The organism is Streptomyces sp. NPDC048420 (assembly GCF_040651535.1).
GTDB lineage: Bacteria > Actinomycetota > Actinomycetes > Streptomycetales > Streptomycetaceae > Streptomyces.
Window position 1 is genome coordinate 1 of record NZ_JBEZKG010000035.1, and the last position, 57,404, is coordinate 57,404.

Sequence of the window (57,404 nt, forward strand, 5' to 3'; positions counted from 1 at the left end):
GGGGTCTGGTGCGTGCAGCTGCAAGGCGGAGGAGGGAGTCGACGCGGAGCGTCGGCGAGTGACGACAACGCCGCAGATGCACGCACCAGACCCCGCGCCGCCGGCATGATCCGCCGGACAGGCCCTAGCCCGGTACGGTCAGAGCTCCCGGAACAGCTGCAGGTAGCGGGCTGTCAGTTTCGGCCAGGCGTAGCGTTCCTCTGCCGTTCGCCGGCCGGCCGCTCCCATCCGGTCCGCCAGATCCCCGTCGGCCAGCAGCTTGGCGCACGCCGCGGCAAGAGCGTCCGGATCCCCCGGCGGGACGAGCAGACCCGTCTCCCCTCCGTCGACCACGTGCGGGATGCCGCCCACCTCAGAACCGACGACCGGTGTGGCACAGGCCATGGCCTCGACCAACGCCATGCCGAAGGACTCCGCCTCGGTGAGCGAGGGCAGCGCCAGCACGGCGGCCGTGCGTACCGCTTCCATCAGTGCTTCGCCGCTCAGGGCACCCGGGGTCTCCAGGCGGTCGGCGACGCCGAGCTCGGTCGCGAGGGCGCGCAGGCCGGGCAGCGCGTCGCCGTCACCGACCAGGCGCAGACGGGCGTCGGGCACGGTGCGGACGAGGTGGGCGAAGGCGCGGACCAGGACGTCGACGCCCTTCCAGGCCGAGGAGCGGTCCATACGGCCGACGTAGACGACCGTGCGGGGGCGGCGGGAAGCCGGCTCGCCCGGTGTGAAGCGGTCGGTGTCCACGCCGGGTGAGATCCGCACCGTGTGCGGGTGCCCGTCGGCCAGCGACACCGGCGACACCGCGACCAGTCGCCGGGCGCGGGCGAAGACCCGGGGCAGCACGGCCCTCTCGTACAGGCCGATCAGCCGGTCGGCGGCGCCGCTGTCGGCCTCGCCCTTGTGCATCGATCCCGCGTGGTAGGTCAGCACGGTGGGCCGGCGCCCGGCCACGGCGACGGCGAGGTCGCCGAGACCGGGGACGGGCGCGTGCACGTTGACGACCTCGGCGCGGGTCCGCCGCAGCCAGCGACGCAGCTGCAGCGGCCACAGCGGGCTGAGCGGGGTGTTGGACAGCTTCAACCAGACGCCGAGCCGCACCACCGGGATGCCGTCCTCGTTGCCCACGGTGGTGCGCAGCCCTCCGTCGAGACGCGTGGTGATGACCACGGGCCGCAGATCGGCGGAGCCCGCGACGGCTGCCGCGATGCGCGCGGCGTACTGCTCCACCCCGCCGATCTTCGGCGGGTAGTACGGGGCGACGACCGCGACGGTACGGCGTCTGCTCACACCGACTCCCGCAGCCGGGCGGGCAGCGACTGGGCGCGGGCGACGTAGCCGGGCAGATTGGCGTCGAGGATCGCGCGGTAGGGGGCGGGGTCCTTCAACAGCGGCTCGACCAGCGCCCACAGCCTGTCGTGGGTGACGTCGGCGATGGGCAGGACCCACTCGCCGAGGCCCAGGTCGGCCATGATGCCCCGGGTCTTGTGCTCGTACTCGATGGCGACGCAGGGCACCTCGCTGGTGAGCGAGAAGATCACCGAGTGGAAGCGAGTACCGATGAGCAGGGAACACTCGTCGTACAGGCCCTTGAGGTCGCGGTAGTCGACGACCTCGTCGACCATGAGCGGGCCGCTGGTGCAGTGGGCGGCGATACGGCGCTCGCAGATGCGGTCGTCGTCGCCGAGGTAGTCGGTGCTCACCTGCGGGATGAGGACCGCCCGGACGCCGGTGGCCTGGACGGCGTCGATGGTGCGGGCGAGTTCGCGTTCGTAGCGTTCCTGCGCTGCGGGGGCCAGCCAGCGGCGCGCGGTGATGCCGACCAGTCGCTCGTCGGGACCGACGCCGATCTTGGCCCGCCAGTCGATACGGCGCTCGGGGGCGAAGGCGAAGCCGGCGTCGACGGCTCGCTCGATCTGCTGCGCCGGGATGTCGCAGGCAAGCAACTCGCCCACACTGACGTCCTCGCGCGGCAGTACCGCGGCCGAGCGCCGCATGACCCGCCCGACCAGCTTGCGCTGTGCGGCGGCCGGGAACGGACCGAAGGACTGCGGGGCCCAGACCACGGGGACGCCCGCCTTCTGCGCGAGCAGCGCGGGCAGCAGGACGAAGAAGACGTTCTGGTAGCCGTCGAGACCGGGGCGGGCCAGTACATAGCCACCACCCATGGACACCACCAGGTCCGCCGTGGCCACGGCACGGGCCTCGCGCCGGGCCTCGGCGGGCAGCACCGCGACGACGGCCCGGGCGAACGGACGGGGCAGGGCGACCGCCGCGGTGCCCGCCAGCCCGAGCAGCGCCTTGCGCAGCAGGCGTCGGGGCAGCGAGACGGTGCCGTCGGCGACGTAGCGGCGGATCGAGCCGATGTTGCGCACGCCCTCGAAGGCCGTGTGCACGGCGGCGTCCTCCATGCCCGCGATCACCACGTCGGCTTCGGGAAAGGCCTCCTGTACGTGCTGCAGGCAGACGGAGAGGAGAGCGGCGTCGCCGGCGTTCTCACGCACGTACGCATTGATCACCACGATTTTCAAGGAGCGGGCCTCTCGGAACTGAACGAACTGGCGGAACTGACGGTGTTCGTGGGGGAGGTGAGCAAGCCGGAGGCAAGGTGGGGGTCGGCATGGGCGTCGAACGGTGCGCCGGGCGGATCACCGTAGGGGGCCGCGTACGGCTCGGTGTCATAGCCGTGGTAGTCCGCGTACGGCTCGCCGCCGGACGCCGCGTACGGGTACTCCAGGCCCACGCCGTACGGGTCGGCGGGCCCGACCCGGTAGGGCGCGTCGTAGCCGCCGACCACGTCGTGATACGGCGTGTCGAGGTCCGTCGGCCGCAGTGCCAGGGTGTCGTCCGGCGACGGGGTGTCCGCCGCGGGCACCGGCGTGGCCACCGGCGCCGACGCGGCGCGGGGGCGCCGGACCAGACTCGCCGTGGCGAAGAGGCCGGCGACCGCGTTCCCCGTGGCCCACGCGTAGCCGATCCACACCAGGCCCCGGTCGGCGAAGGCGGAGGCGAGACCGACGGACAGACTGGCCATGATCGTGTTGGCGGCGATCAGGTGCCGCATGCGCTGAGCCAGTTTGAGGGCGAAGCAGGCCCAGGTGTTGAGGGCGACCGGCAGGGCGGCGATCGCCAGCACGGTCAGCAGAGGCCGGGCCTGACCCTCGTACTCGGCGCCGAACATCTTCAGCAGCAGTCCCCCGCCGAAGACCACGACCGCGGCGGCGGGCACCTGGACGGCCGCGATGATCCGCCCGGAGCGCAGCATCAGCTCCCGGAACCGCGACTCCTGGTGCGAGACCTCCACGAAGACGGCCTCACCGACGGCGGTGGAGACGGAGTTCAACATGGCCGCGATCTGGAACGCCACGAAGAAGTAGCCGGCCGCGGCCGCCCCCAGGTGGTGCAGCACGATCAGCGGCGTCGCCAGCACCGGCGTCAGATTGATCAGGTTGGAGAGATGGCTGGCGACGGAGAAGCGGAACTTCTCGCGCAGCCGGGTGCCGTGGGTGCGCAGGTCCATGCGGAAACCGAGCCGTCGGCGCAGCACCACCACGGCGACCAGCACCGTCACCGCGTAGCCCACGCCGGCCGAGGCGACGATCCCGAAGACGCCGAGCCCCGTGAGGACGGCCGGGATGGCGACCTTGGCGACTCCCTGGGTCAGTCCGTCGATCAGCACGTTGTACTCGGGAATGCGGGCCGCGTTGAAGACCGACTTGACCAGCATGCTGGCCGCCGCGCAGCCGCAGAACACGGCGAAGGCGACCGCCGACATCCAGTTGTCACGGACGAAGCCCAGCTTGGCGCCGTACAGCGGGAGTCCGAGGAGGTAGATGCCGGCCGCCACGCATCCGACCACCGTGACCAGCACCATCGCCTGGCTGATCTGGGCGTTGCGCGCCTCGCGCTCCGCCGGGAAGCGGACCAGTGTGTTGTTCAGGCCGAGCAGGCTGAAAGTGGCCAGCAGCGAGGTCGCGGAGATCAGCGAGGTGGCGAGTCCGACCTGGGAGGGGCTGTAGAAGCGGGCGACGACCACCCAGAACACGAAGCTGAGCCCGGCGGTGACCACCGTGGAGGCGAGCAGGAAGAACGAGCTGCGGTAGATCCGGTCGCCCGGGCGGCGGTGCCGGCCACGCGCGGGCGTGGCCGGGGCGGTACTCCCATCCGTCATGGGTGCTCACCGCGGTAGTGCGCCAGCAGGGTGTGGACGTGGTCGTTCCAGGCGAAGGCCTTCTCCGCGTACGTCCGCGCGTACTCCCCCATCCGGGCCCGCCGCTCGGGGTCGGCGGCCAGCGCGCGCAGTTCGGCGGCGAGCACGGCCGGCTCGCGTGGCAGCAGGGACACCTGGTCGCGGTCGAGGTCGTAGGGGGTGTAGCCGGGGTCGTCGGTGGTGACCACCGGCAGGCCGGAGGCCATGGCCTCCTGCACGGTGAGCGGAAATCCCTCGGCGGTGGAGGGCAGCGCGAAGACGTCGCAGGCCCGGTAGGCCTCGGCGACGGCCTCGGGGGGCAGCGCGCCGAGGTGGTGGACGCCGGGCCGACCGGCCAGAGCCGCCGCGTCGCCGCCCCCGGAGAACACCAGGTCGTAGCCGGCGTCGGGGGTGTGGGCGGCGAGGAGCAGGTCGTAGCCCTTCTTGGGCACGAGCCGGCCCACGAACAGGACCAGTACGCGGTCGGCGGGCAGCCCGAACCGCGTCCGTGCGAGTGCCCGCTCGGCCTCGGAGGCGGCGGGGCGGAACAGTTCCGTGTCCACCCCGTTGGCCAGATGATGCCGGCGCCGGGCACCGTGGCCTTCCACGAACCGGGCGACCGAGGCGTTGAGCGTGAACACCGCGCGGGCACCGCGCAGGAGACCGCGGCCGGCCACCCCGTACACAGCGCGCTGGACAGCCTGGACCAGACCGGAGGGGTGCTCGACGACGGCCACATGCTGGGTGAGGACGTACGGGGTGCGGGTGAGCTTGGCCGCCAGGCCTGCCGTCCACGAGCTGATGTAGAGGCAGTCGTGGATGTGCACGGCGTCCGCGTGCCGCGCCCAGCGCAGCGCGACGGCCGCCAGGGCGGGCGAGAACACCGGGAAGGGCACACCCGCCTTGCGCTCCGCACCGTTCCAGGCGGCGACGCGCACCACCCGCACCCCGTCCTCACGGGTGACGGAGGAGCGGTCGGCGCTGGTGACGACGGTGACGTCGACGCCCTCCCGGGCAAGTCCGACGGCCTCGCGGCGCGCGACGTTCTCGATGCCACCGACGTGCGGCGGGTAGTAGTGGCTGACCAGGAGGACCCTCAACGGTCTCGTGCTCATCGGTAGATCACCGCTCCCCCGTTGCTGTAGATGATGTCCCGGGAGTCCAGGACCTTCATCGGGTACTCGTACGTGATCAAGTCGCCGCCGTAGAAGACCGTCACCTGGCCGGTGCGGGTCGGTGTGGTGCCCAGGAGCACGTACGAGTCCGTGCGCAGGGAGGCCGGGGTGATGTCGGCGAGGGTGGGATGGGTCAGAAGGGCTTGGAGGCGGCTGTAGCTGAACCGGTCGGTCTGGATCAGCCCCGTGCCGTCCTTGGCGATCCGCGCATCGAGCCAGAGCGCGGCCCGGCGCTCCTCGGCGTGCGGGTAGTAGATGGAGTAGTACTGGCCGGAGTTGGACAGCTGCACCTGCGCCGGATAGCCGCCCAGCGCCTTGGGCACCACACCCGACAGGTCGAGCAGCAGCCCGGCCAGCAGTACGCACGCCACGGGCACGGTACGGCGGCCCGCCCAGCGCAGTGCCCACAGCGTGGCGGTGGCCAGGAACGGCGCGAAGAAGAACAGGCCCTGCTGGAACGCGCGCAGCAGGCTGTAGTCCACCGAAAGCTGCGGCACCAGCGTGAAGACGGCGACCATGCACCAGGCACCGGCGGCGATGGTGATCTGGTCGCGCACCGGCCGGAACGCGGAGCGGCGCGCCCACAGCGCCACCGCGAAGCCGACCATCACCATCAGCTGGAAGAACAGCGCGGTTCCCTGTCGGAGCGCGCCGTTGAGTCCCGGCACGCTGATGCCGAAGGCGTCCATGAGCCGTCCGATGACGGTCAGCTTCATCGTCGGCACTTCGACGACGGGCGTGGACAGGCTGTCGATCTGCTTCAGCGGCAGGTAGTTGCCGTCGTCCCGCTCGGCCGCGGTCTGCTTCAGCAGGTCGGCCTTGTACTCCTTCAGGCGCTCGGACGCCGGGATCTTCTTGCCGCCGAGGATGCTGTACGCCGTGTCGGAGGAGCCCGACTCCGACTTGCCCCCGAACACGGCCGAGGCGACCGACGTGAGGGTGCGTTCGACCTGGCCGCCCGTGTGGGTGAGGGGGCCCGACCACAACAGGGCGAGCACGGCTGGCACTGCCACCACCCACCAGGTGAGGAAGGACAGCATCCGGTCCTCGCGGCGTTTGCGGCGCGTCCTTCCGCGACCGCGCCGGGACACCAGCCGCCACACCTTGTCCAGGGCGAAGGAGATGGCGAGGGTGCCGACGACGACGTAGGTCGTGGAGTAGTGGGAGAGGACGATGCCGCCCAGCAGCACCACGAACACCGTCCGGCGCAGGGCCAGCGGGCCGCGCGAGTCGGTGAGCACCACCATGGCGCAGCCCAGCAGCAGGAAGGCGATCTCCTGGCGACCGAGGTAGGTCATGTCGGTGAGGAACGTGGGGAAGACGATGAAATACACCGCAGAGATCAGCGCGACCACGCGTGGGGCCACGTTGCGTACCGCGCGGTGTACCAGCACCGGGGTGAACGCGAACAGCAGCGGCAGGACGACCTTGAAGATCGACGTGTCGGAGAGCGCGGTCATCTGGAAGATGTGCACCGGCAGCAGCGTGATGCTCAGACAGGCGTTGTACGGGTCGGTGTAGGTGCCGATGTTCCAGTACTCGCCGCCCAGGGCGAGCCGGAAGTACAGGTACTCCTTCTGGATGTCGTGTCCGGTGATGTACTGCCCGCGCAGCGAGGTGAGCAGCAGCAGCGCGGCGGAGGCGCAGTACAGGCCGAACTCCAGGACGGGGACCGGGTAACGGGCCCGGCGCAGCAGGAGCAGACAGATCAGCGCGGCCACGACGACCGTGGCGACGGCGCTGACCGTGCCGCCCAGGCCGTTGTTGAGCCGGATGGGCCCGGCCACGGAGAGGACGAGGGCCAGGCAGCCGAGGGCCGCGACCGGCCTGAGTCCCCGGGTGGTGGACCAGGCTTCCAGGACGGACCGTCCGGAGCGTTCCGGCATGGGTGCGAGAACGCCGAGCACGACCAGGGCGGCGGCGGTGGCGACGGTGAGGAACAGTCGGGTCAGCGGCCGGTCGACCCCGATCAGGGGAAGCGTGGTGTTCACGGTGAGCGCGACGACGATGTCGGTCAGCACCGTGAATCCGACAGCGAGCAGCTGGGCGGCGGTCCCGGTGCTCACGATGCGCGCGGTCACCCCACGCCACAGCAGGACGGGGGCGCCGAACAGCAGCCACAGTCCGGCGAGGGTCTGCAGCGGACCGGGTGTCTGGGGCAGCAGTTCCAGGACGCTGGCCGGGGCGAGGCTGAGCAGGATGGCCCAGCGGCGGCCGATCGGGATTCCCCAGGGGCCCGCGGGCCCGCCGGCCCCGAGGGGCGGCTCGTCGTCGGTGTGCGGCTGCGGGTCGGGGCCGGTGACCCGCAGTGCCAGGGTTTCGTCGTTGACGGTCACAACAGGCCGGCCTTGGTGTAGACGTCGTCGACGAGACGGGCGACGGTCTCCCACGAGTAGTCCCGGGCCCGCTCCACGCTGGCGCGGGCCAGCCGCGCCCGCAGCGCGAGGTCGGCAGCGACGGAGTCGAGGGCGGCGGCGAGAGCGGTCGGCTCGGGGGCAGCCAGTAGCCCGGTGTCACGGACGAGTTCCCGGGTGCCGGGCACGTCGGTGGCGATCACCGGCAGCCCGGCCGCCATGGCCTCCAGAACGACCAGCGGCATGCCCTCCTTGTCCGAGGGCAGCACGAAGGCGTCGGAGTCCGCGTACGCCTTCACCAGGTCCTCCCCGAGCAGTGCACCGCTGAACTCCACGTTCGCCAGGCCCAGGCCGGCGGCCTGTTCCTCGAGCTGCCCACGCAGCTCGCCGTCGCCGACGATCCGCAGCCGGATGTCCTGCCGCGTCCGGCTCAGGGCGTTCAGCAGCCGGGGCACGTTCTTCTGGACTCCGAGGCGGCCGACGAAGAGCAGCTTCATGGGGCCGGGCGCGGGCTCTCGGGCCGGCATGAAATACATGGCGCCGACGCCGTTGGGCACGACGTGGACGCGGTCGGCGGGTACCCGGTAGGTGTCCGTGAGGAATGCCGCCTGGGCGTCGGTCAGTGCGATGACTCCGGCCGCGTTCCGCAGGACGCGTCCGAACACATGCTCCTTGTAGTGCGGAAGCAGAGCACCGAGAGGGCCGGAGGCGTCCACGTCGAGGTGGAAGTGGAGCAGGAATCGGGTACCGCGCAGCCGGGTGGCGAGAGCGACCATCTCGGGAAGCAGAGCGTGCGCGCAGTGCAGATGGAGCACCGCGTCGCGGGGCAGCCTGGCGAGGTGCGTGGCGAGGCCCGGGGCGAGGGCGGTGTGCGCCACCTCCACGGCCCGGTGCCGGTGCACCACTACCCCCTCCTCACGGGTGGTGCGAGGCATGCCCTCGGTGCGCAGGGCCGTGGTCAGGACCTCTACGTCGTGCCGTCTGGCCTGCTCCCGAGCAAGGTTGGAGACGACACGCTCCAGCCCGCCGAGCGCCGGCGGGTAGTACGGAGTGATCTGGACGATGGTGGGCATTCAGGCTTCCCGGAGTGTGGCAGGTGCGGCTCGTGGGGGGTGGGAGGGGGCGGGCTGGAAGCGGTCAGCGCAGATGCATCTGGAGCCGCTGTGAATGGCCCGGCAGCGTCACCTCGACGAGATCCGCGTTCTTCTTCCCGCTGCCCTTCAGACGCAGCCGGACGTCGACGCCGATCAGGGCACCCGGCTTGGTGGTGACGGGTTCCGTCCGGGCGGCGAGGCGCTTGCCCTTCGCGTCCTCGGCCCAGGCCCGCACCGTGTGCTTGCCGCCGGTCTCGCCGTGCTCGACGACCTCCAGCGGCACGACGAGTTCGTCCCCGTCGAAGAACGGCTCCTTGCCGAAGTACATCTCGATGTAGGACTGCTGACGTTCGGTGAAGGAGTCCTTGAGCACGGTCCGCACCTCGGGCACGGACCAGCCGCCGACGCCGAGCACGACCACGGCGATCAGGGCGGCGACGGTGCTTGTCGTACCGCGCAGCGACCGACCGCGCCGTCGCGACGCGGTCGTCCGGGATCGGCGGCCGGGCTGCCGGTCGTCAGGTTGCCGTGCCGACCCGTCCGCGGTGTCCTGCGGGCCGGGCCCAGTGTCGTGAGACGTGCCGCTCACGCCATTTCCAGGGGGACCTCATCGGTGTTGCGCTGCCCCGGCAGGGACGCCAGTGTCGTCTCCCCGAACTTCTCGGCCGAGGACGTGGCGGACCGGGACGCCCTGGGTGCCGTCGAGTCCGCGATGGACGCGTCGAGATCGAACGATTCAGTGATCTCGTCGATTTCGTCGTCCAGCCGATCGGTGGCGGGCTCTTCCGGGTCGAACGCCGCGGACGCCTTGAAGATCGTGGAGGTGTCATAGGTCTCGCGCAGCCCCGATCCGTCGGAGAGGCCGGGCACATCGGACGGTTCGGTCACATGCGCGTCCGCAGCGGACGGCTCGCGCTCGAGTACCGCCGCGGTCTTCTCACTGAGCTGCTCCACGGCGGCCACGGCACGCTCGGCGGCCACGGCGGCGCGCTCGGCGGCATCGTTGGCGCGGGCCATCTCGGCCAGCGGAACCATGCGTGAGGGCGTGGTGCGGAAACGATTGTCCCGGACCTTGTGCTCGAAGAGCTGGCGCAGGTTGGCCACTCCGTCGGGCAGGGCGTTCAGCTTGACCTGTCCGCCGCGCACCCGGTACTCGATCGGCACCTCGAGGCAGCGGAAGCCGGCCCGGGTCGCCGCGTTCTTGATCTCCTGCGAGAAGGCCATGCCCGGCGAACGGACGTCGATCGCGGCCCATACATGACGCTGGAAGACCCACATGCCGGACTGCGAGTCGCGCAGACCGTTACGGAACAGGGCCCGGCTCAGGGCGCTGAGGGCGTGGTTGGCGACCGTGTGGGACGGTTTCATGGCACTGCGGTTCTCGACCCCGAGCCGGTTCGTGGTCATGAACTCCACCCGCCGGGCATCCATGATGTGCAGCAGGTGCGGCAGCGCGTCGAACGGGTACGTGCAGTCGGCGTCACCCGTGGCGATGACCTCGCCCCGGGCCGCGTCGAAGCCCGCCTGGTAGGCGTTGCCGTATCCGCGCAAGGGCTGCGAGACGACCCTGGCACCCAGCGAGCGGGCCACTTCCGCGGTGTCGTCGGTCGAAGCGTTGTCGACCACGATCACCTCGGCCTCCCAGCCCGCTTCCGCCAGTTCGCGGTGCGGGATGGTCGCCATGACCGTCGGCAGGTTTTCAGCTTCGTTGAGCGCGGGAATGACTATGGACAGAGATCTCAAAGCAAGCCCCCCCAAGGACTTGAAACAGTCACTGGACATCACTCCTGGCGCGGGCCCCCTTGCCCGACCGTGACGGTGCTTCGGCCCATGTCCTGCGACACGGGCCCCCCTCCACACACCACGGGAAACCGGAAGACCGTTGTGCACACTCGTACGACTAACGGACTGATGTCTCATTCAAATAGTTTCATCGCACCTTAACCCGTACTCACTTTGTGCACGTAACTCCTTCACGGACTTGTTATCCAGGTCACGTCGGCTTCACATGACCACCCACCCGGACATAGCGGGACGACCAGGTCCTGCGGGGCTGAACACGCCGAAGGGCGGCCACCCCGAGAGGTGACCGCCCTTCAACTCAAGCAACCCGCTTACTGGTTGTACGGCCCGTAGTCGTAGTCCTCCAGCGGCACAGCCTGCCCGGAGCCCGTGCCGAACGGCGAGTAGTCGATGTCGTCGTAGCCGACGGCCGAGTACATCGCGGCCTTGGCCTCCTCGGTCGGCTCGACCCGGATGTTGCGGTAGCGGGACAGGCCCGTACCGGCCGGGATGAGCTTACCGATGATGACGTTCTCCTTGAGGCCGATGAGGCTGTCGGACTTGGCGTTGATCGCCGCGTCCGTCAGGACTCGGGTCGTCTCCTGGAAGGAGGCGGCCGACAGCCAGGATTCCGTCGCCAGCGAGGCCTTGGTGATACCCATCAGCTGCGGACGACCGGAGGCCGGGTGACCGCCCTCCTGGACCACACGACGGTTCTCGGTCTCGAACTTCGAGCGCTCGACCAGCTCACCGGGCAGCAGCTCGGCGTCGCCGGACTCGATGATCGTCACACGGCGCAGCATCTGCCGGATGATGATCTCGATGTGCTTGTCGTGGATCGACACACCCTGCGAGTTGTAGACCTTCTGGACCTCGCCGACCAGGTGGACCTGGACGGCACGCTGACCCAGGATGCGCAGCACGTCGTGCGGGTTGGTGGCACCCACGGTGAGCTTCTGGCCCACCGAGACGTGCTCGCCCTCGCTGACGAGGAGCCGGGCGCGCTTCGAGATCGGGAACGCCGTCTCGTCGCTGCCGTCGTCCGGCGTGATGACGATCTTCTTGGTCTTCTCGGTCTCCTCGATGCGGACACGGCCGTCCGCCTCGGAGATCGGGGCGACACCCTTCGGGGTACGGGCCTCGAAGAGCTCGACGACACGCGGCAGACCCTGCGTGATGTCGTCACCGGCCACACCACCGGTGTGGAAGGTACGCATCGTCAGCTGGGTGCCGGGCTCACCGATGGACTGGGCGGCGATGATGCCGACCGCCTCACCGATGTCGACCAGCTTGCCGGTGGCCAGCGAGCGGCCGTAGCACATGGCGCAGGTGCCGACGGCGGACTCGCAGGTCAGGACCGAGCGGGTCTTGACCTCGGAGACACCGTGCTTGACGAGCTCGTCGATGAGGACGTCGCCGAGGTCGGTGTTGGCCGGGGCCAGCACCTTGCCGTCGACGGTGATGTCCTCGGCCAGCGCACGGGCGTACACGCTGGTCTCGACGTTGTCCGCCTTGCGCAGCACGCCGTCCGCGCCGACCTCCGCGATCTGGAGCTTGAGACCGCGCTCGGTGCCGCAGTCCTCCTCGCGGATGATGACGTCCTGCGAGACGTCCACCAGACGACGGGTCAGGTAACCCGAGTCGGCGGTACGCAGGGCGGTGTCGGCCAGACCCTTACGGGCACCGTGCGTGGAGATGAAGTACTCCAGCACGGACAGGCCCTCACGGAAGGACGCCTTGATGGGACGCGGGATCGTCTCGTTCTTGGCGTTCGACACCAGACCACGCATACCGGCGATCTGCCGCATCTGCATCATGTTTCCTCGGGCACCCGAGTCAACCATCATGAAGATGGGGTTCGTCTTGGGGAAGTTCGCGTTCATCGCCTCGGCGACCTCGTTGGTCGCCTTGGTCCAGATCGCGATGAGCTCCTGCGTGCGCTCTTCCTTGGTGATCAGACCGCGCTCGTACTGCTTCTGGACCTTCTCGTCCTGCGCCTCGTAGCCCTTGACGATCTCCTTCTTCGCCTCGGGAACGACGACGTCGGAGATGGCCACGGTGACACCGGAACGGGTCGCCCAGTAGAAGCCGGCCGCCTTCAGGTTGTCGAGCGTCGCCGCCACGATGACCTTGGGGTAGCGCTCTGCCAGGTCGTTGACGATCTCGGAGAGCTGCTTCTTGCCCACCGAGTAGTCGACGAACGGGTAGTCCTCGGGCAGCAGCTCGTTGAAGAGCGCGCGGCCCAGGGTGGTGCGCAGCCGGAAGGTGTCACCCGCCTGGTACTCCGGGTCGCCCTCCTCGACGGCCGGCGGCGTCCAGCCACGCGGCGGGATGGTGCCCACCGGGAAGCGGATGTCGATCGGCGACTGCAGCGCGAGCTCACCGGCGTCGAACGCCATGATCGCCTCGGCCGTGGAGCCGAAGGACCGGCCCTCGCCCTTGGTGTCACGCAGCTCGCCGTCGGTGGTAAGGAAGAACAGACCAAGAACCATGTCCTGGGTCGGCATGGTGACGGGGCGACCGTCGGCCGGCTTCAGGATGTTGTTCGAGGACAGCATCAGGATGCGGGCCTCGGCCTGCGCCTCCGCGGACAGCGGCAGGTGTACGGCCATCTGGTCACCGTCGAAGTCCGCGTTGAACGCGGTGCAGACGAGCGGGTGGATCTGGATGGCCTTGCCCTCGACCAGCTGCGGCTCGAAGGCCTGGATGCCGAGGCGGTGCAGGGTGGGAGCACGGTTCAGGAGAACCGGGTGCTCGGCGATGACCTCTTCGAGGACGTCGTACACGACCGTGCGGCCGCGCTCCACCATGCGCTTGGCGCTCTTGATGTTCTGCGCGTGGTTCAGGTCGACCAGGCGCTTCATCACGAACGGCTTGAACAGCTCCAGCGCCATCGCCTTCGGCAGACCGCACTGGTGCAGCTTCAGCTGCGGACCGACGACGATCACGGAACGCGCGGAGTAGTCCACACGCTTGCCGAGCAGGTTCTGACGGAATCGACCCTGCTTGCCCTTGAGCATGTCGCTCAGGGACTTCAGCGGGCGGTTACCGGGACCGGTGACCGGGCGACCACGACGACCGTTGTCGAAGAGGGCGTCAACAGCCTCCTGAAGCATGCGCTTCTCGTTGTTGACGATGATCTCGGGCGCGCCGAGGTCGAGGAGCCTCTTCAGACGGTTGTTGCGGTTGATCACACGGCGGTACAGGTCGTTCAGGTCGGAGGTCGCGAAGCGGCCACCGTCCAGCTGCACCATCGGGCGAAGGTCCGGCGGGATGACCGGGACGCAGTCGAGGACCATGCCCTTGGGGCTGTTGGAGGTCTGCAGGAAGGCAGACACGACCTTCAGCCGCTTCAGCGCACGGGTCTTCTTCTGGCCCTTGCCGGTACGGATGATCTCGCGGAGACGCTCGGCCTCCTCGTCGAGGTCGAAGGACTCCAGGCGCTTCTGCAGCGCCGCGGCACCCATCGAACCGTCGAAGTACGTGCCGAAGCGGTCCCGCAGCTCGCGGTAGAGCAGCTCGTCACCTTCGAGGTCCTGGACCTTGAGGTTCTTGAAGCGGGTCCACACCTCGTCGAGACGGTCGATCTCGCGCTGCGCACGGTCGCGCAGCTGCTTCATCTCACGCTCGGCACCCTCGCGCACCTTGCGGCGCACGTCGGCCTTGGCACCCTCGGCCTCCAGCTCGGCCAGGTCGCTTTCCAGCTTCTTGGCGCGGGCCTCCAGGTCGGAGTCACGGCGGTTCTCGACCTGCTGACGCTCCACGGAGACGTGCGCCTCCAGGGAGGGCAGGTCGCGGGTACGGCGCTCCTCGTCGACGTACGTGATCATGTACGCCGCGAAGTAGATGACCTTCTCGAGGTCCTTGGGGGCCAGGTCGAGCAGGTAGCCCAGACGCGACGGGACGCCCTTGAAGTACCAGATGTGCGTGACGGGGGCGGCCAGTTCGATGTGGCCCATCCGCTCACGACGCACCTTGGCGCGAGTGACCTCGACGCCACAGCGCTCACAGATGATGCCCTTGAAGCGGACGCGCTTGTACTTGCCGCAGTAGCACTCCCAGTCCCGGGTCGGACCGAAGATCTTCTCGCAGAAGAGTCCGTCCTTCTCGGGCTTGAGGGTGCGGTAGTTGATGGTCTCGGGCTTCTTGACCTCGCCGTGGCTCCACTGACGGATGTCGTCAGCGGTGGCCAGACCGATCCGGAGCTCATCGAAGAAGTTGACGTCGAGCACTATGCGTCAATCCCTCTCAGGGTTGTAAGTCTTGGGGTCTGAAACGGGGGTCCAGGGGCCGGCCGGAGGTTCCTCACCAGGTCCTCCGGCCGGACTCCCGTCAGACCTCTTCGACGCTGCTCGGCTCGCGCCGGGACAGGTCGATGCCGAGCTCTTCCGCAGCGCGGAAGACGTCCTCGTCGGTGTCGCGCATCTCGATGGACATGCCGTCCGAGGACAGCACCTCCACGTTGAGGCACAGGGACTGCATCTCCTTGATGAGCACCTTGAAGGACTCGGGGATGCCGGGCTCGGGGATGTTCTCGCCCTTGACGATGGCCTCGTAGACCTTCACGCGGCCGGTGACGTCGTCGGACTTGATGGTCAGCAGCTCCTGGAGGGCGTAGGCGGCGCCGTATGCCTCCAGCGCCCACACCTCCATCTCGCCGAACCGCTGGCCACCGAACTGGGCCTTACCACCCAGCGGCTGCTGGGTGATCATCGAGTACGGACCGGTCGAACGGGCGTGCAGCTTGTCGTCGACCAGGTGGTGCAGCTTGAGGATGTACATGTACCCGATGGAGATCGGGTCCGGGAACGGCTCACCGGAGCGGCCGTCGAACAGCCTCGCCTTACCGGTCGGCTGCACCATGCGCTCGCCGTCGCGGTTCGGGATGGTGTGGTTCAGCAGACCCGCGAGCTCGTCCTCACGCGCACCGTCGAACACCGGGGTGGCGACGTTGGTGCCCGGCGCGACCTGGTCGGCGCCGATCACCTGGAGCCGCTGCGCCCAGTCCTCGGCGAGCCCGGAGACGTCCCAGCCGCGACTGGCGAGCCAGCCGAGGTGGATCTCCAGGACCTGTCCCGGGTTCATTCGGGACGGCACACCGAGCGGGTTGAGGATGATGTCGACCGGGGTGCCGTCCTCCAGGAACGGCATGTCCTCGATCGGCAGGATCTTGGAGATGACGCCCTTGTTGCCGTGTCGGCCGGCGAGCTTGTCACCGTCGGTGATCTTGCGCTTCTGCGCCACGTACACGCGCACCAGCTGGTTCACACCGGGGGGAAGCTCGTCGCCCTCCTCGCGGTCGAAGACGCGGACGCCGATGACCTTGCCGGTCTCGCCGTGCGGCACCTTCAGCGAGGTGTCACGGACCTCACGGGCCTTCTCACCGAAGATCGCGCGCAGCAGGCGCTCCTCCGGCGTCAGCTCGGTCTCACCCTTGGGCGTGACCTTGCCGACGAGGATGTCACCGGCGATGACCTCGGCACCGATGCGGATGATGCCGCGCTCGTCGAGGTCGGCGAGGACCTCCTCGGAGACGTTCGGGATGTCCCGGGTGATCTCCTCGGGGCCGAGCTTGGTGTCACGGGCGTCGACCTCGTGCTCCTCGATGTGGATCGAGGAGAGGACGTCGTCCTGCACGAGGCGCTGCGACAGGATGATCGCGTCCTCGTAGTTGTGACCCTCCCACGGCATGAACGCGACCAGCAGGTTCTTGCCGAGCGCCATCTCGCCGTTCTCGGTGGCCGCGCCGTCGGCGAGGACCTGGCCCTCGATGACGCGGTCGCCCTCGTCGATGATGACCTTCTGGTTGACCGAGGTGCCCTGGTTGGAACGGGCGAACTTGGCCAGGCGGTACGTGATGTACGTGCCGTCGTCGTTGGCGGTGGTGATGTAGTCCGCGGAGACCTCCTGGACCACACCCGCCTTCTCGGCCTTGACCACGTCACCGGCGTCGACGGCGGAGCGGTACTCCATGCCGGTGCCGACGAGCGGGGCCTCGCTCTTGATGAGCGGCACGGCCTGACGCATCATGTTCGCGCCCATGAGGGCACGGTTGGCGTCGTCGTGCTCGAGGAACGGGATCATGGCGGTCGCGACCGACACCATCTGGCGCGGCGAGACGTCCATGTAGTCCACGTCGTCACCGGGGACGTAGTCGACCTCGCCGCCACGACGGCGGACCAGGACGCGGTTCTCGGTGAAGCGCATGTCGTCGTCGAGCGTGGCGTTGGCCTGCGCGATGACGAAGCGGTCCTCCTCGTCGGCCGTGAGGTAGTCGACCTCGTCGGTGACGATGCCTTCGACGACCTTGCGGTACGGCGTCTCCACGAAGCCGAACGCGTTGACGCGGCCGTAGGAGGCGAGCGAACCGATCAGACCGATGTTCGGGCCTTCGGGCGTCTCGATCGGGCACATACGGCCGTAGTGAGACGGGTGCACGTCACGGACCTCGAAGCCGGCCCGCTCACGGGAGAGACCACCCGGGCCAAGCGCCGACAGACGGCGCTTGTGGGTGAGACCCGACAGCGGGTTGTTCTGGTCCATGAACTGCGACAGCTGGCTGGTGCCGAAGAACTCCTTGATGGAGGCGACGACCGGCCGGATGTTGATCAAGGTCTGCGGCGTGATCGCCTCGACGTCCTGGGTCGTCATGCGCTCACGGACGACGCGCTCCATACGAGCCAGACCCGTGCGGACCTGGTTCTGGATGAGCTCGCCGACGCTGCGCAGACGACGGTTGCCGAAGTGGTCGATGTCGTCGGTCTCGACGACGATGTTCGTGCCGCTGTCGCCGACCGTCTCGGTCTCGCCCGCGTGCAGCTTCACCAGGTACTTGATCGTCGAGATGATGTCCTCGACGGTCAGGATGCCCGCGTCCAGCGGAGCCTCCGCACCCAGCTTCTTGTTGACCTTGTAGCGGCCGACCTTGGCGAGGTCGTAGCGCTTCGGGTTGAAGTAGAGGTTCTCCAGAAGAGTCTGGGCGGCCTCACGCGTGGGGGGCTCGCCCGGACGCAGCTTGCGGTAGATGTCGAGCAGCGCGTCGTCCTGGCCCTGGGTGTGGTCCTTCTCCAGGGTGGCGCGCATCGACTCGTACTCGCCGAACTCCTCGAGGATCTGCTCGGTGGTCCAACCGAGAGCCTTCAGGAGCACGGTGACGGACTGCTTGCGCTTGCGGTCGATACGGACACCGACCATGTCGCGCTTATCGATCTCCATCTCCAGCCAGGCACCCCGGGAGGGGATGATCTTGGCCGAGAAGATGTCCTTGTCGGACGTCTTGTCGATGGAGGAGTCGAAGTAGACGCCCGGCGAGCGGACCAGCTGCGACACCACGACACGCTCGGTGCCGTTGATGACGAAGGTGCCCTTGTGGGTCATGAGCGGGAAGTCGCCCATGAAGACCGTCTGGGACTTGATCTCGCCGGTCTCGTTGTTGGTGAACTCGGCCGTCACGAAGAGCGGGGCCGCGTACGTGAAGTCGCGGTCCTTGCACTCGTCGATGCTGTTCTTCGGCGGCTCGAAACGGTGGTCACGGAACGTCAGCGACATCGACCCGGAGAAGTCCTCGATCGGGGAGATCTCCTCGAAGATCTCCTCCAGACCGGACTTGGTGGGGACGTCCTGACCTGACTCCAGAGCCTCCTCGACCCGACTCTGCCAAGCGGTGTTCCCGAGCAGCCAGTCAAAGCTCTCGGTCTGCAGCGCGAGCAGGTTGGGAACCTCGAGAGGCTCCTTGATCTTTGCAAAGGAGATGCGCAGCGGGGCGGTGCTGGCACCGTTGTTCGTATTCGCGGTCGAGGCAGTGCGCGAGGCGGCCAAGAGGGGGTCCTTCCGAGGGCTCGGACTCACTACGCGCTCCCCGGACCCTCACGCACGGCATAGAGACAGCTATCTCCGATTTGACCAAAAGGCCAGGTCAGAGATGGTCCGATCATCGATGCTGAGGCGAGGGCAGACCCCTGGTGACGGGCAGGGGACAGCTAACAGGCAGCGCAAAGGGTCAGTGTAGCCACTTGGCGCACTGATGTCCAGCCCCGCTTTTCTGCCCGGTCTTCAAAAACTCTCGCTGCCCTCAACGTCCTCGGCATGGTGCCCTCAACGCACGTTGATACTGCCCTCTTCGTCGCCGATCCATGCCTCGGATTCGGACCGTTCTGGCGACGCGTCCTGAGAATTGCGCGCTGCGTGCGGTTCGTCAAGGCCCCTCAGCCCGAACCCGGGGTTTCGGGAGACACGACGAAGATCACCATACCCCCCGCTCACGAGGGGACAGGGCAACCGTGACCGCGCCTCCAGGAACGCCGAAGAGCGACCACCCGGATGGATGATCGCTCTTCGGTGCTTACGCGTTACAGGCCAAGCGAGACCTGTGAGAGGCGTTACTTGACCTCGACGGAGGCGCCGGCGCCCTTGAGGGACTCGGCGGCCTTCTCCGCGGCCTCCTTGGCGACCTTCTCGAGAACGGGCTTCGGGGCGCCGTCCACGAGGTCCTTGGCCTCCTTCAGACCCAGGGAGGTCAGCTCACGCACGACCTTGATGACCTGGATCTTCTTGTCGCCGGCACCCGTGAGGATGACGTCGAACTCGTCCTGCTCCTCGGCAGCCTCGGCCGGGGCGGCCGGACCGGCCGGGCCGGCAACGGCGACCGCGGCGGCGGCGGTGACGTCGAACTTCTCCTCGAACGCCTTCACGAACTCGGAGAGCTCGATGAGGGTCATCTCCTCGAACTGCGCGAGCAGGTCTTCCTGGCTGAGCTTCGCCATGAGGGGCGATCCTTCCACTAATTCGGCTGGTGCCGGTTGTATCGAAACGGCGGGCGTACTTACGGCCCGCTACGACCCGCGCCTCATACGGCGTGGATCAATGCGCGAGCCGAATTACTCGGCACCGCCCTGCTCGGCCTGCTTGGCACGAAGCGCCTCCGCGGTGCGGACGAACTTCGACGGGAGCGCCTGGAAGACCTGAGCAGCCTGGGTCTGCTTGCCCTTGAAGGCGCCCGCCAGCTTGGCGAGCAGAACCTCGCGGGACTCGAGGTCCGCAAGCTTCTTGATCTCGTCGGCGGACAGCGCCTTGCCGTCAAGGACACCGCCCTTGATGACGAGGTTCGGGTTGTCCTTGGCGAAGTCACGAAGACCCTTCGCCGACTCCACCGGGTCACCGGTGACGAAGGCAACTGCCGTCGGACCGTTGAACAGGTCGTCGAGCGTCGAGATCCCGGCCTCGTTGGCCGCAATCTTGGTCAGCGTGTTCTTCACCACGGCGTACTGGGCGTTCTCACCGAGCGAACGACGCAGCGTCTTGAGCTGCGCCACGGTGAGACCCCGGTACTCGGTCAGCACGGCGGCGTTCGAGCTACGGAACTGCTCCGCGAGCTCGGCCACCGCGGCAGCCTTGTCGGGCCTTGCCATAGAGCGTCGGCCTCCTTCCGGGTGATGAGGACCGCTCGGAAGGGGCTGGGACGAACGAAACGCCCCGGCGCAGGCGCACGGGGCGTAGCTCGACCGGAACACGCATGCCGTAGGGCAGCGGACTCCAGGAGCGACTTCCACATTCACCTGCGCGGGTCGTCCGCGAATTTCAGCGGATCCTTCGGCCACCGCGCCCTCTTGCGAGGACACAGCAACGACCAGCGGTCTTTGGCTTCTGTAGGAGCGTACGTGACCGGATCCCTGTCAAGCAAATCCGGTCCTACGACGCTCAGCTGCTCTGGAGTTCCTTCATCATCTCGGCCAGGTCGGCGGTCTCCTTGGCGGGCGGCGCCGTGACGGTCACCGGCTTGTTGTAGTCGAGGAAGGTGAAGGTCATGTCGAACTTGCCCTTGTCGGCGTCGCCCTGCATGCGGAACTGCTTGGCGTGGTCCTCGCCGTCGACCCACATGTCCATCGTGAACTTGTCCAGGCCCAGCTTCTCGAGCTGCTCGGTGCTCTTCTCGCGCTGCTCACGGACCGACTTGTCGGCGTCCTTGAAGGAGGCCTTGAGCTCGGCCAGCGTGACGTCGCCCGAGTAGTGGGTGGTCTTGACCCCGTCGACGGTCTCGGTGCCGACCTTCTTCACGTCCTTGGCGCCGTTGAGGAAGGAGGACATGGAGGCCGGGTTCTGGTCGGCCTGGCCGGCGCCGGGCGCGGTGGCGCCGAGGCCCCCGTCCTTGCCGAGCGAGGACAGGTCGAACTTCATCCACTTCTTGCCGTCCATCTCCTTGGCCATCTCGGCGTTGCCGCCGATGTACATGGCCTTGTCGACGAGCCGGATCTCCGCGGAGCCCTGACCGGCCGCGGTCATCTTCATGCTCATCGCGATGTCGGGCTTGGTCCGCATGGCGGCCTCGGCCTGGACCTGGCCCTGCCCGGGCATCTCGCCCTTCATGCGGTAGTGGAAGGAGGTGATCTCCTCCGTGTTCTTCGCCGCCTTGGCGACCGCCGCCGCGGGCGTCATCTTCGGCGACTCCTCGCCCGACCCCTTGGAACAGCTCACCGCGCCGGCGGCGAGGGCCACGGCGGCGAGGCCTGCGCCGATCGTGCGAGTGCGCGCGGAACGTCGTACAGAAGTACCCATTGATTCCCCCCAAGGAACATATGGCCGATTCACAGCAAGACCGCGAGCTTATCCGAGAGGGGACGGAGGGGTCCGTGAATTCCCGGAGGCTCAGGAGGGGTTGGTGCTCGACTGTGACAGGAGGGCCTTGAAGTCCGCCGTGTCGGCCGCCGGCGGTTTCCGTACGGCGACCCGCACGCCGTAGTCGCTGTAGTGGGCGGTCTGGGTCACCTTGCCGTTCGCCGTGCTGGTCTTCTCGACCTTTTTGACCAGCAGGTTCTTCTCGTTGATCCATATGTCGACGGTCTCGGCGGTGACGCCGGCGTCCTGGAGGCGCCGACGCAGCTCGGTGTCGGTGACGTCCTCGAGCTCCACGGTGCCGCTGTAGTGCGTGGTGGCCTGGCCGTCCACGGTCTCCGCGCCGACCTCGCGCACGTCCTCGGAGTCCAGCAGCAGCTTCACCGACTGGTCGGGGGTGGTGGAGCGCATCTGGTCGGCGAGGTCGGCGCCGCCGCCGAGGCTCTTCAGGTCGTCGTAGGCGTACTTGAGCCAGTGCTTGCCGCCGATCCTGGCGGCGAAGGTGTCTCCCATGCGCGCGTAGTAGGCGTCGGAGAGGTAGCGGGCCTCCATGGAGGTGACGCCCAGGTCGCGCATGGCCTTGGCGGCGGTGCCGCCGGTGTAGCGGATGGTGAGGGTGCCGGAGAGCTCGTCACGCCAGGCGAGGACGCCGTCGGCGGTGAGGGACAGCTGGCTGCCCATCACGGTGGTGGACCGCACCCGGGCCGTCTCGGCCCGCTCGGTGGCGTGCTCGGCAGTGCGCAGGGCGGGCAGCGAGGCGGGCGCCGAGGTGGTGCGCCTCTCCACGGGCTCGTCGGGTGAGCCAGAGGAGGAGGTGCAGGCTGCGAGTCCCGTCAGTGCGGCGGCCGTCGTGAGCCAGACCGTCGTCCTCTTCATGCGTCCCCCTGGTGCAAGTGCCCTGCTCGCACGCTAACCCAGAGCACAGTCCCCGCACATGGGAACGGGCCCCGCACCTCGAAAGGTGCGGGGCCCGTGAACCTGCCGGTGTCTCAGACCGCGGCCGGGTCCTCCTCGACGAGGAGGTTGCGGGTGCGGTTGGAGTCCAGCGGAATGCCGGGGCCCATCGTGGTGCTGATGGCGGCCTTCTTGATGTAGCGACCCTTGGCGGCGGACGGCTTCAGACGGAGGATCTCCTCCAGCGCCGCGCCGTAGTTCTCCACCAGCTTGGTGTCGTCGAACGACGTCTTGCCGATGATGAAGTGCAGGTTCGAGTGCTTGTCGACGCGGAACTCGATCTTGCCGCCCTTGATGTCGTTGACAGCCTTGGTGACATCGGGGGTGACGGTGCCGGTCTTGGGGTTCGGCATGAGACCACGGGGACCGAGCACGCGGCCGAGGCGGCCGACCTTGCCCATGAGGTCCGGGGTGGCGACGACGGCGTCGAAGTCCAGACGGCCCTTCGACACCTCGTCGATGAGCTCGTCGGCGCCGACGATGTCGGCGCCCGCGGCACGAGCGGCCTCGGCACGGTCACCGGTCGCGAAGACCAGGACCCGGGCGGTCTTACCGGTGCCGTGCGGGAGGTTCACGGTGCCACGGACCATCTGGTCCGCCTTGCGCGGGTCTACACCCAGACGGAAGGCGACCTCGACGGTGCCGTCGAACTTGGACGTGGAGGTTTCCTTGGCGAGACGGACGGCCTCGAGCGGGGCGTACAGCTTCTCCCGGTCGATCTTCTCGTCCGCAGCCCGGAGGGCCTTGCTGCGCTTGCTCACAACTGCTCCTGTGTGTTCAGAAAGGAGTCGTGGTGTACGGGCCGAGCAGGCCCTACCACTTCTGCTTGTCTTACGGGGGTGAGGTCAGCCCTCGACCGTGACGCCCATGGAACGCGCGGTGCCGGCGATGATCTTCGCGGCGGCGTCCAGGTCGTTGGCGTTGAGGTCGGGCATCTTGGTGGTGGCGATCTCGCGGACCTGCGCCTCGGTGATCTTGGCGACCTTGGTCTTGTGCGGCTCGCCGGAGCCCTTCTCGATGCCCGCGGCCTTGAGGATCATCTTCGCGGCCGGCGGCGTCTTGGTGATGAAGGTGAAGGAGCGGTCCTCGTAGACCGTGATCTCCACCGGGATCACCCAGCCACGCTGCGACTCGGTCGCGGCGTTGTACGCCTTGCAGAACTCCATGATGTTGACGCCGTGCTGACCCAGCGCGGGGCCGACCGGCGGAGCCGGGTTGGCGGCACCGGCCTGGATCTGGAGCTTGATGAGCCCCGTGACCTTCTTCTTCTTGGGAGGCATAGCTCTCCGGGTCCTTTCGATTCGGGTCCTGCCTGTGAACGGGGACCACCCGAGCGCAGGCATACCGCACAACGATAACGGGTATAGATGCGCGGCCAAAAACCGAGCAGGTCAGGCAAGCTATGAACAGCCCGCCTGACCTGGTCGGAAGCCTTCTGCGAAGAACTAGTTCTTCTGAATCTGATCGAACGAGAGCTCGACCGGGGTCTCACGACCGAAGATCTCCACCAGACCCTTGACCTTCTTGGAGTCGGCGTTGATCTCGTTGATCGTGGCCTGCAGGGTGGCGAACGGACCGTCGGTGACGGTGACCGAGTCGCCGACCTCGAAGTCCAGCACCTGGACCTCGACCTTGCGGGCCGGAGCCGGCTTGCCCTCGGCCTCGGCGGCCTCGCGGGCGGCCTTCTCCTCGGCCTCCGGGGCGAGCATCTTGACGATCTCGTCCAGCGTCAGCGGGTACGGGTCGTAGGCGTTGCCCACGAAGCCGGTGACGCCGGGGGTGTTGCGGACGACGCCCCAGGACTCGTTCGTCAGGTCCATGCGGACGAGAACGTATCCGGGGAGCTTGTTCTGGCGGATCGTCTTGCGGTCGCCGTTCTTGATCTGGACGACCTCTTCCTGCGGCACCTCGGCCTGGAAGATGTAGTCCTCGACGTTCAGCGAGACGGCACGCTGCTCGAGGTTGGTCTTCACGCGGTTCTCGTAACCGGCGTAGGTGTGGATGACGTACCACTCGCCGGGAAGGGTCCGCAGCTCCTCGCGCAGGGCGGCGACGGGGTCGACCGGCTCGGCCGGCTCCTCCTCGACGAGCTCTTCCTCGTCCTCGACGGCCTCGACGTCACCGCCGGACTCGTCCTCGAACTCGTCCTCGGTGTGGAGCGCGGCTTCCTCGGCGGGCTCGCCCGCCTCGGCGTCGGCAGCCTCGACCTCGTCCAGGTCCTCGTCCGCGCCCTCGACGATGTCGAGCTCGTCGTCGACAGACTCGTCGGGCTCGATGGCGTCGTTCAGGTTCTGGTCAGACACGGTGGCTGCTTCTTCCTGGATACATGGGGTGGAACATGCGAAAAGGGGCGCCGGTAACCTCGGCGCCCTTCGCTCTGTGCTCAGCCGAATACGTACTTGGCGGCGTGGTTGAGTCCATAGTCAATCACGGTCACCAGACCGATCATGACGAGAACGAAGACGATCACCACGGTCGTGTACGTCGTCAGCTGGTTCCGCGACGGCCAGACGACCTTGCGGAGTTCTGCGACGATCTGCCGGTAGAAGGTCGCAAGGCGCTTCAGCGGGCCCTTCTTGGCACGCTTGCCGCCCTTACGGGTCTTCTTGTTGGACTCCGGCACTTCGTCCTGGGCATCAGGCGTGTCGATGGAGCCCACGGCGTCCGCCATTCGTCCTCACCTGTTCCCGGGTCGTGGCCGTGCCGCGCCCGGTTGGAGCCGCACGGCGGTGCGTTGCTGTACGTACGTTGTGTAGCAGGGCCGGAGGGACTTGAACCCCCAACCGCCGGTTTTGGAGACCGGTGCTCTACCAATTGAGCTACGACCCTTTGATGTCCCCCAACGTACCGCATCCGCTTGGATGCCCGGTTGAAGGCCAACGAGGTGAGAGTGTACGTGCTCCGTGGCCCTCCGTCGAACAGAAAGCACCTGCAAGGGCCTTGGACACGGAAGATCGCCCAGCACAGGGGGTAAATCCGGACGGTTGTTCAGCCGTTGTTCAGTCTGTGAAACCCGTGTGCCGGGGAAGTTTCCGGTCTGGAACGATGGGCCCCATGAGCGCTGCAACCCCTCCCACCGAGCGCCGGGTCTCCGCCCGAGTCGGCGCGATCTCCGAGTCCGCCACCCTCGCCGTGGACGCCAAGGCCAAGGCCCTCAAGGCCGCCGGGCGTCCGGTGATCGGCTTCGGCGCCGGTGAACCGGACTTCCCGACCCCGGACTACATCGTCCAGGCCGCGATCGAGGCCTGCTCGAACCCGAAGTACCACCGCTACACGCCGGCCGGCGGCCTCCCCGAGCTGAAGTCCGCGATCGCCACGAAGACGCTGCGCGACTCGGGCTACGAGGTCGACGCGTCCCAGATCCTCGTCACCAACGGCGGCAAGCAGGCGATCTACGAGGCCTTCGCCGCGATCCTCGACCCGGGCGACGAGGTCATCGTCCCGGCGCCGTACTGGACCACGTACCCGGAGTCGATCCGGCTGGCCGGCGGTGTCCCGGTGGAGGTGGTCGCCGACGAGACGACCGGCTACCGGGTCTCCGTCGAGCAGCTGGAGGCGGCCCGCACCGAGAAGACGAAGGTCGTCCTCTTCGTCTCCCCCTCCAACCCGACCGGCGCCGTCTACAGCCAGGCCGACGCCGAGGCGATCGGCCGCTGGGCCGTCGAGCACGGCCTGTGGGTGCTGACCGACGAGATCTACGAGCACCTCGTCTACGGCGACGCGGAGTTCACCTCGCTGCCGGCGCTCCTGCCCGAGCTGCGCGACAAGTGCATCGTGGTCAACGGTGTCGCGAAGACGTACGCCATGACGGGCTGGCGGGTGGGCTGGATCATCGGCCCGAAGGACGTCGTCAAGGCCGCGACCAACCTCCAGTCGCACGCCACGTCCAACGTGTCGAACGTCGCCCAGGTCGCCGCCCTCGCCGCGGTCTCCGGCAACCTCGACGCGGTGGCGGAGATGCGCACGGCCTTCGACCGCCGTCGCAAGACGATCGTCCGCATGCTCAACGAGATCGACGGCGTGCTCTGCCCGGAGCCCGAGGGCGCCTTCTACGCCTACCCCTCGGTCAAGGACCTGCTCGGCAAGGAGATCCGCGGCAAGCGCCCGCAGGACACGGTCGAGCTGGCCGCGCTGATCCTGGAGGAGGCCGAGGTCGCGGTCGTCCCGGGCGAGGCCTTCGGCACGCCGGGCTACCTGCGGCTGTCGTACGCGCTGGGTGACGAGGATCTCGTCGAGGGCGTCTCGCGGATCCAGAAGCTGCTGGCGGAGGCGCGCGACTGAGGTCGCCGTACCGGAAGCACCGGAAGCACCCCCTCCTTGAGGGGGTGCTTTTTTGTGCGAGCAAGACCACTAAAGGGGAAAGTGGTACCGGGACGGCAGTGGCGTACGGCAGGATTCCGGAATGGAGCGTGTACGTGATGTCTCTGAGCTGCCGAAAGCCCATCTGCACCTGCACTTCACCGGCTCGATGCGCCCGGGGACGGTTCTGGAACTGGCCGACAAGTACGGCGTACGGCTGCCCGAGGCGCTGGTCGACGCACTGACCAGCGGGGAGCCGCCGAGGCTGCGGGCGACGGACGAGCGGGGCTGGTTCCGGTTCCAGCGGCTGTACGACGCCGCGCGGTCGTGCCTCAGAGAGCCCGAGGACATCCGGCGGCTGGTGCGGGAGGCCGCCGAGGAGGATGTGCGTGACGGTTCGGGGTGGCTGGAGATCCAGGTCGACCCGACGTCGTACGCGCCCCGGCTGGGCGGTCTCATCCCGGCGCTGGAGATCATCCTGGACGCGGTGGAGACGACCTCGCGCGAGACGGGGCTCGGGATGCGGGTGCTGGTGGCCGCGAACCGGATGAAGCACCCTCTGGACGCGCGGACGCTGGCCCGGCTCGCGGTGCGGTACGCGGACAAGGGCGTGGTCGGCTTCGGACTCTCGAACGACGAACGCCGGGGCATGGCGCGGGACTTCGACCGGGCGTTCCACATCGCGCGCGAGGGCGGGCTGCTGTCGGCGCCGCACGGCGGTGAGCTGGCCGGGCCGTCGTCGGTACGGGACTGTCTCGACGACCTGGACGCGAACCGGATCGGGCACGGGGTGCGCGCGGCGGACGACCCACGGCTGCTGAAGCGGCTGGCGGACCGGCAGGTGACGTGCGAGGTGTGTCCGGCCTCGAACGTGGCGCTCGGTGTGTACGAGAAGCATGAGGACGTCCCGCTGCGGAAGCTGTTCGAGGCCGGGGTGCCGATGGCGCTGGGCGCCGACGACCCGCTGCTGTTCGGGTCCCGGCTGGCCGCGCAGTACGAGATCGCCCGTCGGTATCACGGCTTCACGGACGTGGAGCTCGCGGAACTGGCCCGCCAGTCGGTACGGGCCTCGGCGGCCCCGGAGGACATGAAGACCAAGCTGCTGTCGGGAGTGGACGACTGGCTCAACGGCCCGGTCTCTTGACGCCTGGCTCCTTGGACGCAGGGTGTGCGTCAGGCCCGGGCGTCGGCGACCGAGATTCCGCCCAGCAGGGTCCCGACCAGCCGGCCCGCGAACTCCTCCACCGGCGGCCGTACGCCGTCCGCCGTGGCGTCGTACGCGAAGGCCCGCTGTGCGCAGGCGCCGAGCAGCAGGGAGGCGGCGGCGAAGGTGTCGGCGTCGGGGGTGACGCGGCCGATGGACTGCTCGGCCCTGAGGTAGGCGTCGAGCCACTCGATGGGCTTGTGCGGGCCTGATTCCATCTCGCGCATCGCGTCGTCGTGACGCCGCTTGAGCTGGGTCTCGGCGTACAGCGAGGCGGCGATCGGGAAGCTCTGCTCGTAGAAGAGGGCGGCCTGGCGGGCGATCTCGGTGAGGTTCTCGGCCAGGGGGCGGCGGCCCGGCTCGGCGGCGAGGTCGCGCAGGAGGGGGGCGAGTCTCGGCAGCCGTTCCGTGAGGACACGGATGAACACCTCCTCCTTGCTGGTGAAGTGCTTGTACAGCGCCGCCTCCGAGCAGCCGGCCGCCTTGGCGATCTCCTTGGTCGTGGCCCGGGCCAGCCCGACGGTGAGCATCAGTTCGTGGGCGGCGTCGAGGATGCGGACGCGGGCGGGGGCCGGCTTCGGCTCCATAACTGTTTCGTCCCCTTGAGTTCGGTGGCGGGCCTTGACGGGTGGGTGAGTGCTTACTCACTCTAGAGGAAGCAGGGGTGAGTGAACACTCACCCACCTACTTCGAGCATGGGAGCACCCATGAAGCTCACCGTTTTCGGCGCCACCGGGGGCATAGGGCGGGAGATCGTCCGCCAGGGCCTGGCCGCGGGCCACGAGGTCACCGCCGTCGTACGGGATCCCGCCCGGCTGACCGTCACGGGCGAGCGGCTGGAGGTGGTCCGCGCGGACCTCACCGACCCGCGGGTGCTGCGGCCCGCCGTGGCCGGGCGGGACGCGGTGCTGTCCGGGCTCGGCCCACGCGGCCGCAAGGACGCCGGGGTCGCCGCACGACTGACCCGGGTGATGCTGGCCGCCATGGAGGCGGAACAGGTCCGGCGGGTGCTCGTGGTCAGCGCGGCTCCGGTCGGGCCCGCGCCGGTGGACGACGGGCTCGTGGACCGGTGGATGCGGGGGATCGTGTCCGCCGTACTGAAGGACGTCTACGCCGATCTGAGCGAGATGGAGGCGGAGTTGGCGGCGGGCGCGACGGACTGGACCGCCGTACGTCCTCCTCGTCTGCAGGACAAGCCGCTGACCGGGTCGTACCGGACTGTCGTCGGGGGGTTTCCGGCACGGGGGCGGTTCATCTCGCGGGCGGATGTGGCGCACGCGATGTTGGGGATGGTGGGGGACGCGGGGGTGGTGAAGCAGGGGGTGGGGGTGGCGTACTGAGCGCCCTTTTGCCGGGGTTACAGGTTGACGCCGACCGTCACGGGTTCGTTGACCAGCGTGATGCCGAACGTGTCCCGTACGCCCGTCACGACCTCGCGGGCCAGGGCGAGGAGGTCCTCCGTGGTGGCGTCGCCCCGGTTGGTGAGGGCCAGGGTGTGCTTGGTGGAGATGCGGGCCGGGCCGGTGCCGTAGCCCTTGGTGAAACCGGCCCTGTCGATGAGCCAGGCCGCGGAGGTCTTGGTGTGGCCGTCGCCCGCGGGGTAGGCGGGGGGCTCGGTGTCCTCACCGAGGTGGCGCTTCACGCGCGCGTGGAACTCCGCGAACTGGGTGTCCGTCAGGATCGGGTTGGTGAAGAAGGAGCCTGCCGACCAGGTGTCGTGGTCGTCGGGGTCCAGGACCATGCCCTTGCTCGCGCGCAGCTTCAGGACGGTTGCGCGGGCGTCGGTGAGGGGGACGCGGTCGCCGGGTTCCACGCCGAGGGTGCGGGCGGTTTCGGCGTACTTGATCGGCGCGGAGAGGCCGTCGGCGTCTTCGAGGTCGAAGTGGACGCGCAGGACGACGTAACGGGTGGGGTCCTGCTTGAAGTGGCTGTGGCGGTAGGAGAAGCCGCAGTCGGCGTTGGTGAGGGTGACGGTTTCGCCGCTGTGGCGGTCGTAGGCGATGACCTCCGTGATGGTGGAGGACACCTCCTGGCCGTAGGCGCCGACGTTCTGGATGGGGGTCGCGCCCGCGGAACCGGGGATTCCGGCGAGGCACTCGATGCCGGCGAGTCCGGCCTCCACAGTGCGTTCGACGGCGTCGGTCCACACTTCGCCGGCGGCGAGCGTGAGGTGGGTGCCGGTGAGTTCGTAGCCCTTGGTGGCGACGACGAGCGCGGTGCCCTCGAACCCCTTGTCCCCGATGACGAGGTTGGACCCACCGCCGATGACGAGGAGCGGGGTGCCGTTGCTGTCGGCCTCGCGGACGACCTCGATCACCTCGGCGTCGGTCGTGGCGGTGACGAGGCGGGTGGCGGGGCCGCCGAGGCGGAAGGTGGTCAGGGGGGCGAGGGGGGCGTCGTGTCGTTCCTGCACGCGGTACAGCCTACGGGTGCCTCCGGCGGTTCGGCCGGGGTTCGGTTGTGGGTTGTCTGCGGGCCGGTGGGAGCTGGTGTTGTGCGCAGTTCCCCGCGCCCCCGGATGCCTGCGGGTTGCCTCCGGCGGTTGGGCGGGGTTCGGTTGTTGGTTGTCTGCGGGGTCGGTGGGGGCTGGTGTTGTGCGCAGTTCCCCGCGCCCCTGAGGTGCCTGCGGCGGCCCGTTGCGCCCCGGTGGGGCTTGTGTAGCGCGTGCGGTGTGTTGTGGGTCGGGGCCGGGGTGGGGGGTATCCGTCCTCGGTCCGGCGGCTCGGTCCCTGCAACAGGGCTCAGTAACGGACGCCGGCCGCTGCGGGCGGACACCCCCCACCCCGTCCCCTTTCCGCCGTACGCGGCAAACGGCCCATCGTGGCGCACGGCGCGGCGAACGGCCCGTCGCGGCGGGGGAGCGGGGAAGGGTCCGTGGTGGTGCGCGAGGTGGTCGGCGGTCCGTCGCGGCGCAGGCGACTGCACCTCCCTAGGGGCGCGGGGAACTGCGCGACCAGCCCCCCACCGGGCCGCGGCCGCCACACGGCATCGCGAGGCACTTCCCTGGGCGCCCGGCCCAAGCCGCGCAGCTGCCCGCGCGACCAGCCCCCACCGACCCGCACCCGCCCAACAACCGAACCCGGCACCCCCCTAGGCACCCGGCCCAAGCCCAGCGCAGCTGCCCCGCTCGCTCAGGCCGCGATCGTCTCCCGTGGCCGTGCCTCCTCGGCCGGCCTCGACACCGCACCCCGCTTCCGCGAGGGAATCAGCAGAGCCGCGACCCCGGCGACCGCCACCACCGCCGCCCCCGTGACCAGGGCAGGCTGTAGCCCGTCGACGAAGGACTGTCCGCTCTCTAGCCGCCCTGCGAGGAGAAGATCGACGCCATGACGGCGATCCCCAGCGCCCCGCCGACCTCACGGAGTGCGTTGTTGGCGCCGGACGCGATCCCCTGTTCCTCGGACCGCACGCTCGACATGACCAGGTTCGACGCCGGAGCGAAGAAGAGGGCCATGCCGATGCCGCTGAGGACGAGACCGGGAAGCTGCGCGGCGTAGGACGCGTCGACGGTGACCACGGATGCCATGTACGCGAGTCCCGCCGCCTGGAAGAAGAGCCCCGTGGCCACGACCGGCCGGCCCCCGATCCGGTCGGAGAGGATGCCCGCGACCGGTGCGACGAGCATCGGCATGCCGGTCCAGGGCAGCATCCGCAGGCCCGCCTCGGTGGGCGAGTAGCGGAGCACGCCCTGCATGTACTGGCTGAGCAGGAAGATCGAGCCGAACATGCCGAGGAACATCAGGAGGCTGGCCGCGTTGATGCCGGAGAAGGCCCGGGAGCGGAACAGTCGCATGGGCAGCATGGGGTTCTTGGCCCGCGTGCTGTAGAGGACGAAGGCCACCAGCAGCGCGGCGCCGGTGAACAGGGCGAGGAGGACCGGGGAGTCGGTCCAGCCGTCGGAGGGGCCGCGGACCAGGCCGTAGACGATGCCGAAGAGACCACCGCTGGCGAGCAGGGTGCCGGGGATGTCGAGGCGCGCACCGGTGCCGTGGGATTCGGCGAGGCGGAGGCGGGCGAGGGGGATGAGGGCGAGGCCGAGGGGGACGTTCAGCCAGAAGATCCACTGCCAGGAGATGTGTTCGGTGAGGGTGCCGCCGATGAGGGGCCCGGAGGCCACCGCGAGTCCGTTGACGGCGCCCCAGATGCCGTACGCCATCCCGCGCTTGGCGGCGGGGACCGCTGCCGTGAGGAGGGTGAGTGTGAGGGGCATCATGATCGCCGCGCCCACGCCCTGGACCGCGCGGGCGGCGATGAGGGAGTCGATGCCGGGGGCCAGGGCCGCGGCGGCGGACGCGCCGGTGAAGATCGTCAGGCCCGTGAGGAAGAGCCGGCGGCGGCCGAAGCGGTCGCCCAGGGCCGCGCCGGTCATGAGAAGGACCGCGAAGGTGAGGGTGTAGGCGCTGACGGTCCATTCCAGGTCGTGCAGCGCGCCGCCGAGGTCCTCACGGATGGAGGGCAACGCGGTGGTGACGACGAGGTTGTCGAGGGCCGCCATGAATCCGGCGACGCTGGTGATGACGAGGGCCCAGACGGCTCCCCCGCGACGTGCGGGTGGTGCGGAGTGCGTGGCTTGCTGTGACATCGCTCCCCCAGCGGGTGGTCGTTGCTTGGTTGATTAGTTATTGATTACTAAGTTCCATGGGCATGGAGAGGCACAGAAGACCGCCCCGCCCCCCTCAGTGCTCCAGCCGACCCTTGGTCCGGGCCGAAGGGTAGAGCCCTTCCCAGACCCGGTGCTCGGGCGGAAAGCCCATCGCCACCAGGCAGTTGACGAGCATTCCGTACGCCAGGAAGGTCGTCGTCTCGTCGATGTCGGCGCCGAGCGGCAGGTGGACGGTGTCCCACAGCCGCATCCAGCCGGCCCGCACCGCCTCACCGAACTCGTGGTCACCCTCCTGCTCGGCGGCCCCCACGGCGACGTACATCTGCATCTGCATCATCAGCACCTCGGGCCGCTCCGCGATGACCCGGGTGTACGCGTCCGCCATGGCATGCAGGGCTTCCTCGCCCTTCAGGCCTTCGGAGGCCTCCGCGAAGGTACTGATGGTGTCCTCCACACAGCGCTCGGAAGCCGCGAGGAAGATCGCCTTCTTGCCCGGGAAGAGCCGGAAGAGATACGGCTGCGAGACCCCGACCCGCTTGGCGATCGCCTCGGTCGACGTGCCGTGGTAGCCGCCGCGGGCGAACTCGGCCGTCGCCGCACGGATGACGCTCTCGCGCCTCTCTTCTGCACTCATCCTGGGCATGCGTAGCAAGTTAGTACTCAATCACTAACTTAGTCAAGCCGTTTCGGAACTTCCTCCCACCCGCCATCCGTTGTCGCAGGCAGGGGCCCTGATACACGTAAGGAGCGCCCCACAATGGAGAGCGCCCCTTACCTCGTGCGTGCATGCGCGCCTCAGGCCAGCCGTACGACCGCCCGCGACATCCCCAGCACCTTCTGGCCCGCACTGGTCGCTGTGAGGTCCACGCGGACCGTGTTGTCGTCGAGTTTGGCCCCGACCTTGCCGCTGACCTCGATCGTGGCGCCCTGGTCGTCGTTGGGGACGACGACCGGCCTGGTGAAGCGGACGCCGTACTCGACGACGGCGCCCGGGTCGCCGGTCCAGTCGGTGACCACGCGGATCGCCTCGGCCATGGTGAACATGCCGTGCGCGATGACGTCCGGGAGGCCCACCTCCTTGGCGAACTTCTCGTTCCAGTGGATGGGGTTGAAGTCCCCGGAGGCGCCCGCGTACTGGACGAGGGTGGCGCGGGTCACGGGGAAGGCCTGGGCGGGCAGCTCGGTGCCGACCTCGACGTCGGAGTAGGAGATCTTCGCCGTCATCTGCGTTCTCACGCCTCCTCTGCCGCGCGCGCGACGAGCTTGGTCCAGGCGGTCACGACGTGTTCGCCGGCCTCGTCGTGGACCTCACCGCGGATATCCAGGATGTCGTTGCCCGCCATGGACTTGATGGCCTCGATGGTTGAGGTGACGGTGAGCCGGTCGCCGGCGCGCACGGGGCGGACGTAGGCGAACTTCTGGTCGCCGTGCACCACGCGGCTGTAGTCCAGGCCGAGCTGCGGGTCCTGGACGACCTGTCCCGCGGCCTTGAAGGTGATGGAGAACACGAAGGTCGGCGGGGCGACGACGTCGGGGTGACCGAGTGCCTTGGCGGCCTCCGGGTCCGTGTACGCGGGGTTGGCGTCCCCCACCGCCTCGGCGAACTCGCGGATCTTCTCCCGGCCCACCTCATAGGGGTCGGTGGGCGGGTAGGTCCGCCCCACGAAGGACTGGTCGAGCGCCATGGGCCTCAGCACCTCCTGGTTGCTCTGCACTGTTCTACTGACCGGTATCGGGTCTCTCAACGACGCGAGGCCGCCCCCGATCTCTCGGGGACGGCCTCGTGTACGAGCCTGATTTATCGCGTTTCGCGGTGCGCGGTGTGCGCGTTGCAACGCGGGCAGTGCTTCTTCATCTCCAGTCGGTCCGGGTTGTTACGCCGGTTCTTCTTGGTGATGTAGTTCCGCTCCTTGCACTCCACGCAGGCCAGCGTGATCTTCGGGCGGACGTCGGTGGCAGCCACGTGAGTGCTCCTTGACGAACGGATAGGATGGTTTAACGCATAGAAGAGTAGCCGATCGAAGGACCGACCCCGCAATCGGCTACCGTCAGTAGCGGTGACCGGACTTGAACCGGTGACACAGCGATTATGAGCCGCTTGCTCTACCGACTGAGCTACACCGCTGTGATGTGATCGGCTCCCGTCTCGCGACGGGAACCTTCCACACCAGAGCCCCAATACGGAATCGAACCGTAGACCTTCTCCTTACCATGGAGACGCTCTACCGACTGAGCTATTGGGGCGAGCGATGAAGACATTACACGGTCCGCCGCCGTTCGCCCAAATCCGTTTCGTGGCGCCTCGCATGCCTTGATCCACGGGATTCCCGGAGGCCCCAGAGGCCTCTCCCGTACGGCGGACCACACCGGTACGACTATTGCGCTCCTCCCTGTGACGAGCGGATCACCGCCCTAGGCTCGACTCACTCTGCGTGATCTTGCGTCCCCTTGCGCGGTTCCGGCGGTTTCCGGGCTGGCGCAGCCCCCGAGCCCCTGGAGCGCGATGCCCGACAGCCAGCCGCAGCCGCACCACTCCTCGTCGTCCTCGTGGGGTGCCTCGTCGTCGGGCCGGTCCGAGGGGGCCGGTCTCCTGTTGTGCGGGGCGCGGCTCACCGACGGCCGGACCGTGGACGTACGGCTGGGCGGCGGGCGCATCGAGGCGGTCGGTACGGCCGGGAGTCTGGCCGTGGACGGCACACGCGCGCGTGGTGGACGCGTGGACCTCAGCGGCTATCTGCTGCTTCCGGCCCCGGCCGAGCCGCACGCCCACGCCGACACCGCGCTGTCGGCCGACGCCGAGGGTCCGCTCTGCCCCGACCCTCACGACATCCGGCGCCGGGCCACCGAGGCCGCCCTGCTCCAGCTCGGGCACGGCGCGACCGCGCTCAGGGCACACGTGCGCGTGGGTGACGTCCAGGGTCTTGGCGCGCTGGCCGCGGTCCTGCAGGCACGGCGTTCACTGCACGGGCTCACCGAGTTGACGGCGGTGGCGATGCCGCGCGTGCTGACCGGGGTGGCGGGGGCCGAGGGGCTCGCGATGCTGCGGGACGCGCTGAAGATGGGCGCCTCGGTGGTGGGCGGCTGTCCGGATCTCGACCCCGATCCGACGGGCTATGCGGAGGCGGTCCTGGAGGTCGCCTCCGAACACGGCTGCCCCGTCGACCTGCACACCGACGCCGCCGACCCGGCCCGGCTCGCCCGCCTCGCCGCCATGGCCGGCGGCCTGCGGCCCGGCGTGACCCTCGGCCCGTGCGCCGGCCTCGACCGGCTGCCCGCCGAGGCGGTGTCCCGGACCGCGGACCAGCTCGCGGCTGCGGGCGTTGCGGTGGTGTGCCTGCCGCAGGGCGGCTGCGCGGGCGTCGACCGGGGGGACACGGCCGACACGGCTCCGGTACGGCTGCTGCGCGCGGCCGGGGTCCGGGTGGCCGCCGGCAGCGGGGCGCTGCGGGACGTGTCCAACCCGGTGGGGCGTGGGGACCCGCTGGAGGCCGCCTATCTGCTCGCCTCCCGGTACGGGCTGCGCCCCGAGGACGCGTACGACACGGTGAGCGGGTCCGCGCGGGCGGTTCTCGGACTGCCCGAGGTGCGCGTGGAGGCGGGCTTTCCGGCAGAGTTGCTCGCGGTACGCGGCGACCGGCTGGCGAGCGCGCTGTCCCTGGCCTACAGCCGGATCGTGGTGCACCGGGGGCGCGTGGTGGCACGGACCAGCGCGGTGCGGGAGTACTGCAACTCGGCCGCGGCGGCGGAGTCGGGGCTGCCTCGGCAGGGGCGGGGCGAGGTGTCGTAGGGCTGGGTGTCGTAGGGCTGGGTGTCGTAGGGCTGGGTGTCGTAGGGCTGGGTGTCGTAGACCCGGCGTCAATGAAGCGTCCCCTGAGGCGCTCGGCTCCGGCCCGGTTCAGCAGAGGCGGCCTTTCCGTCGTACGGTCGAAGGCATGCGCATTGTCATCGCTGGTGGACATGGTCAGATCGCGCTGCGGCTGGAGCGACTGCTCGCCGCGCGCGGGGACGAGGTCGCGGGGATCATCCGTCGCGCGGAACAGGGCGACGACCTGCGGGACGCCGGTGCCGAACCGGTCCTGCTGGACCTGGAGTCGGCCTCGGTCGAGGAGGTCGCGGACCGTCTCCGGGGCGCGGACGCGGCGGTCTTCGCGGCGGGCGCGGGTCCGGGCAGTGGCGCGGCCCGCAAGGACACGGTGGACAAGGCCGCGGCGGTGCTGTTCGCGGACGCGGCGGTCCGGGCGGGCGTACGGCGCTTCCTGATCGTGTCGTCGATGGGCGCGGACCCGAAGCACGAGGGCGACGAGATCTTCGACGTGTACCTGCGCGCCAAGGGCGAGGCCGACGCCTATGTCAGCGGCCTGGACGCCCTGGACTGCACGGTTCTGCGTCCCGGCGCGCTCACGGACGACGCCGGCAAAGGTCTCGTACGCCTGGAGGCGCACACCGGGCGGGGCCCGGTCGCCCGCGACGACGTGGCCGCCGTGCTGGCGGAGTTGCTGGACACGCCCGCGACCGCCGGGCTGACGCTGGAGCTGATCGGCGGGTCCACGCCGGTGTCGGTGGCGGTGAAGTCGGTGGCGGGCAACTGACGATGGCCACCGAGGGGGTGCCGACCGCGCGGGAGGCGCTGCTGCGGCGGATGTACGAGGTCTTCGCGACGGACGAACGGGACGCCTTCGTACCGCATTGTCTGGCCCCGGACGTGGACTGGCCGAACATGCTGGACGGGGGCAGGCTGCACGGCCGTGAGGCGGTACGGGCGTACTGGGCACGGCAGTTCGCGGCGGGGCATCCCCTAGTACGGCTGGAGGGGCTGCGGTCGGACGGGGCGGCCGAGGCGGTCCATGTGACCGTACGGCTCGGGATGCGGGACGCGCGCGGTGAGCGGTGGGCCGAGGAGACCGTCGAGCATGTGTACTGGTTCGGCGAGGACGGGCTGGTGGCGCGGATGGACGTGCGGGCGGGGTCGTAGGGCGCGGGGAGGCTACGGGGGGGGCGGGGTCGTAAGCGTTGTGGGGCGCTCGGGAGACCGCGGCGAGCGGAGCCGCAGGACCTTCTCGTGGGACCGCGGCGGGCGGAGCCGCAGGACCCTCGCGAGACCGCGGCGGGCGGGTCGAGGTCGTTGCCGTTGCCGTTGCGGGCGGGTTAGAAGAGGGGCAGCTGACCGGGTACGACGGGGACTGTGTACCCGTCCAACGACGGCTGTGCCGCTCCGAGTTCCGCCTGTCTGCGGGAACCCGGGCAGGAGACCAGCTGACCTCTCTCGCGCGCCCCGGGCGGGTCGTGCCGGGCGAAGCGGCCTGCGACGACGGCGATCTCGCGACGGCATTCGGGGCAGAGCCTTCGGCGACTTGACATGCAGTCAGTGTGCCCCGAGCGGGCGGAATTCCTACGTCCGGATCGGCGGGCGTACCAGCGGGCGTCGCACGCTGGCGCGGCAACCCCGTACGACCCGTCGCTGCTCGAGAAGCACCGCCCACTGGCCCTGCCCGTCGAGATCGACGGTACCGGGACCACCTGGGTCCGGGTCGAACTGCGGCGGGGGGGGAGCATGAGTGCGCGGGACAGTGCGCGGCGCGGGGACCCCGCTGGGCGACGTGCTGGTCACACTGGTCGACGGGGCGGGCAACGTGATCGCCACGACCACGACCGACCATGACGGTGCGTACGCCTTCTCCGACCTCGACGGCGGCGCGAGCGGCGTCGGTGAGGGGCTCGGGCTCCGGCTCCGGCTCCGGCTCCGGCTCCGGCTCCGGGGTGGATGAGCACACGACATCGGACTGGCGCACGCTGGGGAGTCGTTGGCGGGGGCGGGTGGGCTTGGTCGGCGCTGGCTGGCACTGGTCGGGTGGTCGGCACTGGTCGGGCCGGGAGCGTCGTGGGGGGCGGGTGGGGCAGGGCGAGGCGGTTCGGCCCGGTTGCCCGCGGCGGGACGTGTACGGGACGTCTGCCGACCCGCGCCGGGGCGTGTTTCCGGGCGGCGAAGTAGTCCAGGGCCGCTGACTGCCGTACCGGCTGGGCCTCACGGGCCTGATCGCGGCCGTTCTGACTTCCCGGGCTCGGCGAGACACGTCATCCGAACCATCAAGTGAGCCTTTCTGAGTGATGTGCCCGGGACGGCAGCCCCAGGGCAACTGAGGCGAACTCGGTTCGGTTCTTCCTTCTCAGCCCAATTGCTCGGCCAGTCCGACGATGATGCCCTCGGGGCCGCGGACGTAGCAGAGCAGATAGCTGTCCTCGAACCGGGCGATCTCGCCGACGAGTTCGGCGCCGTGAGGGCGCAGGCGCGCAACGGTGTCCTTGATGTCGTCGACGGCGAACATGACGCGATGCGTGCCCAGGATGTTGTGCGGCCGGTTGCGCGGCCCGGCGCTGATCACCGCGGGGCTGCGGTACTTCGCCAGCTCGAGCCGGCTGTGACCGTCCGGGGTCCGGACCATCGCGACGTCACAGCGGACGCCGTCGAGTCCGGTGCACTGGTCGGCGAAGAGGCCCTCGACCTCCGCCCTGCCCTCCAGCTCCATACCGAGTTCCACGAAGAACGCGATGGCGGCGTCCAAGTCCTCGACGACGATGCCGACGTTGTCCATACGCTGAATCGCCATGCTGGTTTCTCCCTCTCTTCGCGCGGCCGGCAATGGCCGCTGATGTCCCTGGGACGGAGCCATTGGCACGTTCTCGACATCTCCGGACGGCCGACTCCGAAAAAACTGGACAGCGGCTCAGGTGAGATCCATCCGCACGTATCAACCCACCGCCGCCACGATGAGAGTGGCTCCCGTGTCCACGAGCGTGAGCACAGACAACCCCTGCGTCGCGACAACGACTCTCGTCAGCAGAACCGGGAGCGCGCGAACAGCCGGTTCGACGCAGCACTCCATGGGGAACGAATCGAACAGCGCGAGCAACGCAGAGACCCCCTCTCACCAGGTCATTAACCTGGTGAGAGGGGGTCTCTCTCAGCGTGGCGGCGCCAGGATTCGAACCTGGGAAGGCTGAGCCGGCAGATTTACAGTCTGCTCCCTTTGGCCGCTCGGGCACACCGCCGGGGTTTGCTGCCCTTCGAACCGTCTTTCGGCGGTGCTCCGTGGCAACGACGTAAACAATACCCGATGCCGAGGGGTGCTTCGCCACCCGATTGATCTGCGCCCGAAGGGCATGGGGTGACTAGGCTTGGGCGGATGCGGCCCGGGTTCACGCCGGGCTCGGCGCCCGCCCCCACGTCGCCGATACGCACCCGTACGCACGCCGATACGCACCCGGATACAAGGAGCCACAGGACATGGCCGACTCCAGTTTCGACATCGTCTCGAAGGTCGAGCGGCAGGAGGTCGACAACGCCCTCAACCAGGCCGCCAAGGAGATCTCGCAGCGCTACGACTTCAAGGGCGTGGGTGCCTCGATCTCGTGGTCCGGCGACAAGATCCTGATGGAGGCGAACTCCGAGGACCGGGTCAACGCCGTCCTCGATGTCTTCCAGTCCAAGCTGATCAAGCGCGGGATCTCGCTGAAGGCGCTCGACGCGGGCGAGCCGCAGCTCTCCGGCAAGGAGTACAAGATCTTCGCGTCGATCGAGGAAGGCATCTCCCAGGAGAACGCCAAGAAGGTCGCGAAGATCATCCGTGACGAGGGTCCGAAGGGCGTGAAGGCCCAGGTGCAGGGCGACGAGCTGCGGGTCAGCTCGAAGAGCCGGGACGACCTGCAGTCCATCATCGCCCTGCTGAAGGGCAAGGACTTCGACTTCGCGATCCAGTTCGTGAACTACCGCTGAACCGCTGATTCACCGATGTACGAGGAAGGGTGGGCACCTGGCTGGTGCCCTCCCTTCTCGCCTGCTGGCTGCGGTTCGGGGGTGTGCTCAGTCGCGCGAGTTGCCGAACAGAAGACGGTAGGCGATCAGGAGCACGAGTGAACCGCCGATCGCGGCGGCCCAGGTGGCCCCGTCGTAGAAGCTCTTGGTGACCGGATGGTCCAGCCAACGGGCCGATATCCAGCCGCCGATGAAGGCGCCCGCGACACCGATGAGGGTCGTCCCGAGGATGCCGCCCGGGTCGCGGCCAGGCAGCAGGAACTTGGCGATGGCTCCGGCCAACAGTCCGAGGATGATCCAGCCGATGATGCTCATGCCCTGAACCTGCCCTTCCGCGCTGTGCCCGCACTGTCCGGCGACTGTGATCTTCGTCCCGGCAGACTCTGCGGGTGTGTCCATGCGCATGGGTCGTACGGCGTACTCGTACGACGTTCTCGTGCGGCCTGCATGGGGTGTTCGTCGAGCGGGTGTTCGTGTCGTGTTGCTGAAGAGGACGTCAGGACCGCGCCCCCTGGTTGCACCGGATCAGTAGGGTGCGGCGCATGACGCAATCCGGTGCCGAACTCCGGCGCACGCTGGGAGTGGGTGACGCCGTCGTCATCGGGCTCGGCTCGATGATCGGCGCGGGCATCTTCGCCGCCCTCGGTCCGGCCGCACGCGCCGCCGGGTCCGGGCTGCTGCTCGGGCTCGCGGTCGCCGCAGTGGTCGCCTACTGCAATGCCACCTCCTCGGCCCGGCTGGCCGCCCTTTATCCCGCCTCCGGCGGCACGTATGTGTACGGGCGGGAACGGCTCGGCCCGTTCTGGGGTTATCTCGCGGGCTGGTCGTTCGTGGTCGGGAAGACAGCCTCCTGTGCGGCGATGGCGCTGACGGTGGGGGCGTACGTCTGGCCGGGCCAGGCCCATGCCGTGGCCGTCGCGGCCGTGGTGGCGCTGACCGCGGTGAACTACGGCGGGATCCAGAAGTCCGCCTGGATGACCCGGGCGATCGTGGCGGTGGTCCTCGCTGTCCTCGCTTCCGTGGTGGTCGTGTGTCTGGGGTCCGGCATGTCCGAGGCCCGCCGGCTGGATGCCGGGGTCTCCGGCGGCGTGGGCGGGGTGCTGCAGGCGGCGGGTCTGCTGTTCTTCGCGTTCGCGGGGTACGCGCGCATCGCGACCCTCGGTGAGGAGGTGCGGGATCCGGCGCGCACCATCCCCCGCGCGATCCCCCTCGCCCTGGGCATCACGCTCGTCGTATATGCGGGTGTGGCGGTGGCTGTCCTTTCCGTGCTGGGTGCTGATGCTCTGGGTCGTGCGGACGCGCCGCTGACCGAGGCGGTGCGGGCCGCTGGGGTGCCGGGGCTCGTGCCGGTGGTGCGGGTGGGTGCCGCCGTGGCCGCACTCGGTTCGCTGCTCGCCCTGATCCTGGGTGTCTCACGTACGACGCTGGCCATGGCTCGGGACCGGCATCTGCCCGCCCCGCTGTCCGCCGTGCACCCGCGCTTCCAGGTACCGCACCGGGCCGAACTCGCCGTGGGCGCGGTGGTCGCGGTCCTCGCCGCCACGGTGGACGTGCGGGGTGCGATCGGGTTCTCCTCCTTCGGAGTGCTCGCGTACTACGCGGTGGCCAACGCATCGGCCTGGACGTTGAGTTCGGCTCCAACGGCCCGGTGGGTGCCGGTGGTGGGGCTGCTCGGGTGTGTGGTGTTGGCCTTCGCGCTGCCGGGGGTCTCGGTGGTTGTGGGCGCGGCGGTGCTGGCCGTGGGGGCGGCCGCGTATGGCGTACGGAAGTGGTGGGCGGCGCGTTAGTCGTCAACGGTCCGCCCCTGGATGCGCTTTGCCGTCAGCGGCTCAGCTCTTGGAGGGGCTTTCAGGACGCCCGCGCCGACGGCGCCGTGCGTATCCGGAACTCCTCCCAAGGGGCCATCTCCAGCTCCTCGTTCAACTCCTCGTACCAGCCCGTGCCGTCGACCCAGGCGCTCAGCCATGCCGTGAGGTTGGGGGAGTCCACGAACCAGGAGTGGTCGCAGTCGCCGGCGTTCGGTTCGAAGAGCAGGACGGGGGCTTCCGGGCTGTGGCAGTCCACGCACGCGTACATCGCGCAGCCCCAGTGGGATATCGGCAGAACGCCCTCGGGCCAGGGCCAGTCGGGGTCCTTGCGGCCGCTTTTGCGGTTGGCGAGGTACTGCACCACGGCGGCGGGCTCACCGGCCGGAGCGCTGTCGAGCAGGGGCAAGAGGCCGTACTCCGGGCCGAATCCGCCGTCCCCTATGCGCAGGTAGAGGTCGGCGAGCAGGGGTGGCAGGCGGAAGCCCAGGGCGGCCTCGGCGCGGGTGAGGGTGGCCGCGTCCACGGGCTCGGGGAGGGAGGTCCAGCCCCACGGAGGGGTGTTGCGGGCCTTGTCCGCCACCCGTGCCAGCAACTGCTCGCTCTCGGTCATGCATTCATGATGCAGGGCCGCACTGACAGTCGGGCAAGCCTGTGGACAACCGCCGGGTTGTGGAAAACCTCGGGTCAGACGAGACGGACGGCCACGCGGTTCTCGGTGAGGAACGTGAGGAGTTCGTCGAAGGTCGGCGGGCGGTGGGCGGTTTCCGGGGTGACGCCCAGGCATCGGCGGGCCACTTCGGAATCGTGCCAGGCCAGGCTGAAGGGCGGGGTCGCGCCCCAGCGCCCCCTCAGGCAGTCGTTCAGGGCGTCCACTCCCCAGCCGAAGTAGCCGCCGGGGCCGTTGACCGACTCCCCCAGGGCGCAGAAGAAGCCGGGCAGGTCGGTGATGTGGCGGCCGTCGAGGTGGTACGTCGTGCCCGGCGGCCGGTCCGTGCGGTCGTACTCATGGTTGTCGAGAGCTGTCCTGAGCCAGAACCGGCGTCCTTCAGTGCCGCACCGTGCCCAGCGGTTGGGTTCCACGGGGCGTCCCTCTCCCCACAGCTCCCAGACTTCCCGGGCCGCGAGCGGTGGCCGCTCCGTCCACATGTCGAGAGTGAGGTCGACCAGGCCGGGGCCGCGAGCGGACGGGATCCAGGCCCGCAACTCGCCCTCGGCGGCGAGCTGCACGGGACGGCCGGAGGAGTCGACGCGCAGGAGCTTCGCGTGGCCGAGGTCCTCCTCCCCGGAGCTCAACGCGGCCTTCAGGGCACCCCGTGGAGAGCAGCCGAGCAGACGCAGCGGTGGTTCCATCGGGTCGTCCCGACGCTCGCGTACACGGGCCAGGTCGCGGCACGTGCCGTACGGTCCGCCGTCCGGGCCCGACAGCCGGTAGCCCGGCGACAGCGGCGGGCACCTCGGGTAGTCGTACGGGTTGTCGTCGGGTTCGGTGCCTTCGATCGTGACGTCCCGAAGGGTCAGGTCACGGGTGCAGGGACGGTCGCCGAGGACCCGGACGTCTTCCAGGTACCACTCGCCGACCGCTGTACCGGCCTTGTCCAGGATCTCCAGGGTCAGGGCACCGAGGGGTGCCGAGCCCGTGGGAAGCGCGTGGGCGAGGGCTTCGTCCAGGACACCCTCGGGCACGCAGCCTAGGAGTTCGTACGTCTCCCGGACCGGAGGAGGCGGGTCGGCGAAGAGATCGGTGACGTCCTCGCACAGGGCCCATGTCTCCTCGTGGCCCTCCTCGCCCTCGGGTTCGGATTCCTGGTCGCACGACAGCAGGACGTACTTCGGTGCCCCCACTCCCCCGGCCCGCCTGTCAGCGGGTCGCGAACGGCTCGTCCGTGGGGACGATCTCGCGGCCCAGTGGGAACAGGGACACGGGGATCAGCTTGAAGTTGGCGACGCCGAACGGGATGCCGATGATCGTGACGCAGAGGACGAGGCCCGTGGCGATGTGGCCCAGGGCCAGCCACCAGCCGGCGAGGACCAGCCACAGGACGTTGCCGACGCAGGAGGGTGCGCCAGCGTCCCGGCGCTCGACCGTGGTGTACCCGAAGGGCCACAGGGCGTAGACGCCGATGCGGAAGGCCGCCAGGCCGAACGGGATGCCGATAATCGTGATGCAGAGCAGCGCGCCCGCGGCCAGGTACGCGAGGAACAGCCAGAAGCCGCTCAGGACGAGCCAAATGACGTTCAGGATGGTTTTCACTGGGGGCGACCTGCCATCTTCTCGAGCCGGGCGATGCGCTCCGCCATGGGCGGGTGCGTCGAGAACATCTTGGACAGTCCTTGGCCTGGGCGGAAGGGGTTCGCGATCATCATGTGGCTCGCGGTCTCGATGCGCGGCTCGGGGGGCAACGGCAGCTGCTTGGTGCCCATTTCGAGCTTGCGCAGGGCGCTGGCGAGCGCGAGGGGGTCGCCGGTGAGCTGGGCGCCGGACGCGTCCGCCTCGTACTCCCTGGAGCGGCTGATGGCCATCTGGATGAGGGTGGCCGCCAGCGGCCCGAGGATCATGATCATCAACATGCCGAGGAGGCCGGGGCCGTCATCGTCGTCGGAGCGGCCGATCGGGATCAGCCAGGCGAAGTTGACGAGGAACATGATCACGGAGGCGAGGGCGCCGGCGACCGACGAGATCAGGATGTCGCGGTTGTAGACATGGCTGAGTTCGTGACCGATGACACCGCGCAGCTCCCGTTCGTCCAGCATCCGCAGGATGCCGTCGGTGCAGCACACGGCGGCATTGCGTGGATTGCGGCCGGTCGCGAAGGCGTTGGGCGCCTCGGTCGGCGAGATGTACAGGCGCGGCATGGGCTGGCGGGCCTGGGTGGAGAGCTCGCGGACCAGGCGGTACAGGGCCGGGGCCTCGAACTCGCTCACCGGGCGGGCGCGCATCGCGCGTAGAGCCAGCTTGTCGCTGTTCCAGTACGCGTACGCGTTGGTGCCCAGCGCGATCAGGACAGCCACAACCAGCCCCATGCGGCCGAAGAAGCTGCCGATGACGATGATGAGTGCGGACAGTCCCCCGAGGAGGACTGCGGTCCTGAGCCCGTTGTGCCGGCGGTGCACGGTACGCCCTCCAAGTGGTGCAGCAGGGGAACCCTTTGCTTGCTGGTCTCCGATGTCTTCCGATGCCACCGGTCCGTGGTGCCACGTCCAGTGGACCTTCCCGTCTTGCTCAACGCGAGGCGAGGGCCACTAGTTCCCTTGTGCGTACGGAGGCCCAGGTGGGCCGTCCGGGTGATGGTCCGGCAGGGGCGCTTCAGGTCCGGGAGGGCCGGGTCAGAAGAGGCCGGTGTCGGCGAAACGCAGCACCAGCTGGGGTGCGCCCGAGAGGGCGATGCCCACGACTCCGGTCAGGGCGAGCGCGGCCGTAAGAGGGACGGGGACTCGGTGTGTGGCGGGTTCGCCCTCGGGGGCCCGGAACAGCAGGGTCGTCCACTGGAGGTAGTAGAACAGCGCGATCACGACGTTGACGGCCATGACCACGGCGAGCCAGCCGAGGCCCGCGTCGACGGCGGCCGAGAAGACGGTGACCTTCGCGAACAGGCCGATGATGCCTGGTGGCAGCCCGGCCAGGCAGAGCAGGAAGAAGGCCAGCAGGAGGGCGGCGAGCGGGTTGGTGGCGTAGAGACCGCGGTAGTCCGAGATGCGGTTCGCGGCCTTCGTACGGCCCACCAGGGCAGCCACCGCGAAGGCGCCGAGGTTCACGGCGGCGTACATGAGGGCGTAGGCGACGGTGGAGCCGACGGACCGCTCGGCGTCATCGGAGTACGCGGCGGCGGCGATCGGGACAAGGAGGTAGCCGGCCTGGCTGACGGAGGACCAGGCGAGCAGGCGTACGGCGCTGTACGCGCGTGTGGCCTGTTGACGCAGGGCGCCGACATTGCCGACGGTCATGGTGAGGGCGGCGAGGGCGGCGAGTGCCGGGCCCCAGACGTCGGCGTACGACGGCAGGGCGACGACGGTGACGAGGATCAGGCCGGAGAAGCCGACCGCCTTGCCGACGACCGACAGGTAGGCGGCGATCGGGAGTGGCGCGCCTACGTAGGTGTCGGGCACCCAGAAGTGGAAGGGGACGGCGGCCGTCTTGAAGGCGAAACCGACGAGGGTGAGGACGACGCCGGTCTGGGCGAGGGTGTGGAGCTGGCCGTCGACGCGCTGGATGCGGTCGGCGACCTGGGTGAGGTACAGGGTGCCCGTGGAGGCGTAGACGAAGCTGATGCCCATGAGGCTGACCGCGGTCGCGGTGACCGAGGAGAGGAAGAACTTCAGGGCCGCCTCGGAGGACTTCCGGTCGCCGTGCCGGATGCCGACGAGGGCGAAGGCGGGCAGGGAGGCGACCTCCAGGGCGACGACGAGGGTCGCCAGGTCGCGGGAGGCGGGCAGGAGGGCCGCGCCGGCGGCCGAGGAGAGCAGCAGGAACCAGTACTCCCCTTCGGGGAGTCCCTTGTCGGCGTCCTTGAGGGTGGTGACCGACAGGAGGGCCGCAAGGAGGGCGCCGCCCAGGACGAGGAACTGGATGACGAGCGTGAAGCGGTCGGCCGTGTAGCTGCACACATGTGTGTCGCCGGTCAGGCAGAAGGTGCTGCGGTCGCCGTCCAGGAGGGGCAGCAGCAGAAGCGCTGAGGCGGCCAGGCCCGTGACCGACAGCCAGCCGAGCAGGGCCTTCTTCTGTTCGCCGACGAAGAGGTCGGCGACAAGGACGACGAGTCCGACGACCGCAGCGACGGTGGGCGGCGCGATGGCGAGCCAGTCGACGGACTGGACGAGGTTCGCGGCCATCACGGCCGAGGGCTCTGCCGAAGAGGCGAACGGCTGGGCCATGGCGGCCAGGGTGCTCATCGGTTGCCTCCTGCGAGGAGCTGCTGCACGGCCGGGTCGGTCAGGCCCAGGAGAGCCTTCGGCCACAGGCCCGCTACGACGGTGAGGGCGACGAGCGGGGTCCAGGCCGCGAACTCGTACGTGTGGACGTCGTCGAGGCGGGGGGCGTCCTGCGGGACGGCACCCATGCAGACGCGCCGGACAACGACGAGCATGTAGGCGGCTGTGAGGAGGGTGCCGAAGGCGCCGATCGCCATGAAGGTGAGGAAAGCTGGGCGGCTGAGGTCGTCGGCGGGCTTGAAGGCGCCGAACAGGGCCAGCATCTCGCCCCAGAATCCGGCGAGTCCCGGCAGGCCGAGCGAGGCGACCGCGGCGAAGGCGAGCAGACCGCCGAGGCGCGGGGCCTTGCCGTAGAGGGCGGCGCCGGTCTCCTCGGCCAGGGTGTCGAGGTCTGTGGTGCCCGTGCGGTCCTTCAGCGCGCCGACCAGGAAGAACAGGAGGCCGGTGATGAGGCCGTGGGCGATGTTGGCGAACAGGGCGCCGTTCACGCCGGTCGGGGTCATCGTGGCGATGCCGAGCAGGACGAAGCCCATGTGGCCGACGGAGGAGTAGGCGATGAGGCGCTTGAGGTCGCCCTTCGCGCCCCGCTTGGCGAGGGCCAGGCAGGCCAGGGATCCGTAGATGATTCCGACGACGGCGAAGGCGGCGAGGTAGGGCGCGAAGTCACGGAAACCGTCGGGAGCGATCGGCAGCAGAATACGGACGAACCCGTACGTACCCATCTTCAGCAGGACGCCGGCCAGCAGGACCGAGCCGACGGTCGGTGCGGCGGTGTGGGCGTCGGGCAGCCAGCTGTGCAGCGGCCACATCGGGGTCTTGACCGCGAGCCCGACGCCGATCGCCAGAACGGCGATGACCTGCACGGATGCGGTCAGTGACCGGCCGTTGTCAGTGGCGAGTGCCACCATGTCGAATGTGCCCGCCTTGATCCCGATCAGGAGCAGGCCGAGCAGCATGACGACCGAGCCGAGCAGTGTGTAGAGGATGAAGCGCCAGGCGGCGGCCTGACGCTCCTCGCCGCCCCAGCGGGCGATGAGGAAGTACATCGGGATGAGCACCATCTCGAACGCGAGGAAGAACAGCAGCAGATCGAGGACGGCGAAGGTCGCGAGGGTGCCGGACTCCAGGACGAGCAACAGCGCGACGAAGGCCTTCGGAGAGGGGCCCGAAGGCATCTTGAAGTAGGAGTACAGCGCGCACAGGAAGGTCAGCAGCGCGGTCAGGACCAGAAGGGGGAGGGAAATGCCGTCGACGCCGAGGTGGATGCGCACGTCGAGTGCGGGGATCCAGCTGATGTCGGTCGTGGCCTGCATCTTCGACGGATGGTCGTGGTCGAAGCCGAGCGCGAGGACGACCGCGGCGATGAGGATCACGCCGGTGACGGTCACGCCGTGCCGCAGTACGGCCTGGTCGGGAGACTTCCCCTTCAGTCCCGGCGGGGCGGGCAGCAGAGCCGTGACCGCGCCGAGGAGCGGGCCGGCCACGATCAATGCCAGAAGGAACTGCATCACGGACTCGTTGATATCGATCACGCCTGCTCACGCTCCCGTGGCGACGAGGACGGCGGCGACCGCGAGGACGACGGTGCCGGCGAGCAGCGCGCTCACATAAGTCTGCAGATTTCCGGTCTGGGCGCGTCGTACGGCGGCACCCAGCCAGCGGGGCAGCGTGCCCGCACCCCGTACGTAGGTCTCGACGACCTCGCGGTCCAGGAACCGGACGAGGGTTGCTCCGGCCTGGACCGGGCGGACGAAGACGGCCGTGTACAGGGCGTCCAGGTGGAAGCCGACGGCCGCGTGGCGGTGCAGGGGGCCGAGCAGCAGCCGTCCGGGGTCCGCGGGATCGGGTGCGTAGGCCACGTCTCCGTACGCGGGCTCGTGGGTGGCGATGGCCTCGGCCTCGACGAGTCCCGCGTCGCCCTCGGGGTGGGCGGCGACCGCTCCCAGCGGGGCACGGGCGGCGAGCGCGCTGGTGTGCCGCCAGGCGGCGTAGGTGAGGAGGCCGCCGACCAGGGCCACCCCCGTGCCGACGACGGAGGTGGTGAGGGTCGGGGTGAGGTCGCGGCCGTCGAACCAGTCGGGCAGCACGCGGTAGGCGAAGGCGCCTAGGGCGAGGGAGGGGGCCGCCAGGACCCACAGCACCACGTTCATCGTCAGTGGCTGGCGACCGTGGTCGGGGGCCTCGGCGCCCCGCCCGTGGAAGGCCAGCAGCCACAGCCGTGTCGCGTACGCGGCGGTGAGCAGGGCCGTGAGGAGGCCGGCGACCAGGGTGATCCAGCCCGCGCCGCCGGGTGCGTGCTCGGTGTGGCCGGTGGCCACGTGCTCGGCGGCGCCGAGCACGGACTCCTTGGAGAAGAAACCGCTGAAGGGCGGGATCGCGGCGAGCGCGAGGAGCGCCACGGTCATCGTCCAGAAGGCGTCGGGCACACGGGCGCGCAGGTCCTTCATGCGGGACATGGCGGCCAGCGAGTTGGTGCCGGCGGCGTGGATGACCACGCCGGCCGCGAGGAACAGCAGCGCCTTGAAGGCGCCGTGGGACAGGAGGTGGAAGACGGCGGCACCGCGGTCGCCGACGGCGAGGGCGCCGGTCATGTAGCCGAGCTGGCCGATCGTCGAGTAGGCGAGGACGCGCTTGATGTCGTCCTGGGCGAGCGCGGCGAGACCCGAGCCGAGCATCGTGACGGCGGCCATGACGGCGAGGATCACCATCGCGGCCTGGGAGGCCTCGAAGACCGGGAGGAGACGGGCGATGAAGTAGACACCGGCGGCGACCATCGTCGCCGCGTGGATCAGTGCGGAGACGGGCGTGGGGCCCGCCATCGCGTCGGGGAGCCAGGTGTGCAGCGGGAACTGGGCCGACTTGCCCGCCACCCCGGCGAGCAGGAGCAGGGCGATCAGGGTCGGGTGGTCGAGTCCGCCGCGCGCGACGGTGTCGAGGACCTTCGTGATCCGGAAGGAGCCCGCGTCGGTGGCCAGTGCGAACAGGCCGATCAGGAAAGGGACGTCACCCAGCTTGGTCACCAGGAAGGCCTTGAGGGAGGCGGCGCGGGCCTCCGGGGTCTCCCAGTAGTGGCCGACCAGGAAGTACGAGCAGATGCCCATGATCTCCCAGCCGACCAGCAGCACCATCAGGTCGCCCGAGTAGACGACAAGCAGCATCGCGGAGGTGAAGAGGGAGACGAGAGCGGCGTACGAGGGGTAGCGCGGGTCGTCCCGAAGATAGCCGGTCGAGTAGATCTGCACACAGGTGGCGACGAAGGCGACCAGGACGGCGACGAGGGCGGCGAAGCCGTCGATGTGCAGGGCGAGTTCGATCGGGACCGAACCGGTCGGCGTGAGTTCGGTGGCGGCGTTCACCGTCTGGTCGCCGCCCTGGCGTGCGGCTACCACCGTGGCGAGCGCGAGGGCGGCCAGTGGCGGTAGGACGGCGAGCGGCCGGACGAAGGCGGGGGCAGTGCGGCCGAGGAGCAGGCCGGCCGCGGCGCCCAGGAAGGGAAGGAGGGGGACGAGGACGGCGAGGTTGGTCGTGGTCACGCGGTGGCCTCAGCCTTCCCGGTCCGCCCGGACCGTGCGGTCTGCTCGGCCGCGTCGGCAGCGCCGTCGGAGTCGTGGGGGCCGTGAGGTTCGTGGCCCTCGGCCGTGTCGCGGAGCTTGTCGATGTCGGCGGTGCCGCGGTTGCGGTGGACGGCGAGGACGATCGCGAGGCCGATGCCGATCTCGGCTGCGGCGATGGCGATGGTGAACAGGGTCAGGGCCTGGCCGGAGTGCAGGGTCTCCTCGGCTGTCCTGCTGAGCCAGACATCGAAGGCGACCAGGTTCAGGTTGACGGCGTTGAGCATCAGCTCGACCGACATCAGGACGAGGATCGCGTTGCGGCGGGCGAGGACGCCGTACAGACCGGTGCAGAAGAGGAGGGCGGAGAGTACGGCGGGATAGGCGAGGTGCATCAGCGGGCGCCTTCCTGTGCGGCCGACCCTGATCCCTCGGCGGGCTTGGTCGCCTGGGCTGGCTCAGTTGCTCCGGCCGAGGCGGTTCCCTTGACCGGCCCAGTTCCCTTGACCGAGCCATTTCGCCCGATCGGGTGATTACGGGAACCCGGGACGGATGGGGAACTACCGGTCGCAGCTCGGGAGTTCACAGGGGGAGAGCTCGACTCCGCCTTCGCCTTGCGGGACAGGACGATCGCGCCGACCAGCGCCGCGAGGAGCAGGACGGAGAGGGCCTCGAAAGGGAGGACCCAGTTCTGGAAGAGGCTCGCTCCGGTGACCTCGGTGGAGCCGGCGGCAGGACCGTCCAGGTCGATCCAGGTGGTGCGGAAAGCGTCGACGACCACCCAGACCAGGGCGGCCGCCGCGCCGAGGGCCACGGTGAGGGCGGCCCAGCGATTCCCGGAGTCCGCGTCAGGGGAGCGGCCGATGGGGGCCTTGGTGAGCATCAGACCGAACAGAAGGAGGACGACGACGGAACCGACATAGATGAGGACCTGCACCCACGCGATGAACTCGGCGGTGAGCAGGAGGTATTCGACGGCGAGACCGCCGAGGGCCACCACCAGCCACAGGGCGGCGTGCACCAGCTGCCTGGTGGTGACGGTGACGATCGCGGCGCCGAAGGTGACCAGGCCGACGAGCAGGAAGGCGATCTCGACGCCGGTCGGGGAGAGGAAGCCGTGGGTTTGGGCGGCGCCGGTGGTCAGCGCGGGGTGCGCCAGCGTCGCGGTGGCTGCGGCGAGGCTCACGAGGTGCCTCCCTCAGGAGCGGTCGGCCCCGACTGTGGGCCTGGCTGCGACTGTGGACCCGGCTGCGACTCCGACGGCGGGCCCAGCTGTGGTCCGGACTGCGGTTCCGCCTGCGTGGCCGCCAGCTTGTCGGCGGTCTTGCGGGCGGCCGCGACCTCCTTCGGTTCCTCCGCGCCGGGGTCGAGGGCCGGCGGGGCCGGGACGGTCCACATCCACTCGCGGAGCTTGTCCCGCTCGTGGGTGAGGTCGCGGATGTCGGTCTCGGCGTATTCGAACTCCGGGGACCAGAACAGGGCGTCGAAAGGACACACCTCGATGCAGATACCGCAGTACATGCACAGGGAGAAGTCGATGGCGAAGCGGTCGAGGACGTTGCGACTGCGCTCGCGGCCGCCGGGGGTGGCCGCCGGGACCGTCTCCTTGTGGGAGTCGATGTAGATGCACCAGTCGGGGCACTCACGGGCGCAGAGCATGCAGACCGTGCAGTTCTCCTCGAACAGGCCGATCACTCCGCGGGTGCGGGGCGGGAGGTCGGGCTGGGTGTCGGGGTACTGCTCGGTCACGGTCTTCTTCGTCATCGTGCGGAGAGTGACCGCCAAGCCCTTGGCGAGGCCGCTGCCGGGGATGCGGGGCCGGGTGGGCGGGAGAGGCTCAGCCATAGCTACTGGATCACCACCTTGACGATGCCGGTGAGGGCGATCTGGGCGAGGGAAAGGGGGACGAGGAGGGTCCAGGAGAGCTTCTGGAGCTGGTCCTCGCGCAGGCGGGGGTAGGTCACGCGGAGCCAGATGACGACGAAGGCGAGCACGGCCGTCTTGAGGAGGGTCCAGACCCAGCCGAGACCGTCGGCGCCCCAGGGGCCGTGCCAGCCGCCCAGGAAGAGGACGGTGGTGAGGCCGCACAGGACGACGATCCCGGCGTACTCGGCGAGGAGGAACAGGGCGAAGCGGAGACCGGTGTATTCGGTGTATGCGCCGAAGATGATCTCCGAGTCGGCGACGGGCATGTCGAAGGGAGGGCGCTGGAGTTCGGCGAGGCCGGCGACGAAGAAGACGATCGCGCCGACGATCTGCCAGGGCACCCACCACCACTCGAAGGCGTCGAGGATGCCGGGGAGGGAGACGGTTCCGGCCGCCATCGCCACGGAGGCGGCGGTGAGCAGCATCGGGAGTTCGTAGGCGAGGAGCTGTGCGGCGGTGCGGAGGCCGCCGAGGAGGGAGAACTTGTTGGCGGAGGCCCAGCCGGCCATGAGGGAGCCGAGGACACCCACGCCCATCACTGCGAGCACGAAGAACACGCCCGCGTCGACGACCTCCCCGACGGCGCCCTCGCCGGGGCCGATCGGGATGGCGAGGAGGACGAGGAGGTAGGGCAGGAGGGCTACGGCGGGGGCGAGTTGGAAGACACGGCGGTCCGCGCCCGCTGGTACGACGTCTTCCTTCTGGGCGAACTTCACGCCGTCCGCGACGAGTTGGGCCCAGCCGTGGAATCCGCCGGCGTACATCGGGCCGAGGCGGCCCTGCATGTGGGCCATCACCTTGTGCTCGGTCTGGCCGATGATCAGGGGGAAGGTGAGGAAGACGACGAAGACGATCAGGAGTCGCAGGGCGACGTCGAGAGCGTCGTTCACTGCGGGCCTCCGGCGGGCTTGTCGGGGTGGGGGGTGTCGCGGGTCGGGGGCTCGTCCGGGGTGGAGTCGTCGGGGCCCGGGTCGGGATCGCTCCGGCCTGAGTCGACGCCCTCGGGGTTCGGGCCGCTGTCTTCGGGGGCGGGGACGGGCTCTTCAGGTCGTCCGGGCGCTTCGGGGTCGCCGGGGGTCTCGGTGCCGCCGGGGGTCCCGGGGCCGTCGGAGGTCCCGGAAGGGTGGGGCTCCGCAGGAGGGCGGGACCCCGAGGAAGGGCTGGGGGCTTCGGAGGCCCTGGGGGGCTTGGACTCCTGGGAAGGCTCGCTGTCCTCGGGAACTTTGTGCCCCGGGGAAGGATCGGGCGCCGCAGAAGTCTCGAGCTCCTCGGAGGCCTCCCGCTCCACGGAAGCCCCGCGCTCCACGGGGAACCTGGGCTCCGACAGAACTTGGCCCTGATCGGGAGTCTTGGGCTCCGAAGGAACCTTGGGTTGCTCAAGACTCGCGGGCTCCGAAGGAACCTCGGTCTGCTCAGGACTCCCGGGCTCCGAAGGAACCTCAGTCTGCTCGGAGTGCTCGGTGGCGTCCGTCTTCTCGGGGGTGGGAGTTCGCGCGGTTTCCGGGTCGTCGAAAGCCGGGCGGGCGTGATGCCACGGTGCGTCCGGGCTGCGGGGGGTGGTGGGGGCCTTCGGGGGGGCGGGGTTCGTGCCCGTGTCGCCGGGGGACGACTCGGAGCCGGTCGTCGCGCGCTGGCTCGCGGAACCGGTCGAGGCGCTGCGCGACCGACGGGGTCCGGCCGGGGCGCTGCCCGCCGCTCCCGTGTGCCGCGGTGCGGGAGCGTCCGGGGCAGAGGTGTCGGAGGTCGGCGCGGACGAGTTTGGCAAGGGGGCGTCTGCCGAGGAAGGAGGCAAGCCGGTCGCCGGGGCGTCCGACTCGGGTGCACTGCCGGCCAGGGGTGCCGAACCTCCCCCGGTGCCTTCGGTTCCGGGTTCTGTCTGGCTGGCCGAGCCCTGCGAAGCGGTACGCGTACGGCGGGGCACGCTCGTCGGCGAAGCCTCCGGACCACCGTCCGTCGCCTCCGTCACCCCGGGCGCGGTCTGGCTCTCCGAGCCCTCGGCGGCGGAACGGGTTCGACGTGGGCCAGCCGCCGCAGTTCCGGTCCCGCCGCCCGACGCCTCCGCCTGACTCGCCGACCCTTCCGCAGCCGTACGCGCACGACGCGGACCAGCACCCGCCGCACCCGCCGCACCCACAGAACCCGCCGCTCCAGAACCCTCCGCCTGACTCGCCGAACCCTCCGCAGCCGACCGCGCACGACGGACCGGACGGTCGCCCGTGGCTCGGGGTGGGCGGTCGGAGGGGGTGCGGGTTGGGCGGGTTGGGGCTGGGGGGAGTTGGCCTTTCAGGGGGCCCCATTCGTTGGGGTCGGGGACTCCTGGGGGGAGCATCTGGCGGCGTTTGGGGCCGCCGTGTGCCGCACCCGCCGCAGGCTCCCCCGGTTCCTTGGCGCCGGGCCAGGACTTGGCGACGCGGGCGGCCAGGACGAAGTCCTTGCGGAGGGGGTGGCCCTCGAAGGTCTCCGGGAGGAGGAGGTGGGCGAGGGCGGGGTGGCCCTCGAAGGTGACGCCGAACATCTCGTGGGTCTCGCGCTCGTGCCAGGCGGCGCCCGCGTAGATGTCGACGGCGGTGGGGAGTACGGGCGTCTCGTGGGAGATCGTCGTGCGGAGCAGCAGGCGCCGTACCGGGGAGAGGGCGGCCACGTGGGCGGCCACGCGGAAGCCGGTGCCGGGTTCGTCGACCGCGCTGAGCCAGTCGAAATAGGTGCAGCCCAGTTCGTCGCGGGCGACGCGCAGTGCGGTGAGCCAGGTCGTGGGCGGGACGTCCACCGTCAGGACCTCGTAGGACTCCTCGGCGGTGGCGTCGGGGCCGAAGAGGTCCTCGGCGGGGGCGGGGAGCCAGCCCACAGCAGCAGTCACGTGGCGTCTCCCTCAGCCGGTGCGCCAGCGGCAGGACTGCCGGCAGCGCCAGAACCGCTGGAAGACTCCGGACCGCCCGCAGCGCCAGAAACCCCGGAAGGCTCCGGCGGCTTCACCAACCCGCTCTGCAGTGCCGCCACCGACGCACGGCCCCCGGTCACCCCGTACCGCTCCCCCAGCGACTCCCGGGCGATCTTCTCCTGGAGCTTCAGGATGCCCTGGAGCAGGGCCTCCGGGCGCGGCGGGCAGCCGGGGACGTAGACGTCGACGGGGATGATCTGGTCGACGCCCTTCGTCACCGAGTACGAGTCCCAGTAGGGGCCACCGCAGTTGGAGCAGGCGCCGAAGGAGATGACGTACTTGGGCTCGGGCATCTGTTCGTAGAGGCGCTTCACGGCCGGGGCCATCTTGTCCGTGACCGTGCCGGAGACGACCATCAGGTCGGCCTGGCGCGGGCCCGGCGCGAAGGGGATGACTCCGAGGCGGATGAAGTCGTGGCGGGCCATCGACGCGGCGATGAACTCGATGGCGCAGCAGGCGAGGCCGAAGTTGAAGACCCAGAGCGAGTACCGGCGGCCCCAGTTGAGGATCACCTTCATCGGTTCGGGGGCGAGGCGGGCGAGGGCGCCCAGCCGTTTCGGCTCCGGGAGCAGAACGGGCTCCGAGGGGGTCACGTCCATGCCAGGACACCCTTCTTGTACGCGTACAGCAGGCCCACGGCGAGGAAGCCCAGGAAGATGAACATCTCCACGAGGGTGGTCGCGCCGTAGCCGTCGGCGGCGAACACCGTCGCCCACGGGAACAGGAAGATCGAGTCGACGGCGAAGATGACGTACAGGAAAGCGTAGACGTAGTAGCGGACCTGGGTGTGGGCCCAGCCCTCCCCGACGGGGTCGACTCCGCACTCGTACGTCAGGAGCTTCTCGGGAGTGGGGACCACGGGTCGCAGCAGGCGGCCGGCGCCGAAGGCGACCGCGACGAACAGGACGCCGACGACGGCGAGCAGTCCGACGACCGAGTACGACTGGAAGTAGTCCGCCGCGACGACGGTCGGATCGACGACGGTTGCATCGACGACGGTCGGTTCCGGCACGTCCGCCCCTCGCTCCCTGTGGACACCGCTGCGTGAACACCGCTGAACGCTGAACACCGCTGTTCGACGATCTGTACGCACGGGAGTCTAGGCCCTCGTAAAGGCGCAGTAAGCAGCCCGTCACCCCAGGAAAGGCATCCGGAAGACCGGGGTGGGGTTTTCCCCAGCACATCGCGGCGGCCCGCCTCATGGCGCCCGGCTCTCTCGCGCGGCACGCTAGCCCATATGACCGAACGCCACTCCTCGCCGAGCCGTGCCGTGACCGCCACAAAGAGCAACGAGGGCGGGCGGCTGCCGCCGGCCCGTTTCGCCTACGGCGCGCACACCTGGAAGGAGATCGCGCACCTCCTGGCGAACCTTCCCGTGTCGATCTTCGGCTTCACCTACGTCGTGACGGTGCTGTTCACCGGATTCTGGCTGACCGTCACGGTGATCGGGTTCCCGCTGCTGGCGGCCGGGCTGCTGGGTGCCAGGCAGCTGGGCAAGATGGAGCGGGCGCGGGCCCGGGGGCTGCTGGGGGTGCGGGTGGACGAACCGAGTCCGCTGCCGTGGCGCACCAAGAACAGCGGCAACGGCTTCTTTCCCCAGCTGTGGATGGGGATCAAGGACCCGGTGGGCTGGCGGACGGTGCTGTACGAGTTCATCCGGCTGCCGTGGGGCGTTGTCACCTTCACCATCACGCTGACCTCGTTGTTCGTGCTGTGGCCGGTGCTGCCGTTCATCGCGCGGGGCCTCGCCAACGTGGACCGGGCGATGGTGCGCGCTCTGCTGTCGCCCTCCGACGAGCTGGAGCGCCGTATCGCGGAACTGGAGTCGGACCGGGGAGTCGTGGTGGACGCGGCCGCGTCCGACCTGCGGCGCATCGAGCGGGATCTGCACGACGGTGCGCAGGCCCGGCTGGTCAACCTGGCGATGGGGCTCGGTCTCGCGAAGGAGAAGCTCCTGGAGGACCCGCAGTACGCGCAGGCGATGGTCGAGGAGGCGCACGGCGAGGTGAAGCTGGCGCTCCAGGAGCTGCGGGACCTGGCGCGGGGCATCCATCCGGCCGTACTGACCGACCGCGGGCTCGATGCCGCCCTCTCGTCGGTCGCCTCGCGCTGCACGGTGCCGGTGAAGGTGACCGCCGACCTCGACTCGCGGCCGGTCCAGGCGATCGAGGGCATCGCCTATTTCACCGTCTCCG

The 57,404-nt window shown here is 69.4% G+C and carries 50 protein-coding genes, 4 tRNA genes and 2 pseudogenes (1 of these 56 running past the window's edge); 10 read left to right on the top strand and 46 right to left on the bottom strand.

The features are described 5' to 3' along the window. Positions 1-138 precede the first annotated feature (138 nt). The 19 genes from AB0D34_RS41330 to AB0D34_RS41420 form a co-directional block, all read right to left on the bottom strand. Positions 139-1,278 carry a glycosyltransferase gene (locus AB0D34_RS41330; protein ID WP_362671884.1) on the bottom strand — a complete coding sequence of 380 codons (1,140 nt, stop codon included), beginning with the start codon at positions 1,276-1,278 and terminating at the stop codon, positions 139-141. Continuing rightward, the gene (locus tag AB0D34_RS41335) at positions 1,275-2,492 is read right to left on the bottom strand and encodes a polysaccharide pyruvyl transferase family protein (protein ID WP_362671887.1); all 1,218 of its coding nucleotides are present in this window, start codon (positions 2,490-2,492) and stop codon (positions 1,275-1,277) included. Before AB0D34_RS41335 ends, AB0D34_RS41330 begins: the two co-directional genes overlap by 4 nt. 23 nt (positions 2,493-2,515) lie before the next feature. Continuing rightward, entirely contained in the window at positions 2,516-4,159 is a 1,644-nt protein-coding gene (locus AB0D34_RS41340) for an oligosaccharide flippase family protein (protein WP_362671889.1), read from the bottom strand. Next, positions 4,156-5,292, bottom strand: coding sequence for a glycosyltransferase family 4 protein (locus tag AB0D34_RS41345; RefSeq protein ID WP_362671891.1), 1,137 nt, complete (start codon positions 5,290-5,292; stop codon positions 4,156-4,158). The genes AB0D34_RS41340 and AB0D34_RS41345 overlap by 4 nt, the downstream gene beginning before the upstream one ends. Beyond that, entirely contained in the window at positions 5,289-7,688 is a 2,400-nt protein-coding gene (locus AB0D34_RS41350; RefSeq protein ID WP_362671893.1) for a DUF2206 domain-containing protein, read from the bottom strand. The genes AB0D34_RS41345 and AB0D34_RS41350 overlap by 4 nt, the downstream gene beginning before the upstream one ends. Next, positions 7,685-8,779, bottom strand: coding sequence for a glycosyltransferase family 4 protein (locus AB0D34_RS41355; RefSeq protein WP_362671895.1), 1,095 nt, complete (start codon positions 8,777-8,779; stop codon positions 7,685-7,687). Before AB0D34_RS41355 ends, AB0D34_RS41350 begins: the two co-directional genes overlap by 4 nt. A 64-nt stretch (positions 8,780-8,843) precedes the next feature. Continuing rightward, positions 8,844-9,389, bottom strand: a complete 546-nt coding sequence (locus AB0D34_RS41360) for a hypothetical protein (protein ID WP_362671898.1) — start codon at positions 9,387-9,389, stop codon at positions 8,844-8,846. Next, complete coding sequence (locus tag AB0D34_RS41365) at positions 9,386-10,720, bottom strand: glycosyltransferase family 2 protein (RefSeq protein ID WP_362671901.1); 1,335 nt, start codon at positions 10,718-10,720, stop codon at positions 9,386-9,388. Before AB0D34_RS41365 ends, AB0D34_RS41360 begins: the two co-directional genes overlap by 4 nt. 194 nt (positions 10,721-10,914) lie before the next feature. After that, the gene (locus AB0D34_RS41370) at positions 10,915-14,814 is read right to left on the bottom strand and encodes a DNA-directed RNA polymerase subunit beta' (RefSeq protein WP_362671903.1); all 3,900 of its coding nucleotides are present in this window, start codon (positions 14,812-14,814) and stop codon (positions 10,915-10,917) included. 100 nt (positions 14,815-14,914) lie between these two features. Further along, on the bottom strand, positions 14,915-18,400 hold the full coding sequence (gene rpoB, locus AB0D34_RS41375; protein WP_362671905.1) for a DNA-directed RNA polymerase subunit beta: 3,486 nt from the start codon (positions 18,398-18,400) through the stop codon (positions 14,915-14,917). A 560-nt stretch (positions 18,401-18,960) separates the two neighbouring features. Then, positions 18,961-19,344, bottom strand: coding sequence for a 50S ribosomal protein L7/L12 (gene rplL / locus AB0D34_RS41380; protein ID WP_020135821.1), 384 nt, complete (start codon positions 19,342-19,344; stop codon positions 18,961-18,963). A 114-nt stretch (positions 19,345-19,458) separates the two neighbouring features. Further along, positions 19,459-19,989: a 50S ribosomal protein L10 gene (gene rplJ / locus AB0D34_RS41385; RefSeq protein ID WP_266519626.1), complete on the bottom strand. Its 531-nt coding sequence runs from the start codon at positions 19,987-19,989 to the stop codon at positions 19,459-19,461. 289 nt (positions 19,990-20,278) lie between these two features. Continuing rightward, a complete protein-coding gene (locus AB0D34_RS41390; protein WP_362671907.1) occupies positions 20,279-21,133 on the bottom strand; it encodes an LppX_LprAFG lipoprotein in 855 nt (284 codons plus the stop codon). Positions 21,134-21,223: 90 nt separating this feature from the next. Continuing rightward, entirely contained in the window at positions 21,224-22,066 is an 843-nt protein-coding gene (locus AB0D34_RS41395) for an LppX_LprAFG lipoprotein (RefSeq protein ID WP_362671910.1), read from the bottom strand. Positions 22,067-22,179: 113 nt separating this feature from the next. Continuing rightward, positions 22,180-22,905: a 50S ribosomal protein L1 gene (gene rplA / locus AB0D34_RS41400; protein WP_007384045.1), complete on the bottom strand. Its 726-nt coding sequence runs from the start codon at positions 22,903-22,905 to the stop codon at positions 22,180-22,182. Positions 22,906-22,989: 84 nt separating this feature from the next. After that, on the bottom strand, positions 22,990-23,424 hold the full coding sequence (gene rplK, locus AB0D34_RS41405; RefSeq protein ID WP_362671914.1) for a 50S ribosomal protein L11: 435 nt from the start codon (positions 23,422-23,424) through the stop codon (positions 22,990-22,992). A gap of 165 nt (positions 23,425-23,589) precedes the next feature. Then, a complete protein-coding gene (gene nusG, locus AB0D34_RS41410; RefSeq protein ID WP_362671916.1) occupies positions 23,590-24,447 on the bottom strand; it encodes a transcription termination/antitermination protein NusG in 858 nt (285 codons plus the stop codon). An 80-nt stretch (positions 24,448-24,527) separates the two neighbouring features. Further along, complete coding sequence (gene secE, locus AB0D34_RS41415; protein WP_362671918.1) at positions 24,528-24,815, bottom strand: preprotein translocase subunit SecE; 288 nt, start codon at positions 24,813-24,815, stop codon at positions 24,528-24,530. An 85-nt stretch (positions 24,816-24,900) separates the two neighbouring features. Continuing rightward, positions 24,901-24,973: transfer RNA gene (locus tag AB0D34_RS41420), tRNA-Trp, on the bottom strand. A 225-nt stretch (positions 24,974-25,198) separates the two neighbouring features. Between AB0D34_RS41420 and AB0D34_RS41425 the strand changes: the two genes are divergently transcribed. Both AB0D34_RS41425 and AB0D34_RS41430 read left to right on the top strand, forming a co-directional pair. Next, a complete protein-coding gene (locus tag AB0D34_RS41425; RefSeq protein WP_362671921.1) occupies positions 25,199-26,425 on the top strand; it encodes a pyridoxal phosphate-dependent aminotransferase in 1,227 nt (408 codons plus the stop codon). A gap of 121 nt (positions 26,426-26,546) precedes the next feature. Beyond that, positions 26,547-27,587 carry an adenosine deaminase gene (locus AB0D34_RS41430; protein WP_362671923.1) on the top strand — a complete coding sequence of 347 codons (1,041 nt, stop codon included), beginning with the start codon at positions 26,547-26,549 and terminating at the stop codon, positions 27,585-27,587. Between the two features lie 29 nt (positions 27,588-27,616). Here the strand turns inward: AB0D34_RS41430 and AB0D34_RS41435 are convergent, their stop codons facing one another. Then, the gene (locus AB0D34_RS41435; RefSeq protein ID WP_362671925.1) at positions 27,617-28,234 is read right to left on the bottom strand and encodes a helix-turn-helix domain-containing protein; all 618 of its coding nucleotides are present in this window, start codon (positions 28,232-28,234) and stop codon (positions 27,617-27,619) included. A 120-nt stretch (positions 28,235-28,354) separates the two neighbouring features. On the opposite strand from AB0D34_RS41435, the gene AB0D34_RS41440 reads away from it, so the two are divergent. Beyond that, positions 28,355-28,987: an NAD(P)H-binding protein gene (locus AB0D34_RS41440; protein ID WP_362671927.1), complete on the top strand. Its 633-nt coding sequence runs from the start codon at positions 28,355-28,357 to the stop codon at positions 28,985-28,987. A gap of 17 nt (positions 28,988-29,004) precedes the next feature. Here the strand turns inward: AB0D34_RS41440 and AB0D34_RS41445 are convergent, their stop codons facing one another. The 8 genes and pseudogenes from AB0D34_RS41445 to AB0D34_RS41480 form a co-directional block, all read right to left on the bottom strand. After that, entirely contained in the window at positions 29,005-30,060 is a 1,056-nt protein-coding gene (locus tag AB0D34_RS41445) for a UDP-N-acetylmuramate dehydrogenase (protein WP_362671929.1), read from the bottom strand. Positions 30,061-30,778: 718 nt separating this feature from the next. Continuing rightward, positions 30,779-32,229 (bottom strand): annotated as a pseudogene (locus tag AB0D34_RS41450) (DHA2 family efflux MFS transporter permease subunit). A gap of 94 nt (positions 32,230-32,323) precedes the next feature. Next, entirely contained in the window at positions 32,324-32,893 is a 570-nt protein-coding gene (locus tag AB0D34_RS41455; RefSeq protein ID WP_362671931.1) for a TetR/AcrR family transcriptional regulator, read from the bottom strand. A gap of 152 nt (positions 32,894-33,045) precedes the next feature. Continuing rightward, positions 33,046-33,474, bottom strand: a complete 429-nt coding sequence (locus AB0D34_RS41460; protein WP_362672021.1) for a MaoC family dehydratase — start codon at positions 33,472-33,474, stop codon at positions 33,046-33,048. 8 nt (positions 33,475-33,482) lie between these two features. Continuing rightward, on the bottom strand, positions 33,483-33,935 hold the full coding sequence (locus tag AB0D34_RS41465) for a MaoC family dehydratase N-terminal domain-containing protein (RefSeq protein ID WP_362671934.1): 453 nt from the start codon (positions 33,933-33,935) through the stop codon (positions 33,483-33,485). Positions 33,936-34,048: 113 nt separating this feature from the next. After that, on the bottom strand, positions 34,049-34,213 hold the full coding sequence (gene rpmG / locus AB0D34_RS41470; RefSeq protein WP_003948671.1) for a 50S ribosomal protein L33: 165 nt from the start codon (positions 34,211-34,213) through the stop codon (positions 34,049-34,051). Positions 34,214-34,302: 89 nt separating this feature from the next. After that, positions 34,303-34,375: transfer RNA gene (locus tag AB0D34_RS41475), tRNA-Met, on the bottom strand. Positions 34,376-34,421: 46 nt separating this feature from the next. After that, a tRNA-Thr gene (locus AB0D34_RS41480) sits at positions 34,422-34,494 on the bottom strand. 259 nt (positions 34,495-34,753) lie between these two features. On the opposite strand from AB0D34_RS41480, the gene AB0D34_RS41485 reads away from it, so the two are divergent. The 3 genes from AB0D34_RS41485 (at position 34,754) to AB0D34_RS41495 (ending at position 37,222) form a co-directional block, all read left to right on the top strand. Further along, positions 34,754-36,037, top strand: a complete 1,284-nt coding sequence (locus AB0D34_RS41485) for an amidohydrolase family protein (RefSeq protein WP_362671937.1) — start codon at positions 34,754-34,756, stop codon at positions 36,035-36,037. A gap of 145 nt (positions 36,038-36,182) precedes the next feature. Then, entirely contained in the window at positions 36,183-36,839 is a 657-nt protein-coding gene (locus tag AB0D34_RS41490) for an NAD(P)H-binding protein (protein ID WP_362671939.1), read from the top strand. Between the two features lie 2 nt (positions 36,840-36,841). Next, complete coding sequence (locus AB0D34_RS41495) at positions 36,842-37,222, top strand: nuclear transport factor 2 family protein (protein WP_362671942.1); 381 nt, start codon at positions 36,842-36,844, stop codon at positions 37,220-37,222. Between the two features lie 173 nt (positions 37,223-37,395). Here the strand turns inward: AB0D34_RS41495 and AB0D34_RS41500 are convergent, their stop codons facing one another. Beyond that, positions 37,396-37,608, bottom strand: a complete 213-nt coding sequence (locus AB0D34_RS41500; protein ID WP_078616641.1) for a hypothetical protein — start codon at positions 37,606-37,608, stop codon at positions 37,396-37,398. Positions 37,609-37,717: 109 nt separating this feature from the next. On the opposite strand from AB0D34_RS41500, the pseudogene AB0D34_RS41505 reads away from it, so the two are divergent. Further along, positions 37,718-37,943 (top strand): annotated as a pseudogene (locus tag AB0D34_RS41505) (SdrD B-like domain-containing protein); the annotation flags it as partial. A gap of 471 nt (positions 37,944-38,414) precedes the next feature. Here the strand turns inward: AB0D34_RS41505 and AB0D34_RS41510 are convergent. Next, positions 38,415-38,855 (bottom strand): VOC family protein, encoded by a 441-nt coding sequence (locus AB0D34_RS41510; protein ID WP_362671944.1) that lies wholly within the window; start codon positions 38,853-38,855, stop codon positions 38,415-38,417. Positions 38,856-39,215: 360 nt separating this feature from the next. Then, a tRNA-Tyr gene (locus tag AB0D34_RS41515) sits at positions 39,216-39,297 on the bottom strand. A 235-nt stretch (positions 39,298-39,532) separates the two neighbouring features. Between AB0D34_RS41515 and AB0D34_RS41520 the strand changes: the two genes are divergently transcribed. Then, positions 39,533-40,021 (top strand): YajQ family cyclic di-GMP-binding protein, encoded by a 489-nt coding sequence (locus AB0D34_RS41520; protein ID WP_306977604.1) that lies wholly within the window; start codon positions 39,533-39,535, stop codon positions 40,019-40,021. Between the two features lie 87 nt (positions 40,022-40,108). Here AB0D34_RS41520 and AB0D34_RS41525 read toward each other — a convergent pair whose 3' ends face one another. Beyond that, positions 40,109-40,375: a GlsB/YeaQ/YmgE family stress response membrane protein gene (locus AB0D34_RS41525; RefSeq protein ID WP_362671947.1), complete on the bottom strand. Its 267-nt coding sequence runs from the start codon at positions 40,373-40,375 to the stop codon at positions 40,109-40,111. Positions 40,376-40,602: 227 nt separating this feature from the next. Here AB0D34_RS41525 and AB0D34_RS41530 point away from each other — a divergent pair, with 227 nt between their 5' ends. Beyond that, positions 40,603-41,847 (top strand): APC family permease, encoded by a 1,245-nt coding sequence (locus AB0D34_RS41530; RefSeq protein ID WP_362671950.1) that lies wholly within the window; start codon positions 40,603-40,605, stop codon positions 41,845-41,847. A 61-nt stretch (positions 41,848-41,908) separates the two neighbouring features. Here the strand turns inward: AB0D34_RS41530 and AB0D34_RS41535 are convergent, their stop codons facing one another. The 14 genes from AB0D34_RS41535 to AB0D34_RS41600 all read right to left on the bottom strand — a co-directional run bounded on the left by AB0D34_RS41535 (position 41,909) and on the right by AB0D34_RS41600 (position 56,221). Then, positions 41,909-42,478: an SMI1/KNR4 family protein gene (locus AB0D34_RS41535; protein ID WP_362671953.1), complete on the bottom strand. Its 570-nt coding sequence runs from the start codon at positions 42,476-42,478 to the stop codon at positions 41,909-41,911. A 74-nt stretch (positions 42,479-42,552) separates the two neighbouring features. Further along, positions 42,553-43,710, bottom strand: coding sequence for a barstar family protein (locus AB0D34_RS41540; protein WP_362671956.1), 1,158 nt, complete (start codon positions 43,708-43,710; stop codon positions 42,553-42,555). A 16-nt stretch (positions 43,711-43,726) separates the two neighbouring features. After that, positions 43,727-44,119, bottom strand: coding sequence for a YccF domain-containing protein (locus AB0D34_RS41545; RefSeq protein ID WP_362671959.1), 393 nt, complete (start codon positions 44,117-44,119; stop codon positions 43,727-43,729). Next, positions 44,116-44,979: a zinc metalloprotease HtpX gene (gene htpX, locus AB0D34_RS41550; RefSeq protein WP_362671962.1), complete on the bottom strand. Its 864-nt coding sequence runs from the start codon at positions 44,977-44,979 to the stop codon at positions 44,116-44,118. The genes AB0D34_RS41545 and htpX overlap by 4 nt, the downstream gene beginning before the upstream one ends. 213 nt (positions 44,980-45,192) lie before the next feature. Beyond that, on the bottom strand, positions 45,193-46,755 hold the full coding sequence (locus AB0D34_RS41555) for an NADH-quinone oxidoreductase subunit N (RefSeq protein WP_362671964.1): 1,563 nt from the start codon (positions 46,753-46,755) through the stop codon (positions 45,193-45,195). Continuing rightward, complete coding sequence (locus AB0D34_RS41560; RefSeq protein WP_362671966.1) at positions 46,752-48,326, bottom strand: NADH-quinone oxidoreductase subunit M; 1,575 nt, start codon at positions 48,324-48,326, stop codon at positions 46,752-46,754. Before AB0D34_RS41560 ends, AB0D34_RS41555 begins: the two co-directional genes overlap by 4 nt. Positions 48,327-48,332: 6 nt before the next feature. Then, on the bottom strand, positions 48,333-50,327 hold the full coding sequence (locus AB0D34_RS41565) for an NADH-quinone oxidoreductase subunit L (protein WP_362671968.1): 1,995 nt from the start codon (positions 50,325-50,327) through the stop codon (positions 48,333-48,335). Next, complete coding sequence (gene nuoK / locus AB0D34_RS41570; protein WP_362671970.1) at positions 50,324-50,740, bottom strand: NADH-quinone oxidoreductase subunit NuoK; 417 nt, start codon at positions 50,738-50,740, stop codon at positions 50,324-50,326. Before nuoK ends, AB0D34_RS41565 begins: the two co-directional genes overlap by 4 nt. Next, the gene (locus AB0D34_RS41575) at positions 50,740-51,531 is read right to left on the bottom strand and encodes an NADH-quinone oxidoreductase subunit J (protein WP_362671973.1); all 792 of its coding nucleotides are present in this window, start codon (positions 51,529-51,531) and stop codon (positions 50,740-50,742) included. The genes nuoK and AB0D34_RS41575 overlap by 1 nt, the downstream gene beginning before the upstream one ends. Then, entirely contained in the window at positions 51,528-52,190 is a 663-nt protein-coding gene (locus AB0D34_RS41580; RefSeq protein WP_362671975.1) for a 4Fe-4S binding protein, read from the bottom strand. Before AB0D34_RS41580 ends, AB0D34_RS41575 begins: the two co-directional genes overlap by 4 nt. A 2-nt stretch (positions 52,191-52,192) precedes the next feature. Then, the gene (locus AB0D34_RS41585; protein WP_362671978.1) at positions 52,193-53,161 is read right to left on the bottom strand and encodes a complex I subunit 1 family protein; all 969 of its coding nucleotides are present in this window, start codon (positions 53,159-53,161) and stop codon (positions 52,193-52,195) included. After that, on the bottom strand, positions 53,158-55,128 hold the full coding sequence (locus AB0D34_RS41590) for an NADH-quinone oxidoreductase subunit C (RefSeq protein ID WP_362671980.1): 1,971 nt from the start codon (positions 55,126-55,128) through the stop codon (positions 53,158-53,160). Before AB0D34_RS41590 ends, AB0D34_RS41585 begins: the two co-directional genes overlap by 4 nt. Continuing rightward, a complete protein-coding gene (locus AB0D34_RS41595; protein WP_362671983.1) occupies positions 55,125-55,808 on the bottom strand; it encodes an NADH-quinone oxidoreductase subunit B family protein in 684 nt (227 codons plus the stop codon). The genes AB0D34_RS41590 and AB0D34_RS41595 overlap by 4 nt, the downstream gene beginning before the upstream one ends. Then, positions 55,799-56,221, bottom strand: a complete 423-nt coding sequence (locus tag AB0D34_RS41600; protein WP_362671985.1) for an NADH-quinone oxidoreductase subunit A — start codon at positions 56,219-56,221, stop codon at positions 55,799-55,801. Before AB0D34_RS41600 ends, AB0D34_RS41595 begins: the two co-directional genes overlap by 10 nt. 225 nt (positions 56,222-56,446) lie before the next feature. Here AB0D34_RS41600 and AB0D34_RS41605 point away from each other — a divergent pair, with 225 nt between their 5' ends. After that, positions 56,447-57,404: the 5' portion of a sensor domain-containing protein gene (locus tag AB0D34_RS41605; protein ID WP_362671988.1), read on the top strand. 260 nt of this gene lie beyond the right edge of the window; only the first 958 of its 1,218 coding nucleotides appear in the window; the start codon lies at positions 56,447-56,449; its stop codon lies off the right edge, out of view.

Coding starts and splice junctions, on each gene's coding strand:
- AB0D34_RS41500 (WP_078616641.1), bottom strand. CDS start 37,608: ATGTCAAGTCGCCGAAGGCTCTGCCCCGAATGCCGTCGCGAGATCGCC.
- AB0D34_RS41525 (WP_362671947.1), bottom strand. CDS start 40,375: ATGAGCATCATCGGCTGGATCATCCTCGGACTGTTGGCCGGAGCCATC.
- AB0D34_RS41440 (WP_362671927.1), top strand. CDS start 28,355: ATGAAGCTCACCGTTTTCGGCGCCACCGGGGGCATAGGGCGGGAGATC.
- AB0D34_RS41425 (WP_362671921.1), top strand. CDS start 25,199: ATGAGCGCTGCAACCCCTCCCACCGAGCGCCGGGTCTCCGCCCGAGTC.
- rplK (WP_362671914.1), bottom strand. CDS start 23,424: ATGCCTCCCAAGAAGAAGAAGGTCACGGGGCTCATCAAGCTCCAGATC.
- AB0D34_RS41345 (WP_362671891.1), bottom strand. CDS start 5,292: ATGAGCACGAGACCGTTGAGGGTCCTCCTGGTCAGCCACTACTACCCG.
- AB0D34_RS41520 (WP_306977604.1), top strand. CDS start 39,533: ATGGCCGACTCCAGTTTCGACATCGTCTCGAAGGTCGAGCGGCAGGAG.
- secE (WP_362671918.1), bottom strand. CDS start 24,815: ATGGCGGACGCCGTGGGCTCCATCGACACGCCTGATGCCCAGGACGAA.
- AB0D34_RS41485 (WP_362671937.1), top strand. CDS start 34,754: ATGCCCGACAGCCAGCCGCAGCCGCACCACTCCTCGTCGTCCTCGTGG.
- AB0D34_RS41435 (WP_362671925.1), bottom strand. CDS start 28,234: ATGGAGCCGAAGCCGGCCCCCGCCCGCGTCCGCATCCTCGACGCCGCC.
- AB0D34_RS41460 (WP_362672021.1), bottom strand. CDS start 33,474: ATGACGGCGAAGATCTCCTACTCCGACGTCGAGGTCGGCACCGAGCTG.
- AB0D34_RS41530 (WP_362671950.1), top strand. CDS start 40,603: ATGACGCAATCCGGTGCCGAACTCCGGCGCACGCTGGGAGTGGGTGAC.
- rplJ (WP_266519626.1), bottom strand. CDS start 19,989: ATGGCAAGGCCCGACAAGGCTGCCGCGGTGGCCGAGCTCGCGGAGCAG.
- AB0D34_RS41490 (WP_362671939.1), top strand. CDS start 36,183: ATGCGCATTGTCATCGCTGGTGGACATGGTCAGATCGCGCTGCGGCTG.
- rplL (WP_020135821.1), bottom strand. CDS start 19,344: ATGGCGAAGCTCAGCCAGGAAGACCTGCTCGCGCAGTTCGAGGAGATG.
- AB0D34_RS41580 (WP_362671975.1), bottom strand. CDS start 52,190: ATGGCTGAGCCTCTCCCGCCCACCCGGCCCCGCATCCCCGGCAGCGGC.
- AB0D34_RS41555 (WP_362671964.1), bottom strand. CDS start 46,755: ATGAGCACCCTGGCCGCCATGGCCCAGCCGTTCGCCTCTTCGGCAGAG.
- AB0D34_RS41595 (WP_362671983.1), bottom strand. CDS start 55,808: ATGGACGTGACCCCCTCGGAGCCCGTTCTGCTCCCGGAGCCGAAACGG.
- AB0D34_RS41455 (WP_362671931.1), bottom strand. CDS start 32,893: ATGCCCAGGATGAGTGCAGAAGAGAGGCGCGAGAGCGTCATCCGTGCG.
- AB0D34_RS41535 (WP_362671953.1), bottom strand. CDS start 42,478: ATGACCGAGAGCGAGCAGTTGCTGGCACGGGTGGCGGACAAGGCCCGC.
- AB0D34_RS41390 (WP_362671907.1), bottom strand. CDS start 21,133: ATGGGTACTTCTGTACGACGTTCCGCGCGCACTCGCACGATCGGCGCA.
- AB0D34_RS41510 (WP_362671944.1), bottom strand. CDS start 38,855: ATGGCGATTCAGCGTATGGACAACGTCGGCATCGTCGTCGAGGACTTG.
- AB0D34_RS41365 (WP_362671901.1), bottom strand. CDS start 10,720: ATGAGACATCAGTCCGTTAGTCGTACGAGTGTGCACAACGGTCTTCCG.
- AB0D34_RS41355 (WP_362671895.1), bottom strand. CDS start 8,779: ATGCCCACCATCGTCCAGATCACTCCGTACTACCCGCCGGCGCTCGGC.
- AB0D34_RS41430 (WP_362671923.1), top strand. CDS start 26,547: ATGGAGCGTGTACGTGATGTCTCTGAGCTGCCGAAAGCCCATCTGCAC.
- AB0D34_RS41395 (WP_362671910.1), bottom strand. CDS start 22,066: ATGAAGAGGACGACGGTCTGGCTCACGACGGCCGCCGCACTGACGGGA.
- AB0D34_RS41340 (WP_362671889.1), bottom strand. CDS start 4,159: ATGACGGATGGGAGTACCGCCCCGGCCACGCCCGCGCGTGGCCGGCAC.
- AB0D34_RS41465 (WP_362671934.1), bottom strand. CDS start 33,935: ATGGCGCTCGACCAGTCCTTCGTGGGGCGGACCTACCCGCCCACCGAC.
- nuoK (WP_362671970.1), bottom strand. CDS start 50,740: ATGCACCTCGCCTATCCCGCCGTACTCTCCGCCCTCCTCTTCTGCACC.
- AB0D34_RS41495 (WP_362671942.1), top strand. CDS start 36,842: ATGGCCACCGAGGGGGTGCCGACCGCGCGGGAGGCGCTGCTGCGGCGG.